This is a genomic window from Kiloniellales bacterium, from assembly GCA_030066685.1.
In the GTDB taxonomy this organism is placed as follows: domain Bacteria; phylum Pseudomonadota; class Alphaproteobacteria; order Kiloniellales; family JAKSBE01; genus JAKSBE01.
The window spans coordinates 1-56,347 of sequence record JASJBF010000022.1; the positions used below are offsets into that span (position 1 = coordinate 1).

48 protein-coding genes, 1 tRNA gene and 1 rRNA gene are annotated in these 56,347 nt (G+C 68.7%); 15 read left to right on the forward strand and 35 right to left on the reverse strand.

The annotated features are described in order from the left end of the window. Together QNJ30_13575 and QNJ30_13580 are read right to left on the reverse strand one after the other, a co-directional pair. Window positions 1–950: ribosomal RNA gene (locus QNJ30_13575) — 16S ribosomal RNA — on the reverse strand; the annotation flags it as partial. A gap of 621 nt (window positions 951–1,571) precedes the next feature. After that, the gene (locus QNJ30_13580; GenBank protein MDJ0944493.1) at window positions 1,572–1,991 is read right to left on the reverse strand and encodes a DUF1489 domain-containing protein; all 420 of its coding nucleotides are present in this window, start codon (window positions 1,989–1,991) and stop codon (window positions 1,572–1,574) included. Between the two features lie 334 nt (window positions 1,992–2,325). Between QNJ30_13580 and QNJ30_13585 the strand changes: the two genes are divergently transcribed. From QNJ30_13585 to QNJ30_13595, 3 genes are all read left to right on the forward strand, one after another. Next, the gene (locus tag QNJ30_13585) at window positions 2,326–2,679 is read left to right on the forward strand and encodes a GtrA family protein (protein ID MDJ0944494.1); all 354 of its coding nucleotides are present in this window, start codon (window positions 2,326–2,328) and stop codon (window positions 2,677–2,679) included. Window positions 2,680–2,766: 87 nt separating this feature from the next. Further along, window positions 2,767–3,423 (forward strand): bifunctional 4-hydroxy-2-oxoglutarate aldolase/2-dehydro-3-deoxy-phosphogluconate aldolase, encoded by a 657-nt coding sequence (gene eda / locus QNJ30_13590; GenBank protein MDJ0944495.1) that lies wholly within the window; start codon window positions 2,767–2,769, stop codon window positions 3,421–3,423. Beyond that, complete coding sequence (locus tag QNJ30_13595) at window positions 3,420–4,340, forward strand: sugar kinase (protein ID MDJ0944496.1); 921 nt, start codon at window positions 3,420–3,422, stop codon at window positions 4,338–4,340. Before eda ends, QNJ30_13595 begins: the two co-directional genes overlap by 4 nt. A 133-nt stretch (window positions 4,341–4,473) precedes the next feature. On the opposite strand, the gene QNJ30_13600 is transcribed toward QNJ30_13595, so the two are convergent. From QNJ30_13600 to QNJ30_13620, 5 genes are all read right to left on the reverse strand, one after another. Continuing rightward, the gene (locus QNJ30_13600) at window positions 4,474–5,379 is read right to left on the reverse strand and encodes a hydroxymethylglutaryl-CoA lyase (protein ID MDJ0944497.1); all 906 of its coding nucleotides are present in this window, start codon (window positions 5,377–5,379) and stop codon (window positions 4,474–4,476) included. A 5-nt stretch (window positions 5,380–5,384) separates the two neighbouring features. Further along, window positions 5,385–7,385, reverse strand: coding sequence for an acetyl/propionyl/methylcrotonyl-CoA carboxylase subunit alpha (locus QNJ30_13605; protein MDJ0944498.1), 2,001 nt, complete (start codon window positions 7,383–7,385; stop codon window positions 5,385–5,387). Between the two features lie 34 nt (window positions 7,386–7,419). After that, entirely contained in the window at window positions 7,420–9,375 is a 1,956-nt protein-coding gene (locus QNJ30_13610; protein ID MDJ0944499.1) for a tetratricopeptide repeat protein, read from the reverse strand. Between the two features lie 137 nt (window positions 9,376–9,512). Beyond that, entirely contained in the window at window positions 9,513–10,310 is a 798-nt protein-coding gene (locus QNJ30_13615) for an enoyl-CoA hydratase/isomerase family protein (GenBank protein ID MDJ0944500.1), read from the reverse strand. A gap of 8 nt (window positions 10,311–10,318) precedes the next feature. Next, window positions 10,319–11,926, reverse strand: a complete 1,608-nt coding sequence (locus QNJ30_13620; protein MDJ0944501.1) for a carboxyl transferase domain-containing protein — start codon at window positions 11,924–11,926, stop codon at window positions 10,319–10,321. Between the two features lie 151 nt (window positions 11,927–12,077). Here QNJ30_13620 and QNJ30_13625 point away from each other — a divergent pair, with 151 nt between their 5' ends. Further along, window positions 12,078–13,043, forward strand: a complete 966-nt coding sequence (locus QNJ30_13625) for a threonine dehydratase (protein MDJ0944502.1) — start codon at window positions 12,078–12,080, stop codon at window positions 13,041–13,043. Here QNJ30_13625 and QNJ30_13630 read toward each other — a convergent pair. Next, the gene (locus tag QNJ30_13630) at window positions 13,019–13,963 is read right to left on the reverse strand and encodes a cation diffusion facilitator family transporter (protein ID MDJ0944503.1); all 945 of its coding nucleotides are present in this window, start codon (window positions 13,961–13,963) and stop codon (window positions 13,019–13,021) included. The two genes, QNJ30_13625 and QNJ30_13630, sit on opposite strands and share 25 nt — an antisense overlap. 37 nt (window positions 13,964–14,000) lie before the next feature. Continuing rightward, window positions 14,001–14,603 (reverse strand): 2-hydroxychromene-2-carboxylate isomerase, encoded by a 603-nt coding sequence (locus QNJ30_13635; protein ID MDJ0944504.1) that lies wholly within the window; start codon window positions 14,601–14,603, stop codon window positions 14,001–14,003. Between the two features lie 397 nt (window positions 14,604–15,000). On the opposite strand from QNJ30_13635, the gene QNJ30_13640 reads away from it, so the two are divergent. Beyond that, entirely contained in the window at window positions 15,001–16,194 is a 1,194-nt protein-coding gene (locus QNJ30_13640; GenBank protein ID MDJ0944505.1) for an ATP-binding protein, read from the forward strand. A gap of 19 nt (window positions 16,195–16,213) precedes the next feature. Here the strand turns inward: QNJ30_13640 and QNJ30_13645 are convergent, their stop codons facing one another. Together QNJ30_13645 and QNJ30_13650 are read right to left on the reverse strand one after the other, a co-directional pair. After that, entirely contained in the window at window positions 16,214–17,350 is a 1,137-nt protein-coding gene (locus tag QNJ30_13645) for an acyl-CoA dehydrogenase family protein (protein ID MDJ0944506.1), read from the reverse strand. A 37-nt stretch (window positions 17,351–17,387) separates the two neighbouring features. After that, window positions 17,388–18,065 carry an SDR family oxidoreductase gene (locus QNJ30_13650; GenBank protein MDJ0944507.1) on the reverse strand — a complete coding sequence of 226 codons (678 nt, stop codon included), beginning with the start codon at window positions 18,063–18,065 and terminating at the stop codon, window positions 17,388–17,390. Between the two features lie 216 nt (window positions 18,066–18,281). Here QNJ30_13650 and QNJ30_13655 point away from each other — a divergent pair, with 216 nt between their 5' ends. Then, window positions 18,282–19,544, forward strand: coding sequence for a hypothetical protein (locus QNJ30_13655; protein ID MDJ0944508.1), 1,263 nt, complete (start codon window positions 18,282–18,284; stop codon window positions 19,542–19,544). A gap of 81 nt (window positions 19,545–19,625) precedes the next feature. Here QNJ30_13655 and QNJ30_13660 read toward each other — a convergent pair whose 3' ends face one another. After that, on the reverse strand, window positions 19,626–19,817 hold the full coding sequence (locus QNJ30_13660) for a hypothetical protein (GenBank protein MDJ0944509.1): 192 nt from the start codon (window positions 19,815–19,817) through the stop codon (window positions 19,626–19,628). Window positions 19,818–20,815: 998 nt separating this feature from the next. Between QNJ30_13660 and QNJ30_13665 the strand changes: the two genes are divergently transcribed. Then, complete coding sequence (locus QNJ30_13665) at window positions 20,816–21,610, forward strand: hypothetical protein (GenBank protein ID MDJ0944510.1); 795 nt, start codon at window positions 20,816–20,818, stop codon at window positions 21,608–21,610. Between the two features lie 417 nt (window positions 21,611–22,027). On the opposite strand, the gene QNJ30_13670 is transcribed toward QNJ30_13665, so the two are convergent. After that, the gene (locus QNJ30_13670; GenBank protein MDJ0944511.1) at window positions 22,028–22,852 is read right to left on the reverse strand and encodes an RNA polymerase factor sigma-32; all 825 of its coding nucleotides are present in this window, start codon (window positions 22,850–22,852) and stop codon (window positions 22,028–22,030) included. Between the two features lie 754 nt (window positions 22,853–23,606). Between QNJ30_13670 and QNJ30_13675 the strand changes: the two genes are divergently transcribed. Next, entirely contained in the window at window positions 23,607–23,942 is a 336-nt protein-coding gene (locus tag QNJ30_13675; protein MDJ0944512.1) for a helix-turn-helix domain-containing protein, read from the forward strand. Between the two features lie 13 nt (window positions 23,943–23,955). On the opposite strand, the gene QNJ30_13680 is transcribed toward QNJ30_13675, so the two are convergent. The 6 genes from QNJ30_13680 to QNJ30_13705 form a co-directional block, all read right to left on the reverse strand. Further along, a complete protein-coding gene (locus tag QNJ30_13680; protein ID MDJ0944513.1) occupies window positions 23,956–25,191 on the reverse strand; it encodes a CoA transferase in 1,236 nt (411 codons plus the stop codon). 1 nt (window position 25,192) lies between these two features. Then, window positions 25,193–25,972 (reverse strand): enoyl-CoA hydratase-related protein, encoded by a 780-nt coding sequence (locus tag QNJ30_13685; GenBank protein MDJ0944514.1) that lies wholly within the window; start codon window positions 25,970–25,972, stop codon window positions 25,193–25,195. 29 nt (window positions 25,973–26,001) lie between these two features. After that, window positions 26,002–27,285, reverse strand: coding sequence for a TRAP transporter large permease (locus QNJ30_13690; GenBank protein ID MDJ0944515.1), 1,284 nt, complete (start codon window positions 27,283–27,285; stop codon window positions 26,002–26,004). Beyond that, window positions 27,282–27,794: a TRAP transporter small permease subunit gene (locus QNJ30_13695; protein MDJ0944516.1), complete on the reverse strand. Its 513-nt coding sequence runs from the start codon at window positions 27,792–27,794 to the stop codon at window positions 27,282–27,284. The genes QNJ30_13690 and QNJ30_13695 overlap by 4 nt, the downstream gene beginning before the upstream one ends. Before the next feature lie 75 nt (window positions 27,795–27,869). Next, on the reverse strand, window positions 27,870–28,847 hold the full coding sequence (locus QNJ30_13700; GenBank protein ID MDJ0944517.1) for a TRAP transporter substrate-binding protein: 978 nt from the start codon (window positions 28,845–28,847) through the stop codon (window positions 27,870–27,872). Between the two features lie 101 nt (window positions 28,848–28,948). Continuing rightward, window positions 28,949–30,148, reverse strand: a complete 1,200-nt coding sequence (locus QNJ30_13705) for an aminotransferase class V-fold PLP-dependent enzyme (protein MDJ0944518.1) — start codon at window positions 30,146–30,148, stop codon at window positions 28,949–28,951. A 175-nt stretch (window positions 30,149–30,323) separates the two neighbouring features. Between QNJ30_13705 and QNJ30_13710 the strand changes: the two genes are divergently transcribed. From QNJ30_13710 to QNJ30_13720, 3 genes are all read left to right on the forward strand, one after another. After that, a complete protein-coding gene (locus tag QNJ30_13710; protein ID MDJ0944519.1) occupies window positions 30,324–33,266 on the forward strand; it encodes an FAD-linked oxidase C-terminal domain-containing protein in 2,943 nt (980 codons plus the stop codon). Then, window positions 33,253–33,978 (forward strand): GntR family transcriptional regulator, encoded by a 726-nt coding sequence (locus tag QNJ30_13715; protein MDJ0944520.1) that lies wholly within the window; start codon window positions 33,253–33,255, stop codon window positions 33,976–33,978. Before QNJ30_13710 ends, QNJ30_13715 begins: the two co-directional genes overlap by 14 nt. Before the next feature lie 124 nt (window positions 33,979–34,102). Further along, entirely contained in the window at window positions 34,103–34,327 is a 225-nt protein-coding gene (locus QNJ30_13720; protein MDJ0944521.1) for a hypothetical protein, read from the forward strand. Window positions 34,328–34,385: 58 nt separating this feature from the next. Here QNJ30_13720 and QNJ30_13725 read toward each other — a convergent pair whose 3' ends face one another. The 11 genes from QNJ30_13725 to QNJ30_13775 all read right to left on the reverse strand — a co-directional run bounded on the left by QNJ30_13725 (window position 34,386) and on the right by QNJ30_13775 (window position 46,696). Then, window positions 34,386–34,664 (reverse strand): hypothetical protein, encoded by a 279-nt coding sequence (locus tag QNJ30_13725; protein MDJ0944522.1) that lies wholly within the window; start codon window positions 34,662–34,664, stop codon window positions 34,386–34,388. A 182-nt stretch (window positions 34,665–34,846) separates the two neighbouring features. Next, entirely contained in the window at window positions 34,847–35,458 is a 612-nt protein-coding gene (locus QNJ30_13730; protein MDJ0944523.1) for a response regulator, read from the reverse strand. Continuing rightward, entirely contained in the window at window positions 35,448–38,417 is a 2,970-nt protein-coding gene (locus tag QNJ30_13735; protein MDJ0944524.1) for a PAS domain S-box protein, read from the reverse strand. Before QNJ30_13735 ends, QNJ30_13730 begins: the two co-directional genes overlap by 11 nt. A gap of 372 nt (window positions 38,418–38,789) precedes the next feature. Further along, window positions 38,790–38,865: transfer RNA gene (locus QNJ30_13740), tRNA-Glu, on the reverse strand. A 61-nt stretch (window positions 38,866–38,926) separates the two neighbouring features. Then, window positions 38,927–39,592 (reverse strand): DUF1194 domain-containing protein, encoded by a 666-nt coding sequence (locus QNJ30_13745; protein ID MDJ0944525.1) that lies wholly within the window; start codon window positions 39,590–39,592, stop codon window positions 38,927–38,929. 120 nt (window positions 39,593–39,712) lie between these two features. Further along, window positions 39,713–41,518 (reverse strand): single-stranded-DNA-specific exonuclease RecJ, encoded by a 1,806-nt coding sequence (gene recJ, locus QNJ30_13750; protein MDJ0944526.1) that lies wholly within the window; start codon window positions 41,516–41,518, stop codon window positions 39,713–39,715. Window positions 41,519–41,523: 5 nt separating this feature from the next. Next, window positions 41,524–42,492 carry a class II fructose-bisphosphatase gene (gene glpX, locus QNJ30_13755; GenBank protein MDJ0944527.1) on the reverse strand — a complete coding sequence of 323 codons (969 nt, stop codon included), beginning with the start codon at window positions 42,490–42,492 and terminating at the stop codon, window positions 41,524–41,526. A gap of 131 nt (window positions 42,493–42,623) precedes the next feature. After that, entirely contained in the window at window positions 42,624–43,916 is a 1,293-nt protein-coding gene (locus QNJ30_13760; protein MDJ0944528.1) for a homoserine dehydrogenase, read from the reverse strand. After that, window positions 43,913–45,133 (reverse strand): LL-diaminopimelate aminotransferase, encoded by a 1,221-nt coding sequence (locus QNJ30_13765; GenBank protein ID MDJ0944529.1) that lies wholly within the window; start codon window positions 45,131–45,133, stop codon window positions 43,913–43,915. Before QNJ30_13765 ends, QNJ30_13760 begins: the two co-directional genes overlap by 4 nt. Before the next feature lie 306 nt (window positions 45,134–45,439). After that, window positions 45,440–45,940: a DUF3291 domain-containing protein gene (locus QNJ30_13770; protein ID MDJ0944530.1), complete on the reverse strand. Its 501-nt coding sequence runs from the start codon at window positions 45,938–45,940 to the stop codon at window positions 45,440–45,442. Window positions 45,941–45,973: 33 nt separating this feature from the next. Further along, the gene (locus QNJ30_13775; protein ID MDJ0944531.1) at window positions 45,974–46,696 is read right to left on the reverse strand and encodes an OmpA family protein; all 723 of its coding nucleotides are present in this window, start codon (window positions 46,694–46,696) and stop codon (window positions 45,974–45,976) included. A 181-nt stretch (window positions 46,697–46,877) separates the two neighbouring features. Here QNJ30_13775 and phaC point away from each other — a divergent pair, with 181 nt between their 5' ends. Both phaC and QNJ30_13785 read left to right on the forward strand, forming a co-directional pair. Further along, the gene (gene phaC, locus QNJ30_13780; GenBank protein ID MDJ0944532.1) at window positions 46,878–48,677 is read left to right on the forward strand and encodes a class I poly(R)-hydroxyalkanoic acid synthase; all 1,800 of its coding nucleotides are present in this window, start codon (window positions 46,878–46,880) and stop codon (window positions 48,675–48,677) included. A gap of 194 nt (window positions 48,678–48,871) precedes the next feature. Then, window positions 48,872–50,161 carry a winged helix-turn-helix domain-containing protein gene (locus QNJ30_13785; GenBank protein MDJ0944533.1) on the forward strand — a complete coding sequence of 430 codons (1,290 nt, stop codon included), beginning with the start codon at window positions 48,872–48,874 and terminating at the stop codon, window positions 50,159–50,161. A 29-nt stretch (window positions 50,162–50,190) separates the two neighbouring features. Here the strand turns inward: QNJ30_13785 and QNJ30_13790 are convergent, their stop codons facing one another. Both QNJ30_13790 and argC read right to left on the reverse strand, forming a co-directional pair. Then, window positions 50,191–50,748 (reverse strand): gamma carbonic anhydrase family protein, encoded by a 558-nt coding sequence (locus tag QNJ30_13790; GenBank protein ID MDJ0944534.1) that lies wholly within the window; start codon window positions 50,746–50,748, stop codon window positions 50,191–50,193. A 194-nt stretch (window positions 50,749–50,942) separates the two neighbouring features. Beyond that, window positions 50,943–51,989 (reverse strand): N-acetyl-gamma-glutamyl-phosphate reductase, encoded by a 1,047-nt coding sequence (argC, locus tag QNJ30_13795; protein MDJ0944535.1) that lies wholly within the window; start codon window positions 51,987–51,989, stop codon window positions 50,943–50,945. A gap of 378 nt (window positions 51,990–52,367) precedes the next feature. Here argC and QNJ30_13800 point away from each other — a divergent pair, with 378 nt between their 5' ends. Next, the gene (locus tag QNJ30_13800; protein MDJ0944536.1) at window positions 52,368–53,243 is read left to right on the forward strand and encodes a DUF4846 domain-containing protein; all 876 of its coding nucleotides are present in this window, start codon (window positions 52,368–52,370) and stop codon (window positions 53,241–53,243) included. 64 nt (window positions 53,244–53,307) lie between these two features. Here QNJ30_13800 and rpsI read toward each other — a convergent pair whose 3' ends face one another. Both rpsI and rplM read right to left on the reverse strand, forming a co-directional pair. Then, window positions 53,308–53,805, reverse strand: coding sequence for a 30S ribosomal protein S9 (gene rpsI / locus QNJ30_13805; GenBank protein ID MDJ0944537.1), 498 nt, complete (start codon window positions 53,803–53,805; stop codon window positions 53,308–53,310). Window positions 53,806–53,809: 4 nt separating this feature from the next. Continuing rightward, window positions 53,810–54,274: a 50S ribosomal protein L13 gene (gene rplM, locus QNJ30_13810; protein MDJ0944538.1), complete on the reverse strand. Its 465-nt coding sequence runs from the start codon at window positions 54,272–54,274 to the stop codon at window positions 53,810–53,812. A 322-nt stretch (window positions 54,275–54,596) separates the two neighbouring features. Here rplM and QNJ30_13815 point away from each other — a divergent pair, with 322 nt between their 5' ends. Further along, a complete protein-coding gene (locus QNJ30_13815) occupies window positions 54,597–55,868 on the forward strand; it encodes a hypothetical protein (GenBank protein ID MDJ0944539.1) in 1,272 nt (423 codons plus the stop codon). 51 nt (window positions 55,869–55,919) lie between these two features. Here QNJ30_13815 and QNJ30_13820 read toward each other — a convergent pair whose 3' ends face one another. After that, complete coding sequence (locus QNJ30_13820; GenBank protein MDJ0944540.1) at window positions 55,920–56,345, reverse strand: PaaI family thioesterase; 426 nt, start codon at window positions 56,343–56,345, stop codon at window positions 55,920–55,922. Window positions 56,346–56,347 lie beyond the last annotated feature (2 nt).

A 56,347-nucleotide genomic window follows, 5' to 3' on the forward strand; every position in this document is an offset into this window, starting at 1 on the left:
ATGTCAAGGGCTGGTAAGGTTCTGCGCGTTGCTTCGAATTAAACCACATGCTCCACCGCTTGTGCGGGCCCCCGTCAATTCCTTTGAGTTTTAACCTTGCGGCCGTACTCCCCAGGCGGTGTGCTTAAAGCGTTAGCGGCGCCACCGAGGAACTAGGTCCCCCAACGGCTAGCACACATCGTTTACGGCGTGGACTACCAGGGTATCTAATCCTGTTTGCTCCCCACGCTTTCGCGCCTCAGCGTCAGTACCGGACCAGATAGCCGCCTTCGCCACTGGTGTTCTTCCCAATATCTACGAATTTCACCTCTACACTGGGAATTCCGCTATCCTCTTCCGGACTCTAGTCTATCAGTTTCAAAGGCAGTTCCCAGGTTGAGCCCGGGGCTTTCACCTCTGACTTGATAGTCCGCCTACGCGCCCTTTACGCCCAGTAATTCCGAACAACGCTTGCCCCCTCCGTATTACCGCGGCTGCTGGCACGGAGTTAGCCGGGGCTTCTTCTGCGGGTACCGTCATCATCGTCCCCGCTGAAAGCGCTTTACAACCCTAAGGCCTTCTTCACGCACGCGGCATGGCTGGATCAGGCTTGCGCCCATTGTCCAATATTCCCCACTGCTGCCTCCCGTAGGAGTCTGGGCCGTGTCTCAGTCCCAGTGTGGCTGATCATCCTCTCAGACCAGCTACGGATCGTCGGCTTGGTAGGCCGTTACCCCACCAACAACCTAATCCGACGCGGGCCCATCCCAGGGCGATAAATCTTTCCCCCATGAGGCGTATACGGTATTAGCTACAGTTTCCCGTAGTTATTCCGTACCCCAGGGCAGGTTCCCACGCGTTACTCACCCGTGCGCCACTGATGTACCCCCGAAGGGGCCTCATCGTTCGACTTGCATGTGTTAGGCCTGCCGCCAGCGTTCGTTCTGAGCCAGGATCAAACTCTCAAGTTGACCTCCCCACGACCGGCCAAAGTCGACCGCGGGACAAAGGCACCTCGTCACAAGAGCTTTTCCTTACTAAAGAATGCTTGGCTGCATTCACGGATGCATCTCAGACAGAGGTCCTGATACCGGTCTTCCCGATATCCGAGACCGCCGTCCGCGCATCCCTTCCTTCTGATCCACAATGACAAAGAGCCGGCGCGAAGCACTTCCCTGAAGCTGTCGTCCATCAGAGACGTGAGCCGCGCAGCACGGCCGGAAATCTGACCGCACAAAAGAGCCCCACCAACCGAATCGATCGGCGGCGCAGGGCCGCAGAGTATATCGAGAGACCTCTGGCCGTTCAACACTTGGTTAACAGCCCTTGGCCAATCCGCCGTTCGGCGGTCCGCGCTGGCTTCCCGGAAGGGGCGCCGTGTCGCGGCGGATGGGTATATAGGCCGATGCCGGATGCCTGTCCAGCACTTTGTCGCGACTTTTTGCAACCGAAATGAAATTTTTTCCGGCGGCTGCCGACGGCCATCCGCGTGTAATGGTACTTGGGGATTTTCCTTGAAATTTCAAGCAGATTTGAGGCGCGGCAAAAGAGCCCCCTCGACGCGGCGGCCCGGCGGCCGACCGAAACCGGGATCAGATCAGGCCCAGCGCGCGCAGTTCCGCCAGCATCTCCGGCGGCATCTCCGCCAGGTCCTCGACGCCCTTCCCGAGGTCCCGCGGCGCCTGCTCCGCGGTCAGGTAGCGCCAGCCTTGAAAGGCGCGCTGGCTGCGCGGCTCGGTGCGGACCAGCTCCGGGTCCAGGACCAGGGCGGTCATGGCCCGGCCCTCACGGTCGGTCACGGCCTCGATGTCGAGGATCCCCTGGCGCGCCCGGATCAGGCCGCGGATGACCCAGTAAATGGAGCCGCCGTCCAGCAGTTCCTCCCGGCGGCGCGGCATCATGCGGGTGAAATGCAGCAGCCGGCCTAGCTGGCGCCGGCGCTGCGCCTGCCAGCGGGCGAGCGTCTCGAGGTCCTCCGAGCCCACGGCCAGCTTGATCAAATTGAGGGCCACGGCCCCGTCCCTCCAGAGTTTGCCTCTGCAGGTGGCGCCCCGGCACCTCCCGCACAAGTCCTTCCCGCCGCCAAGGCAAGCGGCTGGCGCCCGCGAGGTCAAGGCCGCCACGGCGGGCCGAGTCGATTCGTCGCCTCGCCGTCATCTCCCGGCAAAGGAACCGTGGCAGTCCGGCGCCCTGGAGTCGGGAATCTCCCCGAAACGCGAGGCTTTGGCTTGCACCGCGGGCCTGGGCTGACATTGTTGTGCGATGACGACGCACCTGCCCCCCGGCGCCAAGCCTACCAAAGCGCCAAGTCGCCTCTTCCTCGAGATCCAGAAGGCTTCCCGCTTCGTGACCGTCGGGATCTTCAACGCGGGCGTCGACATCCTGCTCTTTGCCGTCCTTTACTACCTCGCCGGATGGCACCTGATCCTGGCCCACGTCGTCGCCTTCACCACGGCCATCACCATCGGCTTCTTCCTGAACAAGCTCTGGACCTTCAACGACCGCAGCCGGGGCGGGGAAGCGGTGCTCAAGGGCTTCGCTTTCATGGCCTCGAGTGCGATCAGCCTGGCCATCGCCACCGCCGCGATCTGGCTGGCCGCCCAGGCCATGCCGGCGATCATCGCCAAGGTCGTTTCCGACCTCTGCGCCTTCGCCTGGACCTACGCCGCCGCCCGGCTGCTGATCTTCCGCCGCAGCTGATCCCGGCCGGCGATCTTTGCCTTGAAGGCCAAGGGGCGGGTCGCGTAAGCAGCTTGATCAGCGACGAAATCCGAGGACGCCTGCCCAATGGCCGAGCCGAACCCGCGATTCCAAGCCTTCCTCCAGGCGGTCGGGCGGGCCCCGATCATCCCGGTGCTGACCATCGAGCGGCCGGCACAGGCCGCGCCGCTGGCCCGGGCCTTGGCCGCTGGCGGCGTCGCGGCGATCGAGATCACCCTGCGCCGGCCCGGCGCGCCCGAGGCTATCGCGGCCGCCGCCGAGGCCGCGCCCGAGCTGCTGGTTGGCGCCGGCACGGTGCTCGATGGGGAGCAGCTCGACTCGGCGGCGGCAGCCGGCGCCCGCTTCGCGGTCAGCCCTGGGGCGACCCCGGCGCTGCTGGAGGCCGCACGCGGCTGGGAACATCCCTTCCTGCCCGGCGTCGCCAGCGCCTCCGAGGTCATGGCCGCCCTGGCCCAGGGCTTCCGGCGCCTGAAGTTCTTTCCGGCCGCGCCGCTCGGCGGACCGGCGGCGCTCAAGGCCCTGGCCGCGCCCTTCCCGGAGGTCGGCTTCTGCCCGACCGGCGGTATCAGCCGCGACTCGGCGGCGGACTATCTTCGGCTCGACTGCGTGTTCTGCCTCGGCGGCTCCTGGATCGCCCCGGAGCCACTGATCGAGGCCGAGGCCTGGGACGAGATCGCCGGCCTGGCCCGGGAGAGCCTTCAGGCCCTGAAGGCGGCCCCATGAGGCTGGCCGCCATCGGCGAATGCATGGTCGAGGCGACCCTCGACCAGGCCGGCCCCTTCGCCGGCCCGGCGAGGCTGGGCTTCGGCGGCGACACCCTGAACACCGCGGTCTACGCCCGGCGCTGCCTGCCCGAGGCGGCCCGAGTCGCCTACGTCACCGCCCTGGGTGACGACGTCTTTTCCGACTCGATGCTGGCGGCCTGGCGGGCCGAGGGGCTGGAGACCGACCTGGTCTATCGCCTCGCCGGCCGCCGGCCGGGCTTCTACGCCATCGCCACCGACGAGTCGGGCGAGCGCCGCTTCTACTATTGGCGCCGGGAGGCAGCCGCCCGGTCCCTGCTCGAGGACGGACGTGACCGCGACCTTGCGGGCCGGCTGGAGGGCGTCGAGATGATCTATCTCTCGGGAATCACCCTGGCCATTCTCGGCGAGGAGGGGCGAGATCGCCTGCTGGCGCTGCTGCAGGACCTGCGCGGCGCCGGGGCCAAAGTGGCCTTCGACGGCAACCACCGCCCGGCCCTCTGGCCCGAGCCGGCCGCCGCGCGGGCCGCCTACGAGGCGATCGGTCGGCTGACCGACATCGCCCTGCCGACCTTCGAGGACGAGGCCGCGCTCCACGGCGACGAGACCGTCGATGCCACCGCTGCGCGCTGGCTCGACTGGGGTGCCCGGGAGGTCGTGGTCAAGCGCGGCGCCGAAGGCTGCGCCGTCGTCACGCCGGAGGGCCGGGTCGCGGTGCCCGGCCGGCGGGTGGAGCGGGTCGTCGACACCACGGCGGCCGGCGACTCCTTCAACGGCGGCTATCTCGCCGCCCGGCTCCTGGACAAGACGCCGGCCCAGGCCGCGGCCCGCGGCTGCGCCCTGGCCGCCGAGGTCATCCAGCACCAGGGCGCGATCGTGCCGCGGCAGCAGTCCTGATCTGAGATCTGCGGCCCGCCGCAGCTTTCCGCCAATCGACCACCGCTCCTCGGTGTTTGGTCTGATCGGCGCCTTGCGAACCCTCCCTCCCCTCGATCGAGGAGGAGGCCATTGCCAGGCACCGTCTCAGCGCTCAGCCCGCCTTGCCGGCCAGCGCCTGGGCGACCTTGGAAGCCGGGGGGCGGCCGAGGTGGTCGGAGATGAAGCGGCCGGCGGCGGCCAGTCGGTCGAGGTCGACGCCGGTCTCGATGCCGAGGCCGTCGAGCATGTAGAGCACGTCCTCGGTGGCGACGTTGCCGGTGGCGCCCTTGGCGTAGGGGCAGCCGCCGAGGCCGGCGACCGAGGAATCGACCACCGCGACCCCGAGCTCCAGACAGGCCAGGATGTTGGCCAGGGCCTGGCCGTAGGTGTCGTGGAAGTGCACCGCCAGCCGCTCGACCGGCAGCGCCTCGGCGGTGGCCATGAGCATCGCCTGGGCCTTGGCCGGGGTGCCGACCCCGATGGTGTCGCCGAGCGAGACCTCGTAGCAGCCGAGCCCGTCCAGCTTGGCCGCAACCTCGACCACCCTTTCGGGGGCGATAGCGCCCTCGTAGGGGCAGCCGAGGACGCAGGAAACGTAGCCGCGCACCTTCATGCCGGCGGCCTTGGCCGCCTCGCAGACCGGGGCGAAGCGCGCCAGGCTCTCGGCGATCGAACAGTTGATGTTCTTCTGCGTGAAGCTCTCGGAGGCGGCGCCGAAGATCGCGATCTCCTCGACCCCGGCGGCTGCGGCGGCCTCGAAGCCCTTCATGTTGGGCACCAGGACCGGATAGCTCACCCCTGCCCGCCTGTCGATGCCGGCCAGGACCTCGGCCGAATCGGCCATCTGCGGCACCCACTTGGGCGAGACGAAGGCGCCGGCCTCGATCGCCCTCAAGCCGGTCCCGGCCAGGCGGTCGATCAACTCGATCTTGACCGCGGCCGGGATGGTCGCCGCCTCGTTCTGCAGGCCGTCGCGCGCGCCCACCTCGACGATCTTGACCTTGTCAGGCAGGCGCATCGGCATCAGCCCTCCGTCGCTTCGAAGGCGAGCAGCTCGGCGCCCTCCTCCACGAGGTCGCCGACGGCGTAGTGCAGCGCCTCGATCCGGCCGTCGGCCGGCGCGGCGATGGTGTGCTCCATCTTCATCGCCTCGAGAATCAGGATCGGCGCGCCGCGCTTCACCTCCGCGCCCGAGGCGACCAGGAGCTGGGTGATCTTGCCCGGCATGGGCGCGGTCAGGCGGCCGCCCAGGCTCTCCTCCTCGGCACCCGGGGCCCAGGGATCGTCCAAGGCCAGGGCGTAGGCCCGGCCGTCGAGGAAGACGGTGAAGGCGCTGGCCCGGCGCACCACGGTCGCGGTGACCTGGCGGTCACCGAGATCCGCGCGCAGCCGGCCCTCGGAGTCGAGGTTGGCGCGCGCGGCCATCGATCCGCCGGGCAGGTCCAGGACGAAGCCGCCGGCGCGGTAGTGCACCGTCACCGGGATGCGGACGTCGCCGTCGAGGAAGGTGACCTCGTTGTGGGTCTCGACGTTGAGCCGCCAGCCATCGCTGCGGAACCAGGGCGAATGGGGATCGGCGGAACGCCGCGCCGCCGTTTCCGCCGCGCTCCGCCGCCGCTCGAGCTCGGCCAGGCAGGCCAGGGCGACCACGGCGTCGGGCAGCGGCCCGGCCTCGGGCAGCAAGGAGTCGCGGTGGCGCGGGATGAAGCCGGTATCGAGCTCCTCGGCGGCGAAGGCCGGATGGCCCGCGAGGGCGGCGAGGAAGGCCAGGTTGGTGGTCAGCCCGACGACCTGGGTCCGGGCCAGGGCACCCCGGAGACGGCGCAGCGCGGCGGCGCGGTCCTCGTCCCAGGCGATGACCTTGGCGATCATGGGGTCGTAGTGGACCGAGACCTCGTCGCCCTCGGCGACCCCGGTGTCGACCCGGAGGTGCCCGTCGTCCGCCGGCAGGCGCAGATGGCTCAGGCGGCCGGTCGCCGGCAGGAAGTCGCGCTGCGGATCCTCGGCGTAGAGTCGGGCCTCAAAGGCGTGGCCCTTGCAGGAGATTTCGTCCTGGGCCAGTGGCAAGGGCTCGCCGGCGGCGACCCGGAGCTGCCATTCGACTAGGTCCTGGCCGGTGATGCATTCGGTCACCGGATGCTCGACCTGCAGGCGGGTGTTCATCTCCATGAAGTAGAAGGCCTCGCCCTCGACGATGAACTCCACCGTGCCGGCGCCGCGGTAGCCGATGGCCTGGGCGGCGGTGACCGCGGCCCCGGTCAGGGCCTCGCGAAAGGCCTCCGAGATCCCCGGTGCCGGCGCCTCCTCGATGACCTTCTGGTGGCGGCGCTGCAGGGAGCAGTCACGCTCGAAGAGGTGCACGCCCTCGCCCCGGGAGTCGGCGAAGACCTGGACCTCGATGTGCCGGGGCCTGGTCAGGTACTTCTCGATCAGCACCCGGTCGTCCCCGAAGGCGGCCGCGGCTTCGCGCTGGGCCGCCGCCAGGGCCGCCTCGAAGTCGTCGGCTTTCTCGACCACGCGCATGCCCTTGCCGCCACCGCCGGCGGAGGCCTTGATCAGGACTGGGAAGCCGATCTCCGCGGCCGCCTTCGCCAGGACCTGGGGATCCTGGTCGGCGCCATGATAGCCGGGCACCAACGGCACCCCGGCCTTTTCCATGATCGTCTTGGCCTCGCTCTTGGAGCCCATGGCCCGGATCGCCGACGCCGGCGGGCCGACGAAGGCCAGCCCCGCCGCCTCACAGGCCTCGGCGAAATCGGCGTTCTCGGAGAGGAAGCCGTAGCCCGGATGGATCGCCTCGGCGCCGCTCGCCACGGCCGCCTCGATGATCGCCTCGGCCCGGAGGTAGCTCTCGGCCGCCGGGGCCGGGCCGAGCCGCCGGCCCTCGTCGGCCAGGGCGACGTGCTGCGCGCCGCGGTCGGCCTCGGAATAGACCGCGACCGTACGCAGGCCCATCCGCCGCGCCGTCCGGATGATCCGGCAGGCGATCTCGCCCCGGTTGGCGATCAGCAGGCTCGCGAACATCACCGGGCCTCGCCGGAGGAACCGTCAGGGATCGTCATTGCGCGTGCTTCGAGGCCTTTATCCTGTTCAACAGGAGTCGGTTCAGCGCCTGGGTCACGGCGTCCAAGTAGGCCTTCTGAAAGGGGAAGTCGTCAATGAAGTGATAATGGTGGTTCATCAAGGCGTTGGCCTCGAAGACGAGGATCCGGCCGTCGCCGAGCTTGGCGAAGTCGACGCCGAAGTAGTCCAGCGGGATCGCCTCCGTCATCGACAGCAGGGCCCGGTGTGCGGCGTCGCCGAGGTAGGCCCGGGGATCGGCCAGGAAGGCCTGCTTCTCTTCGACCATCCAGCTGTTCTCGAGCATCAGGCGCCGGACCTCCTCGTGGCCCCGAACGTACCAGTCGTCGGAAATGAAGAGGTGCACAGGATAGAGTTCGCCATCGACAAAGAAAGCCCGCAGTTTCGTGAAGTCGCCCCGGGGGCTGGAGAAGTCGATGAATTCGCTGACATAGAGCGCGCCGCTCTCGTGCTTTGCGAGGTAGGCCGCGAGGGCGGCCTCGTCGGCGATGTGCTCGGGGCTCTCTCCGGCGTGAGGGCCCGCGCAGCGCAGCAGCACCGGAAAGCGGATGTCGCGGGCCGCCATCAGCGACGGCAGCGCCGCGGTCTTCCGCTCCTCTTCGCCGACCCGCAAGGTCCTGGGAGAGGCGATGCCGTCCCGGCCTCGAAGCAGCTGGTGGTTCCGGTCCCGCTGGGTCTCCGCGATCGCGGCCGGCGGGTTGAGGACCGGCACGCCGGCACGCGCCGCTATGGCCTGGGCGATCGCGAGGCAGTTCGGCATAGCGTCGGGGTCGGAGATGGCGTTGAAGACCACGTCGCAGTCCGGCAGCGCCTCCACCGCCCGTGCCGGGTCCAGGCCGTCGACGAAGACATCGCACTGCCAGAACCTGTCGACATCGAAGTGGCTGTCGGCGTTGTTCATGCCGATGAAGACATGGAAGGTGTCGCTGGGCGCGATCTGGAAGCTGCTGTCCTCGAGGCCCTTGAGCACGACCACGCGCCCGGCCTCCTGACCCCGCGCCGCACGCACGGCCGTTCGCTTGAGCTCGAGGCCGCGCTTGGAGTGCGCCCGGGCCTCGTCGATTCGGCCCAGCTTGCCCAAGGCGGCGGCCAAGCCCATGTGCCCGGCGGCAAAATCCGGATTCAGATCGACCGCGCGGCGATAGGCGGCGACCGCGGGCTCGCGGAAGTCCGCGAGGAGATTGACGTGGCCAAGGTTCGCATAGGCCTCCGCGAGGTCCGGCTGAAGCTGGAGCGCCCGCCGGAAACGGGCCATGGCGCCGTCGAACTCGCGCTGGCGCTTCAGGACGCCGCCCAGATTGACCTCCGCCTCGGCCAGCTTGGGATCGAGCTGCAGCGCCCGCTCGTACGACCTCCGCGCGGCTTCGAGCTCCCCCAGGTCGCGCAGCGCGTTGCCCAGGTTGAAGTGCGCCGGCGCAAAGCCGGGTCTCAGCTCGAGACAGCGGCGGTAGGCGGCGACGGCAGCCTGAAGGTCGTCGAGCCGGTGCAGGGTGTTCGCGAGGTTGAAATGGACATCGGCGAAGCCGGGGCTCAGCTCGGCGGCACGCCGATAGGCCGACAAGGCCCGCGTCAGTTCTCCCCGCTCGGACAGGAGGTTGCCGAGGTTGAAGTGGGCCTGCATGTGATCCGGGTCCGCAGAAAGCGCCTTTTGCAGGCTTTCCAGGGCGGCCTGGCCGCGGCCCTGGGCCTGCAAGGCGCTGCCCAGGTTGGTGTGGAAGCTGGGGTTCGCCGGGCTGCGGCGGAGGGCCTTCTTGATCAGCTTGACCGCTTTCTGTGGGTCGCCGCGCTGATGAGCCAGGACGCCCAGCATGTGCAGGGCATCGGCCTGGCCGGCCTCAATCTTGAGCACGCGGCGAAAGGTCGATTCGGCGGCCGCCAGCCGGCCGGCGCGAAACTCTCGAATGCCCTGCTGAAAAAGGCCGGGCAGGTCCATGGCCCCCTCCATCCGCCTGCGGCTGCGGCCGCCGGGTCGCACCCGAAGGGCCAAGCCGCAAGCGAGACTAGCAGCCTCGGCCAGCGGGTGAATCCCTCAGAAACGGTAGGTCTGGCTCGTACCGGGCTGGCAGGCACTCAGTCTTTGTCACGGACGAAGCTCGGGCGGCGCTTTTCCAGGAAGGCCGAGACCCCTTCCTTGGCTTCCGCCCCGGCGCGGATCTCGGCGATCCGCTTGGCAGTTTCCTCGACCAGGGCATCGTCGATCTGCCGCCCGGCCAGGTCGCGGACCAGGCGCTTGGCCGCGGCCTGGGCCTCCGGGCCGCCGGCCAGCAGCGCCTCGAGCACGCGGCGCCCGGCCGCCTCGAGATCCTCGGGCGCCACGACCTCCTGGACCAGGCCGAGGCGCAGCGCCGCCTCGGCGTCGAAGCGCTCGGCCGTGACGAAGTAGCGCCGCGCCGCCTGCGCGCCGATGGCCGCGATGACGTAGGGGCTGATCACCGCCGGGATCAGGCCGAGCTTGACCTCGGAGAGGCAGAAGCTGGACCGGGTCGCGGCGATAGCGATGTCGCAGCAGGCGACCAGGCCGACCCCGCCGCCGTAGGCCGCGCCCTGGACCAAGGCGATGCTCGGCTTGGCGAGATCGTTGAGAGTGCGCATCAGCCCGGCCAGGCCGCGCGCGTCGGCCCGATTCTCCTCTTCCGAGTAGCCGGCCATGCGCTTCATCCAGGTGAGGTCGGCGCCGGCCGAGAAGCTCTTGCCTTGGGCGCTCAGCAAGACGGCACGGACCTCGGGGGCCTGCTCCAGGCGCTTCAGGGCCGCGGTCAGTTCGGCGATGAGCTCGTCGTTGAAGGCGTTGTGGACTTCCGGCCTATTCAGAACCAACCGGGCGATGCCGGCTTCGTCGATTTCCTCAAGGAACATCGGCGCGGCCATTCCGCCCCTCACATCCGGAAGACGCCGAAGCGGGTCGGCTCGGCCGGCGCGTTGAGCGCCGCCGAGATGCCCAGGGCCAGGGTCATGCGGGTGTCCAGCGGGTCGATCAGGCCGTCGTCCCAGAGCCGAGCCGAGGCGTAGGTCGGGTGGCCCTGGTGCTCGTACTGCTCCAGGATCGGCGCCCGGAAGGCGGCCTCGTCGTCCTCCGGCCAGGTATCGCCGCGGGCCTCGATGGCGTCGCGGCGGATGGTCGCCAGCACGGTCGCCGCCTGCTCGCCGCCCATGACCGAGATCCGGCCGTTGGGCCACATCCAGAGGAAGCGCGGCGAATAGGCACGGCCGCACATGCCGTAGTTGCCGGCGCCGAAGCTGCCGCCCAGGATGACCGTGAACTTGGGCACTTTGGCGGTGGCGACCGCGGTCACCATCTTCGCGCCGTCCTTCGCGATGCCGCCGGCCTCGTACTTGCGGCCGACCATGAAGCCGGAAATATTCTGCAGGAATATCAGTGGAATGCCGCGCTGTGCGCAGAGCTCAATAAAATGCGCGCCCTTAAGCGCCGATTCGGAAAAGAGAATACCGTTGTTGGCAACAATTCCGACCGGGTAGCCCCAGATCCGGGCGAAGCCGCAGACCAGGGTCGTGCCGTAAAGCATCTTGAACTCGTCGAACTCGGAGCCGTCGACCAGACGGGCGACGACCTCGCGCACGTCGTAGGGCTTCCTGAGGTCGGCGGGCACGATGCCCAGAATCTCCTCGGGGTCGTAAGCGGGTTCGCGCGGCTCGGAAAGATCCAGCGCCATACCCTTGGATCGGTTGAGATTTCCGATGATGCGCCGGGCGATTGCCAGGGCGTGATGATCGTCGCTGGCCATGTGGTCGGTGACCCCCGAGGTGCGGGAATGCACCTCGGCGCCGCCCAGGTCCTCGGCCGAGACCGCCTCCCCCGTCGCCGCCTTGACCAGCGGCGGCCCGCCGAGGAAGACCGTGCCCTGGTTGCGCACGATGATCGACTCGTCCGACATCGCCGGCACGTAGGCGCCGCCGGCGGTGCAGGAGCCCATGACCACGGCGACCTGCGGGATGCCTTTGGCCGACATGTTGGCCTGGTTGAAGAAGATCCGCCCGAAGTGCTCGCGGTCGGGAAAGACCTCGTCCTGGTTGGGCAGGTTGGCGCCGCCGGAGTCGACTAGGTAGATGCAGGGCAGATGGTTCTGCTCGGCGACCTCCTGGGCGCGCAGGTGCTTCTTGACGGTGATCGGGTAGTAGGTGCCGCCCTTCACGGTGGCGTCGTTGGCGACGATCATGCACTCGCGGCCGCTGACCCGGCCGATGCCGGTGATGATGCCGGCCGCCGGCACCTCGCCCTTGTAGAGGCCGTAGGCGGCGAGCTGCGACAGCTCGAGGAAGGGCGCGCCGGGATCCAGCAGATTGCGGACTCGGTCCCGGGGCAACAGCTTGCCGCGCGACAGGTGGCGCGCCCGGGCCTTCTCGCCGCCGCCCTGCTTGACGCTCTCGACCTTGTCCCGCAGGTCCCGGACCAGCGCCAGCATGGCTTCCCGGTTTTGCTTGAAAGCGTCCGAGCGGGGGCTGATCGAGCTCTTGAGGACCGTCATATCGGGACTATCTGCGAAGCTTGGTGCAATTTTCCGGCGCACAGCTTTGGCCAGGCCGCCGCGGAGAGCAAGGGGAATTGGCGCGGCCCGGTACTTGCCGGCCCCGGCGCGCTCCTTCTAACCTGGACCGGATCCAAGGGGAAAGCCCGCGATGACCGCCTCACCCAGCCTCGACCGGTTGCGCGCCGCCGCCGAGCGCGTGCATGCGGTCATGCCGCCGACGCCGCAATATTGCTGGCCGCTGCTGTCCCAACGCGCCGGCTGCGAGGTCTGGGTCAAGCACGAGAACCACACACCGATCGGCGCCTTCAAGCTGCGCGGCGGGATCGTCTACATGGAAGCCTTGCGCCGCCGCGATCCGGACACCACCGGCGTCATCGCGGCGACCCGCGGCAACCACGGCCAGAGCGTCGCCTGCGCCGCCAGCCGAGCCGGCCTGACCAGCACCCTGGTCGTGCCGTTGGGCAACAGCGTCGAGAAGAACGCCGCAATGCAAGCCTTCGGCGCGGAGCTTGTCGAGCACGGCCACGACTTCCAGGCGGCGCTAGAGCACGCCCGCGACCTGGCCGCGGCGCGGGGCCTGCACTTCGTCGAGTCCTTCCACGACGACCTTGTGCTGGGAGTCGCCAGCTACAGCCTGGAGTTCCTCTCCGCCTGCCCCGACCTGGAGACGGTCTACGTGCCGATCGGCCTGGGCTCCGGCATCTGCGGCATGATCGCGGCACGCGATGCCCTGGGCCTGACGACCGAGGTGGTCGGGGTCTGCGCCGAGGGCGCGCCGGCCTACGCTCTTTCCTTCTCCGGCGGCGCGCCGGTCTCGACCAACGCCGCCGAAACCCTGGCCGACGGCATGGCCTGCCGGGTGCCGGAGCCGGCCGCGGTCCGGGCGATCAACCGGGGCGCCGCACGGGTCGTGACCGTGAGCGAGGATGAGATCAAGGCGGCCATGCGGGCCTACTACAGCGACACCCACAACCTGGCCGAGGGTGCCGGCGCCGCGGCCTTTGCCGCCGTGATGCAGGAGCGCGAAGCCCTGGCCGGCCGCAAGGTCGGTGTCGTGCTCACCGGCGGCAACATCGACCGCCCGCTCTATCAGGCCGTCCTGGCCGAGCGTTGATCCGCGGCGGGTGAGGGTGAGTCGCCGCAGGCGCCGCGCTCGATCTGGATCGTCGAATGATCGAGGCCGTACTCGGCCTTCAGGAAGGCCTGGATCGCCGACAGCGCCTGCTGGTCGTCGCAGCCTGCGGCGAGGCGTGCGTGCAGGGTGATCAGCGGCCGCTCCTGGGTCAGGCACCAGACGTGGACGTGGTGCACGTCCGCGACCCCCGGCACGGCGGCGGCGACCGCGCGCTGGAGCTCGGCGATGTCCAGCCAGTCCGGCGTGCCCTCCAGCAGGATGTGCGCCGACCTGCGGATCACGAACCAGGCGCTGCGCACGATCAGCAGCGCCACGGCGAGGGACAGGATCGGGTCGATCGGCATCCAGCCGGTCAAGAGGATGACCAGCGCCGCCGAGATCGCCGCCGCCGAGCCGAGCAGGTCGGAGAGCACGTGGAGCGCGGCGCCGCGCAGATTGAGGTTGTCCCGGTCGCCGCCGTGCAGGATCGCGAAGGCGAGGAGGTTGACCAGGAGGCCGGCGACCGCGACCGCCATCATGGTGCCGCCGGCGACCTGGACCGGCACCTTCAGGCGCTGGACCGCCTCGACCAGGATCCAGCCGACCACGACGATCAGCGCCAGCCCGTTGACGAAGGCGGCCAGCACCTGGAAGCGCGAGTAGCCGAAGGTGCGGCGCGGATCGCCCGGCCTGCGGCCGAGGCGGAAGGCCAGCCAGGCCAGCAGCAGGGCGACGAAGTCGGTGACCATGTGGCCGGCGTCGGCCAGCAAGGCCAGGGAGCCGGAGACAAGGCCGCCGATCACCTCGACCACCGCGAAGCCGCCGGTTAGGACCATGGCCCAGAAGACCCGGCGCTCGTTGCCCGCGTTCGCCGCCGGGGCGTGATCATGATGGTGGTGGTCGTGGTGCGCGCGGGTCACGCCGAGGCCCTCGTGCCGCTGCGCGGCTGCACGGGATCTACCAACCGCCGCTGTCCAGCCAGCGCTCGACGTCCGGCAGGTGATCGTGGCCCCAGAAGGGCTCGCCGTCGACGATCAGGATCGGCGAGCCGAAGACGCCCGCCTCGACCGCCCGGTCGACCTCGCGGCGCAGGCGGTCCTTGACCGCCTGGTCCTGAAGGGCGGCCGCGATCGCCGCGCGCTCGACGCCCCGCTCGGCGGCGATCTCGATAACCGTTTCGGCGCGGGAGATGTCTCGACCCTGGCCGAAAGCGGCATCGAAGAGCGCCTTGCCGAGGCTCCTGGCCGCCGCGGCGTCGCGGTCCTCGAGCCAGTAGAAGGCGCGGGCCGCGGCCACCGAATGAAAGGGAAAGGACTCCGGCACCACGAAGGGCACGCCGAGTGCGCGGGCGCTGCGCGCCAGATCCAGACGCGCGTAGTCGCCCTTGACCGGCATGTTCAGCAGCGGCTGCTGTCCGGTGACCTTGAAGAGCACGCCCAGGAGAAAGGGCTTCCAGGCCACCTCGCGACCGTGTCGGGCGCCGAGCTCGTCGACGACCTGGGCGGTCAGGTAGGCGTAGGGGCTGGAGAAGTCGAAATAGAACGCGATCGGCTGGACCATGCTCGGCAGGCGCCCTTTTTTGGGAGATTTCCGGTCCATATACCAAATCTCGATGATATCCGCCCAGCGCCAATTGCTGCAAAATCCTTCTGGGACTGCTGCCGCGATCCAACGCGGGCAGTCGCCCAAGTAAAGGCGGAACAGCGCAGCTTGGCGGCGCGTAGCTGTTCGAAGAAGTCGGGGGGTTAATTGGAATATATGGTGTTTTCTTCACCTGTTTTCCACGATATGTTGTGCGGTGTGAGGCTAGTGGGGCAGCGTTCCCACAAACCTGGCGGCGTTGACAGGGACGCTATCGCAGATGGCCAATACCTCGGCACGAGCCGGTGCGGTTGAACGGCGCAAGCCGTTGCCTGAAATGGCGGAGCGTGGGAGCACATCGCAGGGCGATCGCGATTTGTGGCGTCTGCAAGAACGCTACGAAGACTATCTTCGATCGACCGTTGACTGGGTCTGGGAGTGCAATGCCGACCTAGTGCTGACCTACGCCTCGCCGCCGGTCGCATTAACCCTGGGCATACCGGCGCAATTGCTGCGCGGTCGCGCGCTCCTCGACCTCGGCCGCTTCGAGGACGGGCAGACCGGCGTCGACGCGGCGGAGACCGCGATCGCCAACCGCCGTCCCTTCCGCAACGCCCGCTTCGTGATCGTCAGCGGCGACGCCGAGGTCGCCTACCGGCTGTCCGGCGTGCCCAGCTTCGACGAGGCCTCCGGACACTTCACCGGCTACCGGGGTACCGCGATCCTGGACAAGAGCCCCGGCCCGGACGTCGACTCCCCCGAGGTCGAGCGCAAGCTGGTCGAGACCCTGGAGACCGTGCTGGCCCGCAACATCGAACTGGAGACCGAACTCGCCGCGGCCCAAGGCTCGGAGAACTTCGGCGACGGCTACTTGGCGCGCCTGGCGCACGAACTGCGCACGCCGCTGAACGCGATCGTCGGCTACGCCCAGCTTGCGACCCGCCAGGCGGCCGAGACGCTGCCAAAGCAGATCGTCGGCTATCTGGAGAACATCGTCACCGCCTCCCGCCACCTGGAGACCCTCCTGGCCGACCTGGACCGCTCGAACCGCCAGGACCCAACCGAGCGCCTGCGCAACGAGGTGGTCGACATCTCGGAGGCCTTGCAGGAGGCCAAGCGGATCGTGGTCCTCAAGGCCGGCGAGGCAGGCGTCGACCTGTCGCGGGTCGGCCCGGTTCCGCCCTGGCGGGTCCGCGGCGACCGGCGGGCCTGCATCCAGATCCTGGTGAACCTGCTGGGCAACGCGGTGAAGTACACGCCCGAGGGCGGCGCGGTCGGCGCCGAAGCGGTGCCGGTCGACGAAGGTACGCTGGAGATCAAGGTCTGGGACACCGGGATCGGGATCCCGGAGAGCGAGCAGGAGCGGATCTTCCAGAGCCACTACCGCGCCGACCACGGAAAGATCCAGCACCCCTCCTCAGGCCGAGGCCTTGGGCTGGCCATCGTCCGCGATCTCGCCCGGGCAATGAAGGGCGACATCCGCCTGGAGAGCATGGCCGGCACCGGCTCCTGCTTCATCCTGCGCCTGCCCCTGGACCGCAACGGCGGCCCTGTCGGCGTCACCGATTGATTCGGAGCAGCCCCGGGCCTTACCCCGCCAGGATCTGCCGGCCGATGACAAGGCGCTGGATGTCCGAGGTTCCCTCGTAGATCTGGCAGACCCGGACGTCACGATAGATCCGTTCCACCGGGAAATCGGCGAGGTACCCGTAGCCGCCGTGGATCTGGATGGCGTCGGAGCAGATCCGTTCCGCCGCCTCCGAGGCCAGCAGCTTGGCCATGCAGGCCTCCTTGAGGCAGGGCTGGCCGGCGTCGCGCAGGGCCGCGGCGTCGAGCACCATCAGCTCGGCGGCGCGCAGCTGGGTCGCCATGTCGGCCAGGCGGAAGGCCACGGCCTGCTGCTGGGCGATCGGCTTGCCGAAAGCCTCCCGTTCCTTGGCGTAGGCCAGGGCGGCCTCGTAGGCGGCGCGGGCCATGCCGAGGGACTGGGCGGCGATGCCGATGCGCCCGCCCTCGAGATTGGCCAGGGCGATCTTGTAGCCCTCGCCTTCCTCGCCCAGCATCAGATCCGGGGTCAGCTCCAGATCCTCGAGAACGATCTGGCAGGTGTCCGAGGCCCGCTGGCCGAGCTTCTTCTCGACGCTGGCGACGCGGTAGCCCGCTGTCTCGGTCGGCACGACGAAGGCCGAGATCCCCTTGCTGCCCTTTTCGGGATCTGTCACCGCGAAGACGATCGCCAAGTCGGCGTTCTGACCCGAGGTGATGAACTGCTTCACGCCCGAGAGGATCCAGCGGTTGCCGTCACGCCGGGCCCGTGTCTTGATCGCGCTGGCGTCGGAGCCGGCCTGGGGCTCGGTCAGGCAGAAGGCGCCGAGCATCTCGCCGCGCGCCAGGGGCCGCAGGAAGCGCTCCTTCTGCTCCTGGCTGCCGTAGCCGAGGATCGGCATGCAGGCGACCGAGTTGTGCACGCTCATGATGGTCGAGCAGGAGCCGTCGCCGGCGGCGATCTCGATCAGCGCCAGGGCGTAAGAGACGCTGTCGGCCCCGGCGCCGTCCCATTCCTCCGGCACCAGCATTCCGAGGAAGCCGAGCCGGCCCATCTCGGTGATGGCCTCCGCGGGGAAGCGGGAGTCGCGGTCCCATTCCGCCGCCTTGGGAAGCAGCTCGCTCTGGGCGAAACTGCGCGCGGTGTCCCGGATCAGCTGCTGCTCTTCGCTCAGGATCACGCCGTCCTCCCTTCGATCGGCGGCGCTTCGGTCAAGCTCACCATGGGATCTCCTCGCCGTCGTGGTTGAAGAAGCGCCCGCTGTCCTCGGCGCTCAGCCCCTCGATGACCCGACGCAGGCCGGCGGCGCTGGTATCCGCGGAGATGTCGGCACCCGCCCCGCCCATGTCGGTCTGGACCCAGCCCGGGTGCACCGCCACCACGGTAATGCCGCGCGCCGCCAGGTCCGCCGAGAGCCCCTTGGTAACGGCGTTGAGCGCCGCCTTGGACGAGCGATAGATATAGGCGCCGCCCGCGTTCTGCGAGATCGAGCCCATGCGGCTGGAGACGTTGACCACCAGCTTGCGGTCGCTGCGGCCGACGTGCTCGACGAAGCGCTCGACCAGGCGCAAGGGGGCCAGGGTGTTGACCGCCAGCACCTTCAGCCAGTCGTCGTAGTCGGTCTCTCCGAATCCCGTGCGCGGGCCATAGATGCCGGCATTGTTGATCAGCAGGTCGATCGCTTCGTCGGCCAGTTCGCGCGCCAGGCTGGCGACCCGCAGGCCGTCCGTCACGTCGACCCGGTGCAGGCGGATCTCGCCCGCCACCGCTTTCAGGTCTCCGGCCTTGTCGGGCTGTCGGCAGCAGGCGTGGATTCGCCAACCGTCGGCGGCGAAGCCGCGAAGCAGTGCGAGCCCGATGCCCCGATTGGCGCCGGTGATGAGCAGGGTCGGCAAGGTCAAACCTCTCGGCAGGACAGGACTTCGCTGCGCCGCAGCCCAGCCCTGCAAATAAAGGGCGATCCCCGGCCGCTGGCAAGCCGCGATCAACGGCACCGGCCGGCCGGCGCCGAGACCTGCGCCGGCTCTGGCACCCGATACGCCGGAGATTCTCCTGGCGTCGTCCGGATTTCTGGATACAAAGCCAGCAGCAGAGCGAAAGGGGAAGCGGGCATGCTGGCGGCTTGGGGCATCATGGCAGGGCTGACACTGCTGGCGCTGTCCCTGGGCCTCCAAGCTAGCCTTCTGGGGGTGCGGGCCGGGATCGAGGGCTTCTCGACCGAGGTGACCGGGCTGATCATGTCCGGCTATCCGGTCGGCTTGATCGCCGGGATCGCAATCGTGCCCAAGCTGCTGCCGCGCATGGGCCATGGCCCGCTCTTCGCGGTCCTGACCTCGCTGGCGACCTGCGCCCTGCTCGCCCAGGCGAGCTTCGCGCACCCGGCAATCTGGGGCGCGATGCGGGTGGTCGTCGGCTTCGGCTACGGCGGCCTATTGATGATCGCCGAGCACTGGCTCAGCGACCACGCGCCGGGTGCCGCCCGGGCGCGCCTGCTACCGGTCTATCTGACCGCCGGACACAGCGCGCTCCTGCTCGGCCAGGCCTTGATTCTGCTCGGGGACCCGGCCGGCTTCCAGCTCTTCAGCCTGGCGGCGGTGATCACCTCGCTGGCCCTGGTGCCGATCCTTGCCAGCGCGCGCCGGACTCCCAAGGACACGCCGCTGATCCACATCGGCCTTTGGCACCTCTTCCGCGGCTCGCCGCTGGCCGCCGTGGTCGCCCTGGGCAGCGGCTGTGCCTTCGGCGCCGTGTTCTGGATGGGCGGGCTCTACGGCCGCGTGGTGCAGATCTCGGACCTGGACGTCAGCCTGCTTCTCGGCAGCTTTCTGGGCGGCGGGGTCCTGCTGCAATGGCCGATCCTGCGCCTGTCGCGGCGCCTGGACCGGCGGGGGGTGATGGTGTCGCTCAGCTTTGCCGCGGCGGTCGCCAGCTTCGGCGCGGTCTTCGTCGCCCTCCTGCTGGAGGACATCCCGGGCGGCGCCGCCTTCTCCAAGCCCAGCTTCTTCGTCGCCATCGGGCTGATCGGGGGCCTGTCGCAATCCCTGGCCGCCCTGGCGATCGGACACGCCATCGACCGCTTCGGCAGCGCCGAGACCGGCGCCGTCGGCGGCAGCCTGACCTTGCTGTTTCTGATCGGAAGCGGGCTCGGGCCCTTCGCCGCCGGCTTCATGATGTCGCCGCGGCTGATCGGCCACAACGGGCTGTTCCTGTTCTTGACGCTGGTCCACCTGGCGATGGGGACCTACGCGCTCTATCGCATGGCGCGCCGCGAAGGCCTCCCGGCAGGCGACCAGGGCCCAGCCCCGCCGACCGGCCCCAGCGCCTCGCCCATGGCTTTGGGCATGGCGATCAAGGCCCTGCGGACCAGCCGCTGAGGACGAGGCGCCGGCCGGACCCGCTCGCGGGTCCGAAGGCTCGGCTCAGCCCCCCTGCCTATGCAGCGTGGGTCTTCGGCGTCAGTTGCGCACCGCCGCACTGCGCCGCAACTCCCGGATCGTCTCTCGGACCAGTTCCCAGGACGTTGCGGCCTCGTGGTCGCCCAGCGCGGTGAGCTCGCGCACCCGCTCCCTCACCTTGCGCTCGGCGGCCCCGCCGTGCTCGGCGATCAGGCGCTCCGCGGCCACCCAAGTATCAAGCTCGCTATTCATAGATCCCGATTACCGGAGCTCTCCTTCCAAACCGTTAAAAGCAGTTTTGGCGGAAGGGGATAAGGGGTTTTCCCTGAGGGAGGTTCGAGCTTCCGTTTCGCGCGGGGAAGCGCGGGATCCGGGCCTCTCCGACGCCCGGCCGTGGGGGCGTCCCCCCGCGGAGCCACCGGTTCCGCCGGCGCGAAGGCCTGGTCAGGCCGACGGGTCGCCCCCCAGGAAATCCTGGCCGGCGACCCGTCGCTGGAACGCTTCAGAGTCCATCGGAAACGTGGCTCGATCATCGGGCCTTTCGGCGACGGTGACCACGAACAAGCCGCTTTCGCCATACCTGGCGGCGTCCAAGCCCACACCCCTGCCTTTTCGGGCCGGAGGCGCAGCGGCCTGAGACGGTCTGCCCGGGACGCGCCCCGGCAGATCGCCGAGGAGCTTAGGCCCGGCCTTGTAAAACAAGTATAAAATACTGATTTTTAAACAAATCTCATCGACTATCCCAGTCTATCGAAAGGAGATGCCAGGGGCCTCGTTCGCGGTGGGCTGGGCACCCCTTGCCGGGCCTTGGCGCCCCGAGCCTCTGGAGTCGAACCTGCCGGCCGTCCGCGTCGGGGGCGACCTTGCGGCCTCCGGCAGGACCGGCGGGCACAGGCGTTTACCCGATCATAACCGGGGACGGTGTCTCATAGGGGCCGGATCGCGGGGCTTTCCCGGTCAGAAGAAAAACTGGAAAAATCGATCCGGAATGATTATATTTCAGAGTATTGAGAGGAAATTTTATAAAGTAAGGTTAACATATGCAGTCCGACCGACGAAAAGCCTGGTACGGACTCCTGAGCGCCACGCCAGCCAGGGACGCTAGGCTGCGTCCTGCCTCCGGCCCGGCCCGGCCGAAAGCGACACGCCTCGATCCGAACCTTTGCCGGCCAGCCTGGGCGCTGGTCCTGCCCGTGCTGCTAATCGGATCGGGCGCCGGGCCGTCCGAGGCAAGCGAAATCGAGTCTCTGATGCCTCCCGGCTACGGCGAGCCGGCCTCCACCGGTCAGCCCGGCGCGCGCCTCGGGGCGGCCGACGGGCAAACCGTCCCCGAGCCGCTGGGCGGTCATAGCCTGCAGCTCGGGCCCGGCGCCGCTCTGTCGTGGAACGGTGTGACGCTCTACCACCATAACGCCTACCCCGAGGATCCGACCGACGGCCGTCCGGATATCGTCCTGGCACCCGGGTTCACGCCCTTGATCCTAAGTCCCGGACCACAGTCCGGCGGGGTCCCCCGCGCCGGGGAGGGGCTGCAGAGGCGAAGCTTCAGCAGCAAGTCGTCCTCCTCGAGGCGGCGCAGCCGGGTGGCGGCCGGCCTCTCGCAGAACTTGGGCCCGATCGACCTCGCGGTCACCGGCGACTATGGCCGTTACAAGCTCCCGGTCCGGTCGGACGTCAATCTCTCCAATGAAGAAAAGCTGCTAAGGCTCGGCGCCAATCTCGGAATCGGCGGGTTCGAGGTCCGCGGCTCGATGGGCGCCGAGATCAAGCCCTTCGAGATCGGCAATACTCTGGCCTGGGACCTCGCGGCAACCTTCAACGAGGGCCCCTGGGCCTTCGGACTGGCCTATACCTATTCCTTACTGGCCGATGCGCCCAATCAAGAGGAGGTCGACACCCTGGGAACGCTGCAGAGCGGGCTGCGCTACGCGATTACACCGGATATGTCGGCCGGCGCCCACGCGATGTTCTTCACCTTCACCGACGAGGACGATCAGGACGTCACCGACATGGCCGGCGTTCTCAGCTTCTCCATGCGCTTCTGAAGCTTGGCGCCTAGAGCGGGATGATTTGAAGTCGAATCGACTTCAAATCTGAATCCCGCTCTACTTCAACAGATCAGAGCACGATTCAGATATGAGGTTGCTTCAACCTCATATCATCGTGCTCTAGGGCGCCTTATCTGCAGGAACCGGAAAGCCTTTCACCTCTGTCAAGGTCGGCGGAGGCATGCGTGCCGATCGATAGTCCGTCGTGCGGCAAGGCGAGCGGAAAATGGCCCGCGCTGAGGCGCTCTCTATGCCGGGGACCCGGTGACGGCAAAAGATCCAGCGCAGCGATGCACCGCACAACGGGGCCCGTGATCAGATTGCCACAGCGAGCGAGGGTAGAACTTCAAGAAGTGGAAGAGCGACTCCCTGCAAGCCTCTTCTTCCGCTATAGGTCGTGACCGCCTTCCGCGCTCAGGCCAAAACCTTCTCGCGCTCCGCCGTGGTCATGGCGCTGCGAACCTTCTCGAAGGCGCGGACCTCGATCTGCCGGATCCGCTCGCGCGAGACGCCGAACTTTTGGGCCAGGCTCTCCAGCGTCGGCGGCTCCTCGGCCAAGCGCCGCTCCCGGAAGATCACCCGCTCGCGCTCACTGAGATCGCCCATAGCCTGCTCCATCAACGCCCGACGCTTGACCAGTTGGTCGGCCTCGACCACCAGGTCTTCCTGGTCGGGGGACTCGTCGGTCAGGAATTCCTGCCATTCCTCGCCGGATTCGGCGTTGAGCTTGGCGTTGAGCGAGTGCTCGCCAGCCTCGAGGTATTGGTCCATGTCGACGACGTCGTCCCGGGAGACGCCCAATTCCTCGGCGATGGCCTGGGCCTGCTCGGGCGACATCCGGTTGCCGTAGGTTTCGACGTCACGGGCCTTGAGGCGGCGAAGGTTGAAGAAGAGCTTCTTACGGTCCGCCGTGGTGACCGCGCGAACCGGCATGTAGCTGCGCAGCACGTAGTCCTGGATCGCCGCCCGTATCCACCAGGTGGCATAGGTCACGAAGCGGTTGCCGCGATCCGGATCGAAGCGGTCCATGGCCTGCATCAGACCCAGGTTACCTTCGGCGATGAGATCGCCGAGCGGCAAACCATAGCCGGTGAACCCGCGGGCAACCTTAACAACGTAGCGCAGGTGGGCGCCGGCCAGGAGGCGGGCGGCCGCCGGGTCGCGCTCGTCGCGCCAGCGCCGCGCCAGGTCCCGCTCCTCTTCCACGCTGAGGATCGGAAACCTGCGGATCTCGTGCATGTAACTGGTCGGAATGCTCGCCTGTCTCAAGTTCATCTCCTTCCCCGCACTATACGCGGGGCTCCTCGCCGTTACCCCGTCCGGACACACCTCTTACTTGCCGAGGGGTCCCCAGAGGCACTTCAACGCCGTCGCTCCTTTTTCGGAAGTGACCTACATATGGGAACATATCCGGAACTTTTCAACTGGCTTTGCTGTCCTGCACGTCCTCTCGCGATCGGATATAACGTCTCTTGCTTGTTATACGCGGCGACCGGCCGTTTTGTTCCAACTTGCGTGTGTCTATCACCGGTCAAAGCTTCGTGACCGGCCCAGAAAAGCCACAAGGCGGTCGCTGCAGCGGCTCGGGCATTTCTCTGCAGGTCTTGTTTATCCACAAACTTATACGCGGAATCGCTGGGCTTGGTTTGGTTGCTATGACCCCGATCGGAGAGAACCCGGGGATGCCGAGGCTGGGAATCCGCCCGACCGGGTCCGTTCTGCCGTCGGGCCCTTGACCTGGGTCATGGCCGAGGCCTGCCGACTCCCGAATTCTGCTCTTCTCGCAACGTCAGGACAGCGTGATCTGGGCCCGGATCCGGGAGCCCGGCCGCAGGACGCGAGTGGATGATGAAGGAATCACAAATCTCCGGGAAGCAAGTCGACGGGCCGGTGTTAAGAAGACGATCCGTGATATGCTCGTGACGGCAGTCGCGTGGTGCAGCGGTCGCGGCAGGCGCAGGCGGCCGTGAGGAGAGACAAGGGGGATGACGACATGACGGCGCGTTCGAGCATCTCTGGCTTCAAGCCGCGGCCGCGGCCGGCGCGGATGCCCCAGCGACCCAAGGACGAGTCGCTGCGCTATCGGGCGGACAAGATACCGATCACCCCCGAGCAATGCCGCATGGCCCGGGCCGCGCTGCAGATGACCGTGCGTCAGCTCGCCGACCGGACCGGGGTCTCGCCCTCCTTGATCACCCGCTTCGAGAACGACCGCCTACCTCACGAAACCGATACCCTGAGCCGGCTGAGAACCGCCTTCGAGGCGCGAGGCATCGAGTTCATCCTCGACGACGTCCTCGGCGTGCAGCTGCGCAATCCGGCGGGCTGAGCCCGCCGGCCCTTCAGTGGAGCTCCGCCGCCGCGACCACCACGCCGGCGACGATCAGGCCCTCGATCTCCGACTCCGACCAGCCGTGCTCGGCCAGTACCGCGCGGCTGTGCTCGCCGTAGAGCGGCGCGCCGCGGCGCAGGCCGCCCGGGGTGCCGGAGAACTTGACCGGCGTGCCGAGAGTCCGCACCGGCCCCAGGCGGCTGTGCTCGGCCTCGGTCACCATGCCCCGGGCGAGGGCTTGAGGATCGGCCTGCATCTCGGCGATCGACTGCACCGGCCCGGCCGGGACGCCGGCGGCGTCCAGGGCCGCCAGCCAGTCCGCCGAGGCCCGGGTCCGGAAATGCCCGGCCAGGCGCGCCGCAAGCTCTTGCCGATGGGCCATGCGCGCGCGGTTGTCCGCGAAGCGCGGATCGGCGGCCAGCGCCGGCTCACCCAGGACCTCCGTCAGCCGCTCCCAGTTGGCCTGGTTGGCGGCCCCGACCGTGATCCAGCCGTCGGCGGTCTCGAAGGCCTCGTAGGGCGCGTTCAGCGGATGTGCCGAACCCATCGGGCCGGGCGGCTCGCCGGTGGCGAAGCACATCGCCGACTGCCAGTAGGTCTGCACGATCCCGGCCTCGAAGAGCGAGGTGTCGACCTGCTGCCCCCGCCCCGTCTGCAGCCGCCGGGCATAGGCGGCGGCGACGCCCAGAGCGCCCAGGATCCCGGCCGTGATGTCGGTGACCGGCGCGCCGACCTTGACCGGCGGCCGCCCGGGGCCCTCGCCGGTGATGCTCATCAGGCCGCTCATCCCCTGGGCGATGAGGTCGAAGCCGGCCCGCTCGACGTAAGGGCCGCTGCGCCCGAAGCCGGAGAGCGAACAGTAGATCAGGCCCGGGTTCTCGAGGCTCAGCGCCTCGTAGCCGAGGCCGAAGCGCTCCATGGTGCCGCTTCGGTAGTTCTCGACCACCACGTCGGACTGGAGGATCAGGCGGCGGACCACGGCCTGCCCGGCCGCGGTCTTGAGGTCGACGGCGATGCCCCGCTTGTTGCGGTTCATCATCATGAAGGCCGCAGATTCCCCGCCGATGTCGGGCGGCAGGGTGCGCCGGGTGTCGTCGCCGCCCGGCACCTTCTCGACCTTGATCACCTCGGCGCCGAGGTCGGCGAGCATCAGGCCGCAAACCGGGCCGGCCATGATGTGGGCCAGCTCGATCACCTTGATCCCGGCCAGGGGACCGGTCGGCTCCCCACCGCTCTCGTTGGCCATCTCAGCGCCCCTTGAAGTCGGGCTTGGCCTTGGCGAGGAAGGCCTTGTAGCCGGTCCGGAAGTCCTCGGTGCCGAAGCAGGCGAAGCCCTCGTCGAGCTCGGCCTCGGTCAGGGGCGCCCCGCGCGCCAGGCGCCGGATGAAGGCCTTGTGCCAGCGGTTGACCAGGGGCGCCCCGGCGGCGATGCGCGCGGCCGTCGCCTCGGCCTCGGCTTCGACCGCATCGTCCGCGACCACCCGGTTGACCAGGCCCTTGGCCAGGGCCTCCTCGGCGCCGAGGATCCGGGCCTCGAAGAGTAGCTCCTTGGCGACCGCCGGGCCGACCAGGGCCAACAGGCCCTCGATCTCGGGATAGGCCATGACCAGGCCCAGGCGGTTGATCGGCACGCCGAAGCGGCTGGAGCGGCCGCAGATCCGCAGATCCGCGAGCGCCGCGATCTCCAGGCCGCCGCCGACGCAGATGCCCTGGATCATGGCGACCACTGGCACCGGGCAGTCGCGGATCGCGCCCAGGGTCGCATGCATGATCGCGCCGTAGGCCCGGGCCTGCGCGACGTCGGAGCGCTCGGTCTCGAACTCACCGATGTCGTTGCCGGGGCTGAAGGCGCGCCCGCCGGCGCCGCGCAGCACCACGCAGCGCAGGCTCCCGTCTCCAGCCAGCTCGCGGAAGACCTCGCCCAGCCGCTGCCACATCGGCTTGGTCATGGCGTTGAGCTTCTCCGGCCGGTCGAGCACCACGGTCGCGACGGCGTCGCGCCGCTGCAAGGTTATCTGTTCATGCATCATCTCAAGACCCTCCGGCCAAAGGCTCTTCAGCGATAGAAATACTCGACCAGGCTCATGGGGATGGCCGGGACATAGGTCACGATCATCAGGACCAGGAACAGCACCGTGATGAACTGGACGTTGACCTTCGAGACCTCCCAGACGTCGGCCTTGGCGATCGAGCAGGCGGTGATCAGGACGCTGGCTACGGGCGGAGTCTGCTGGCCGATGCCCAGGTTCAGGGTGACGATCAGGCCGAAGTGGATCGGGTCGATCCCGACCGCCGTGATCAGCGGGATGACCACCGGCACGACCAGGATGATCGCCGCCGCGGAATGCAGAAACAAGCCGATCACCAGGAAGAAGACGTTCAGCAGGGCCAGGACCACGTAGCGGTTGTCGGTCAGCTCCAGGATCGCAGCGGCCAGCTTCTGCGGCATCTGCAGCTCGGTCAGGTAGACCCCGACCAGGGCCGAGGCGGCGACCAGCAGCATGACCACCGCGGTCTGCAGGCCGCCGTCGATGATCGCGCTGCGCAGAAAGGGCCAGTCGAGGTCGCGGTAGATCACCGCGCCGATGAAGAGCGCGGCGACCACGGCGATGCCGCCGCCCTCGGTCGCGGTGACGAAACCGCCGAAGATGCCGCCCAGGATGATCACCGGCAGCAGCAGCGCCCAGGCGGCCTCCTTGAAGGTCAGCCAGAGCCGGGAGACCTGGAAGACCTCCTCGACCGGCCAGCCCAGGCGCCGGGCCATGAGGTAGGACACGATCATCATGCCCAGGCCGCCCAGGACGCCCGGGATGATCCCGGCGACGAAGAGCTGCACGATCGAGCTGTCGGACATCACGCCGTAGAGGATCATCGGGATCGAGGGCGGGATGATCACCGCCAGGGTCGCCGAGGAGGAGGTCACCGCGGCGGCAAAGGCGCGCGGATAGCCGCGCCGCTTCATCGCCGGGATCAGGACCGAGCCGGTCGCCGCCACGTCCGCCACGGCAGAGCCCGAGATCTCGGCGAAAAACATCGAGACCGCGATGTTGACCATGGCCAGGCCGCCCCGCACGAAGCCGACCAGGGCCGAGGCGAAGGCGATCAGCCGCTGCGAGATCCCGGAGGCGTTCATGATCGCGCCGGCCAGGACGAACATCGGGATCGCCAGCAGTGGAAACTTGGTCGCCCCGTCATACATGACCAGGGCGACGTTGGGCAGGATGTCGAGGCCCTGGGTCGCGACCATGGCGCCGACGGCGACGATCGCCAGGGCGACCGCGATCGGCACGTTGATCAGGATCAGCGTCATCAAGGCGAGCAGCATCAGGAGCAGGATCACGACCCCTCCTCCGCCGCTTCGCCCTCGTGCAGCAGGCGGCCGGCGCGGACCCGGCGCAGCTGCTCCGGCAGGCTGATCAACTGGCCGAGGAGGAAGAGGGCAGCGCCGATCGGGATCACCGACTGGGTGAACTGGACGGGCACCCAGGGCAGGCTGACCAGGGTGTCGCCCTCGAGCGCCTCAAGCACCGTCATACCGACCCAGGCCAGCAGGACGAAGAAGGCGGCGACCGCCAGCTCGCCGAACCAGAAGAGCGCCAGGCGCGGCCCGATGGGCAGTGCCTCCAGCAGGCCGGGAAAGCCGATGTGGGCGCGCTTGTATGCCGCCAGGGCGGCGCCGTAGTAGGTCAGCCAGGCGAGCTGGATCGAGGCGACTTCATCGTACCAGGACAGCGAGGCCCCGGCCTTGCGGCTGATCACGGCGAAGACGACGACCGCGGTCAGCGCCACCATGAGGAAGATGACGACGGCTTCGAGCAGCCGCCCATAGGCTCGGCCGAACCCTGCCATGGCAACCTCGCCCTGCCTCCCCTGGCGCAAGGAAAGCCCCCCGCAGACCGGCTGCGGGGGGCTTCGCGAAAGGGCCTACTTGCCCAGGCCGATGGCCGTGTCGACCAGTTGCTGGCCGCCCGGCACCGACTCGGCGTACTCCGCGTAGATGTCCTGGCTGGCGGCGATAAAGGCGGCCTTGTCCGCCTCGTTGACCTTGATGCCGCCGCCGCGCAGCTTCTCCAGCAAGTCCTTCTCCAGGCGCGCCGCGGTGTCGTAGACGAAGGCCTGGGTCTCCTTAGCGGTCTCCTCCAGGGTCTTGCGCACGTCCTCCGGCAGCTTGTCCCAGGCCTTGGACCCGACGGTCACATAGGCCGGCGTGTAGACGTGGCCGGTCAGCGAGAGGTACTTCTGCACTTCCTGGAACTTGGCGCTGTAGATCTGCGCGAAGGGGTTCTCCTGGCCGTCGATCACCCCGGTCTGCAACGCGGTGAAGACCTCCGAGAAGGACATCGGCGTCGGGTTGGCGCCGTAGGCCTGGAACATTTTGACCCGCCAGGTGCCCTTCGGCGTGCGCAGCTTGATGCCCTTCAGATCCTCGGGCTTGGCGATCGGCCGCAGGTTGTTGGTAACGTGGCGGAAGCCGTTCTCCCAGACCGCGATGATCTTGTAGCCCCGGGCCTCGGCGGCCGGCGCCAGACGCTTCCAGAAGATCTCCTTCTCGATCTTCGCCATGTGCGCCCGGTCCTTGACCAGGTAGGGCATCTCGAAGAGGCCGAACTCGTCGGCCACGGTCGACATCACGGTCGACGGCAGGGCGAAGTTGACCGTACCGAGCTTGAGCTTCTGCAGCAGCTCCTTGTCCTTGCCGAGCTGGCTGGAGCCGAAGACGGTGACCTTGGCCTTGTCGCCGAGCTTGGCGTTGGCCTGCTTGGCGAACTCCTCGGCCGAGATGGCGAAGAGCGAACCCGGCGCGCCGACGTGGCCGAACTTGAGCTCGAGCTCCTGGGCCGAAGCCCCGGTGACGGCGAGCCCCCAGGCCGCCAGCAGCAGTGACAGTGCGATCCTTTTCATTTTTTGCCTCCCTAGGCGGATTTGCTTTTCTTGTTCTTGCTTGTCGAGAAAACGGTGAATGGGTCCAGGGTCCCGAGGTTTGAGACCCTGCGTCCCGGGTCCTAACCCGTCTTGGCGAAGGATACGTCGGAACGCTGGGCTTCACTCAGGAAATCGAGCGCCGCCTGCACGCCGCCCTTCTGGAAGGGGATTCCGGAGAGCGCCAGCGCCATTTCGACACCGGCCAGGGTCCCGGCCAGCATCAGGTCGTTGAAGTCGCCCAGATGCCCGATCCTGAAGACCCGGCCGGCGAGCTTGCCCAGCCCGGTGCCGAGCGACATGTCGAAGCGGTCAAGGGCGATCTTGCGGAGCCGGTCGGCGTCCTCGCCCTTCGGCACCAGGACCGCGGTCAGGCTGTCGCTGTACTCCCGCGGCTCCGCGCAGAGCAATTCCAGCTCCCAGGCGCGGACCGCGGCGCGGGTCGCCTGGGCATGGCGGCGGTGCCGGGCGAAGACCTTGTCCAGGCCCTCCTCTTGCAGCATGGCCAGAGCCTCACGCAGGCCGTAGAGCAGATTGGTGGCCGGGGTGTAGGGAAAAAAGCCCTTCTCGTTGGGGCCGAGCATCGCCGCCCAGCTCCAATAGGACCGGGGCAGGCCGGCGGTCTCGGAGGCGTTGAGGGCCTTGGCGCCGATCGCGTTGAAGCCCAGGCCCGGCGGCAGCATCAAGCCCTTCTGCGAGCAGCCCACCGTGACATCGACCCCCCAGTCGTCGTGGCGGTACTCGATCGAGCCGAGCGAGGAGATCGTGTCGACCATCAGCAGAGCCGGATGGCCGCTGCGGTTCATGGCCTCGCGGACCGCGTCGACCCGGGTGGCCACCCCGGTCGAGGTCTCGTTGTGGACGATGCAGACCGCCTTGATCCCGCCGTCCGGATCGGCCTTGAGCCGCGCCTCGACCTCCTCCGGGTCGACGCCGCGGCGCCAATCGCCGGGTACGAAGTCGACCTTGAGGCCCAGGCGGCCGGCCATCTCGCGCCACAGCGAGGCGAAATGCCCGGTCTCGAACATCAGCACCCGGTCGCCGGCGGAGAGCGTATTGACCAGCGCGGCCTCCCAGGCGCCCGTCCCCGACGAGGGGAAGACGACGGCGGCACCGGTCGTGCCGAAGACGGTGCGCAGGCCGGCGAGCACCTCGACGGCCAGATCGGCGAACTCCGCCCCGCGGTGGTCGATGGTCGGCAGGTCCATGGCCCGCAGGACGCGGTCGGGCACGTTGGTCGGGCCCGGTATCTGGAGAAAGTGTCGTCCGGCTCGGTAGCTCATGGCGCCTCGATCTGCCTCCGCTTCTAGGGTCCCCTTGGGGAAGCGAGCTGTCGAATAAATTGCATATTGCATTCAAAATGCAGATGTGTCAAAGCACCGGTATGCTCGATCGAAGCGATCGCACCTGCGGGCAGCCCCGGCCGAGCGGCGCGCCCGGTCGCGCGGGTCCGCGGCGATGACCGCCGCGCTCGGCAGCGCGCCGCGCAAGCCGAACCGGAACCGGATCGGCGATCCGGGACTGGCGGCGCGGCTGCGCGCTGCGCTGGAGGGCGAGGTGCTCTTCGACGCCTTCAGCCGCGGCCGCTACGCCACCGACGCCTCGCACTACCAGATCGAGCCGATCGGCGTGGTGGTCCCCAAGACCGAGGCCGACGTCCTGGCGGCGATCGAGATCGCCCGGGAGGAAGGCCTTCCGCTGCTGCCGCGCGGCGGCGGCACCTCGCAGTGCGGCCAGACCGTCGGCCGCTGCCTGGTGCTGGACACCTCCAAGCACCTGAACCGGATCCTGGACTTCGACCCGGAAAAGCGGGAGGTCACGGTCGAGCCGGGCCTGGTGCTGGACCGCCTGAACGCGAGTCTGCGGCCCGAGGGCCTGCACTTCGCGGTCGACATCTCGACCGGCAGCCGGGCCACCCTGGGCGGCATGGCCGGCAACAACAGCTGCGGCGCGCGCTCGATCCGCTACGGCAAGATGGTCGACAACGTGAGGGCGATCTCGGCCGTGCTTTCCGACGGCACGCAGCACGACTTCGGCACCCTCGCCGGGGTGCCGTCCGGCGATCCCCTCGCGGTGCGCGCGCGCAGCATTGCCGAGGGCGCCGCGGCGGCCATGGAGGCGCGCTTTCCCAAGCTGCAGCGCCGGGTCGGCGGCTACAACCTGGACCGCCTGCTGGACGGACCCGGCAACATGGCCCAGCTCCTCGTCGGCTCCGAAGGGACCCTCGCCTTTTTCACCAAGCTGACCCTGGGGCTGCACGAGATCCCGCGGAACCGAGTCCTGGGCGTCTGCCACTTTCCGCGCTTCTACGACGCTATGGCCGCGACCCGGCACATCGTCGAGCTGGAGCCAAGCGCGGTCGAGCTGGTCGACCGCAAGATGATCGAGCTGTCCCGCGACATCCCGCTGTTCCGCGAGGTGATCGCGCGCACGGTCAAGGGCGAGCCCGACAGCCTGCTGCTGGTCGAGTTCGCCGGCGACGACCGCGCCCGGCAGCTTGCCCGGCTCGGGGAGCTGGAGGCCCTGCTCGGCGAACTGGGATTCCCCGGGGCCGTGGTGCCGGTAACCGAGGCCGAGGCGCAGCGCGAGATCTGGGAAGTGCGCAAGGCCGGGCTCAACATCATGATGTCGATGAAGGGCGACGGGAAGCCGATCTCCTTCATCGAGGACTGCGCGGTTCCGCTGGATGAACTGGCCGAGTACACCGACCGCCTGAACGGTGTCTTCGCCCGCCACGGCACCAGCGGCACCTGGTACGCCCACGCCTCGGTCGGCTGCCTGCACGTGCGGCCGATCCTCAACCTCAAGCAGGAGATCGAGGTCCGCAAGCTGCGCGCCATCGCCGAGGAAGCCTTCGAGATGGTGCGGGCCTACAAGGGCTCGCACTCCGGCGAGCACGGCGACGGCCTGGTCCGCTCGGAGTTCCACGAGGCCATGTTCGGGCGCGAGATCGTGACCGCCTTCGAGGACCTGAAGGACAGCTTCGACCCCCAAGGCCTCTTTAACCCGGGCAAGATCGTCCGCCCGCCGAAGATGGACGACCGCAGCCTGTTCCGCTTCGGCCCCGACTACGAGGGTCAGCCCTTCGAGGCAGTGCTGGACTGGTCGGACTGGGGCGGCTTCCTCGGTGCGGTCGAGATGTGCAACAACAACGGTGCCTGCCGGAAGGCCGATCCGGGGGTCATGTGCCCGTCCTACCGGGTCACCCGCGACGAGCAGCACGTGACCCGCGGCCGAGCCAACTCCCTGCGCCTTGCGCTCACCGGCCAGCTCGGCCCAGAGGCGCTATCCAGCCCCGAGATGAAGGAGACCCTGGCGCTCTGCGTCTCCTGCAAGGCCTGCAAGCGGGAGTGCCCGACCGGCGTCGACATGGCCCGGATGAAGCTCGAGGTCCTGGCGCAGCAACGCCGGAGCGAGGCGCCGAGCCCGCGCGAACGGCTGATCGCCTACCTGCCCCGCTATGCCCCCTGGGCCGCCCGCCTGTCGCCGCTCATGAACCTGCGCGACCGGCTGCCGGGTGCCGCCGCCTTGAGCGAGCGGCTGCTCGGGCTCTCCGCCCGGCGGCCCCTGCCCCGCTGGCGGCGCGACGCCTTCCGCGCCTCCGAGGCCGAAGCGGGAGCGCCGAAGGAGGGCAGAGAGGTCCTGCTTTTCGCCGACACCTTCAACACCTACTTCGAGCCCGAGAACGCCCGGGCCGCCCTCAGGCTCCTTCAGGCCGGCGGCTATCGGGTCGAGGTCCCCCGCCCCGCGGCCGGCGGTCGGCCGCTGTGCTGCGGGCGGACCTTCCTCGCCGCCGGCCTGGTCGAAGAGGCCAAGGCCGAGGCCCGTCGTCTGATCAAAGCGATGCTGCCCGACGCCCTGGCCGGCAAGCCGATCCTCGGGCTGGAGCCGTCCTGCCTCTTCACTCTGAAGGACGAGATCCCGGCGCTGCTGCCGGGGGACGAGGCCGCGGCGGTGGCCGCCGCGGCAAGCCTCCTGGAGACCTTTCTGGTCAAGGAGCAGGACGCCGGACGCCTGCGTCTGCCGCTGCGCGATCAGGGTCGGAAACAGGCCCTGCTCCACGGCCACTGTCACCAGAAGGCCTTCGCCGTGATGACCGACGTGGAACGCTGCCTGAAGCTGGTGCCCGGGCTGGAGGTAACGCCCATAGCCTCGAGTTGCTGCGGCATGGCCGGGTCCTTCGGCTACGAGGCCGAGCACTTCGAGGCCTCCCGGCGAATGGCCGAGCTGAGCCTGCTGCCGGCCGTGCGCCGCGCCGGCCCGGGGGAGATCGTCGTCGCCGACGGCACCAGCTGCCGGCAGCAGATCCGCGACGGCAGCGGCCGCGGCGCGCTGCACGCGGCGCAAGTCCTGGCGGCGGCCCTGGAGACCGAGCAGGAGCGCGATCATGGCACGCGGTAGCGGCTCGCCACGGCAAGGCACGACCACGACGCCCGGGCACGCCGAGCGGATCGAGCGCCGCAGCCTGCACGACGAGGTCGTCGGCCGGCTGCGCGACATGATCCTGAAGGGAGAGCTGCGGCCCGGAGAGCGGATCCCGGAGCGCGTGCTCTGCGAGCGCTTCGGGATCTCGCGGACGCCGCTGCGCGAGGCGCTCAAGGTCCTGGCCACGGAAGGGCTCATCGACCTGCTGCCGAACCGCGGCGCCGCCGTCTCGCGGATCAGCGCGGCGGGCCTGCGCGAGGCCTTCCAGGTGATGGGCGCCCTGGAAGCGCTGGGCGGTGAGCTGGCCTGCGCCCGCATCACCGATGCCGAGGTCGCAGCGATCCGACGACTGCACGAGCGCATGGTCGGGCATCACCGGGCCGGGCGGCTCAACGACTACTTCGCCCTGAACCAGGCGATCCACGAGGCGATCCTGGCGGCGGCGGACAACCAGATGCTGGCCGAGCTCTATGGTCGCCTGCGCGGCCAGGTCCAACGCGCCCGCTTCGCGGCCAATCTCTCCGAGAGCCGCTGGCGTCAGGCCGTGGCCGAGCACGAGGAGATGATGGCCGCCCTGGATGCCCGAGACGCCGAAAAGCTCGGCCGGATCTTGAAACGTCACCTGAGAAACAAGTTCGAAACCTTGCTCGACGTGGTCGCCGAGGATCGGGATCAAGCGGCCGAATAGCCGAGCCCATCCTGATTCAAAACCGCAATGTTCTTGTCACGCTAACGTTGCTTGATGCTGCGGCCAAAACGCATAGCTTAGCCGGCACGCCAAATGTTCAAACGAGGGAGGACTAGGTTACGCCATGCCTAGCCAACACAGGTCTGTACGTTTTGTCGTCGAAATCGAAGGCCGGGGCGTCGGAGTGCTTGTCGCGCAGAGAACGGGCTACAAGTACTTCGCCGCCGACCACAGTACGGCGCGGCTCGACGGCCGAAGCTTCGCCACGCCCTCGCAGGCCCAGAACGCGGTTTCGGCGCTCTGCCGGCCGCAGGATCCCGACCAGAGGCAACGCACCCGCCACGGCTGAAACAGCCGTGACTTGCGGCGGAGAACGAGGCGGAAGATCCGGGCAGAGACCGTCGGAATCAGGCCTCTCGCGCTTCGCCGGTCAAGTCGATGCCCGGCTCGAGGCTTTCGAGAGACTCAAGTAGCGTTCGGTAGTTGTTGAGATCCCACTCTTCCCGTTCCGCGTCGAGGTTTTCCCAGAGCCGCCGGACCTTCACGGCAAGTCCGGCCGGTGTCCTCGCGTTAGTTTGACTAATTTCCAACTCAAGAGCGTCGAGCCGGCGGCCAAGTTCTTCGATATCGCGGTCGTCGCGGCTAGAAGAAACGGCCTTCTGCAAGGCCTTGAGTTCAACTTCCATCTCCAACAATGGCTCGGCGTTAGTACAGCGGCGTGCCATTTTGCCCCCTGGTCAGCCCTGACCTCTAAAAAAAGGAAATAATTCTTTGCGGTCCTTACTACAAAGCTATAAGTTGCAGTTCTGAACGAAAATCAGGTCCAATCCGTTCAGCACTGCGGGAAAACCCTAACTCGACTCAAGGACTAATTAGACTCGAGATAGGTCGAAAGCTGCACCAGTTCGGCCAAGGAGCCGACGGCCATCTTGTCCATGACCTTGGCCCGATGGGCCTCGACCGTCTTGGGGCTAATGTCGAGGGCGCGGGCGACCTCTTTATTGGAACGGCCGGCGACGATCAACTCGAAGACCTCGCGCTCCCGCGGCGTGAGCCGCTCGACCCGCCAGGTGACCTCACGGCGGATCTCCTTCTCGCGGCGCATCTTGGCATCGCGTTCGATGCAGAGCTGGATCCGATCAAGCATCGCCTGGTCGTTGTAGGGCTTCTCGATGAAATCGACCGCGCCCCGCTTCATCGCCCGCACCGCCGTGGGGACGTCGCCGTAAGCGGTCACCACGATGATCGGGATCGAGATGCCGTCGTTGGCCAGCTTCTCCTGGAGTTCGATCCCGCTCATGCCGGGCATCCGCACGTCGACGACCAGACAGCCTGCATCGGCCGGATCGTAGTCGCGGATGAAGTCTTGCGCGCAGGAGAAGGTCTGCACCTTGAGGCCGATGGAGCCGACCAACCACTTGAAGGACTGGCGGACCGCGGGGTCGTCGTCGACGACGAAGACTGTCGGCTCAGGCAGCATCTTGCATGGCCTCGTCGGCGCTTGGCAGCAGGAAGGAGACTTTGGTTCCGGCCCTGCGGCCCTTTTTCATGCTGATGCGCCCGCCGAGGGCCGAAATGATCGAGCGACAGATCGCCAGTCCCATGCCCATGCCGTCCTTCTTTGTGGATACGAAAGGTTCGAAGTAGGTCTCGCCGTTGGTCGCGGTGAAGCCGCGCCCGCTGTCGCTGACCGAGACCATGACCCGGCCGCCGGCCCGCCTCGAGGTCGCGATCCGCAGACGGCGCTCCGGAGCGGGTACGTCCTGCATCGCCTCGATGGCGTTCTTGACGACATTCAGGACGACCTGCTCGATCCCGATCTCGGCGGCGTGAACCTGTGGCAGATCGGCTGAGAGCTGCAGCTTGAAGTCGATGCGGTTGCGCCGAAGCTCCTCCTTCAGAAGGGCCATGACGCTGCGGATCGCGGCGTTGATGTCGACCATGCCCTTGGAGACCTCGCCTTCCGCGACGAAGCTGCCGATGTGGCGCAGGACGTCCCCGGCGCGCTGGGCCTGATCGCGGATCGTCGCCAGGATCTCGACCAGCTCGGCCTGGCTCATGCGGTCGGCCTCCAGCCGGCGCAGTGAGCCGGCACAATAGTTCACCACCGCGGTCAGCGGCTGGTTGAGCTCGTGGGCCAGGGCCGCCGCCATCTCGCCCATGGTGCTGCGCCGCTGGACCATGGCCAGATCGGCCTCGTGCTGGCGAATCGATTCCTCCGCCCGCTTCAGGCGGGAGATGTCGGTCCGGATGCTGACGATGCCGCCCTCCTTGGTCCGGATCTCGTTGACCTGAAGCCAGCGGCCGTCACTCAGCCTCTGCTCGAAGGGGCCCTGCGGATCGCGGTGCTGGCTGATGCGCTCCTGCAGCCAGTCCTCCTCGCGGCCGCGGGCATCGCCGATCTTGCCGGTCGACAGAGCCCAGCGGAGCTGGTCGCTGAAATGGGTCTTCGGCTTCAGCAGCTCCGGGGTCAAATCATAGAACTCGTTGAACTTGCTGTTGCACAGCACCAGCTGGTCGTCGGCGTCGTAGAGCACGAAGCCATCGTTCAGCGACTCGATCGCGTCCAGAAGGCGCTGCTGGGACTTGGCGAGCTTGGCCCGGCTCTCCCGCAGCTCCTCCTCGGTCCGCTTGCGGTCGGTGATGTCGACCACGGCGACCTGGGACACCGGCTCGCCGTACCACTCGGCGCGCTTGGCAAAATGGTGCAGGGTGATGATGCTGCCGTCCTTGCGCAGTGCGTCGACCTCGTAGGAAGTCGGCGCCGCATCGCCGCGGATCCGCGCCTCGGAATACTGCCGGATCCGCTCCCGCTCGTAGGGCGCGTAGGCCAGCTGCGGCGGGTCCAGGGCGTAGATCTCCTCCGGGGAATAGCCCAGCATGTCGGCATAAGCCTGATTGGCGAAGATGAACTCCTCGCCCTTGAAGATGAACATGCCCTGCTCGGAGCCCTCGACCACGTTGCGGAAGTGCTGCTCGCTGATCCGCAGGGCCTCTTCGGTCAGCTTGCGGTCGGTGATGTCGTGGGCCAGCGTGATCATGCCGCCGTCCGGCAGCAGATAGTCGCTGACCTCCGACCAGCGCGAGCCAGTGTGCCGGAACTCGAAGCCTTCTGCCGGACAGGTCCGGCGGATCAGGCGTTGCCGGGCCCAGAGCTCGGCATCCTCCTGCGAGGCGCCTATGCTCCGATTGTCCACGGCCGCCCAGACCAGTTGATCGAACCGGATCCCCGGGCGCACGTCGACGCCCAGCGCCTCGTAGCACTCCCGGTATTCCTTGTTGCAAATGACCAGGCGATCGGACTCGTCGAAGAGAGCGAAGCCGGCAGGAATCGCCTCGATCGACTTGGCCAGGCGGACCTCGGCCTGCTGGCGCTGCCGCTCGGCCACCACCTCCGCCGTGATGTCGGTGCCGACACCGCGGTAGCCGAGGAACTGCCCGGCGTCGCCGAAGAGGGGCCGGCCCGAGACCCTGAAGTGGCGCAGCGAACCGTTCCGCTGCCGGATGCTGTAGACGAAGTTCCGGATCTCCTTGTGCTTGTCCAGGTGCTCAAGGTGACGCTTCAGGACGCCGGCGTCGGTCTCGGTCAAGTCCAGGTCGCGATGGTCCTTGCCGATCAGGTCCTTGGCCTGGAGTTTGGCTGCCGTCTCGGTCCGCTGCGATACGAAGGTAAAACGCAGATCGGCGTCGGTCTCCCAGAACCAGTCGGAGGCGGCGTAGGCGAAGTCTCGCAGCCTCTGCTCCGAGCGGCGCACCGCCTGCTCTGCCTCTTCCTGCTGCTCGACCTGCAGGGTGATGTCGGTGGCCGTGCCGCGGTAGCCGGCGAAGCTGCCGTCGGCGGCGTAGACCGGCTTGCCGCTGACGCTCCAGTGCCGGGTCACGCCGTCGCGGCCGGTCAGGGGGTGTCGGAAGTCGCGAAAGGGCCGCCGGTTGACGAGATCGTCGCGGTGCTGGCGCCAGCTCTCGTCACCTTCCGGGTCGCCGTTGTAGACCTCCCAGCGGGTCTTGCCGATCAGCTCCTGGACGAAGGGCGCGCGCTGCTTCTCGGTCGATTCCCGGGCCCAGACATAACGAAGGTCCTGGTCCATTTCCCAGTAGCGGTCGGAGGAGGCCTCCACGAGGTCGCGGAAACGCGCCTCGTTCTGTGCGGCCAGATCGAAACGGGCGCGCATTTCCTGGAGGATCCGCCCGAGGCAGAACACGCTGCCCAGGAGGATCAGGCTGATCGCGAGGCAGAGGACGTCGGCCCGAATCCCCATCTCGCCCAGAAACGCGACCGGCCGCCCCCCCAGGCCGACAAAGACCTGCTCGAGCGCCAGGCCGGCCATGGCCAGGACGAAGAGCCACAGCCGCGGGTCTTTGAAGCGCCGGGCCAGATGTATTGCCCAGACCAGGGCCAGCGCCCGAACAGCAATGGAAATCAGTATGATACCACTCATCTTCGACCTCTCGACCTGCCCTGCGCGTGGCCGCGGTGGTATCGGCCTGCGCCGGGCTCCTGCAGCCCCTGGCGCATTATGGCATAACCCAAGCGCCCTTCGGAATGCGGAGTCTCAGGGATATACACCGAACAAGGGCTGGATCTACGGAGGACCCGAGACCGCCGGAAGCCGCCGCCTTGGCAGACCTCGAGCGGTGGCCGGAGCGGCCAGGAAAGGAGCCGGCGTCTCCGGCCAGGCTCTTGCGGATTGGTCTGGCGGGCCGTGGCCCCCGGCGGCGGCCGGGCCAGCGTCCAGAGCGAGGCGGAACAAGCCTCTGCGAGAGGCCCGCCAAGCCCACAGGCCAGGTCCTTGAAGGAGGAAGCACAGGCTTGGCGTCCCCAACGGGAATCGAACCCGTGTCTCCACCTTGAAAGGGTGGTGTCCTGGACCTCTAGACGATGGGGACGTCGGGGAGGCAGATAGCCGATGGCCCTCGGCAAATCAAGCCCGTTGCGGCGATTCTTCGCCTAGCGGCCGCCCAGCGGCGCCGGCCTTTCGGCCTGGACCAGCCGTTCCTCCAGGGCCGGGTCCAGGGCGGCCAACGGGACCCCGGAGATCTCCTGGATCAGCTTGCGCAGGATCGCCTCCTGGAAGTCCTGGAAGTCCTCGGCGGTGACCAGGAAGGCCCCGGTTCCGCCGATCACGTTGTAGAGGTAGTAGCGGTCGACCAGAAAGTCCTCGTTGAGGATGGCGAGGCCGTTGATCGTGAAGCCCGCCGCCACCGCCTTGTCCCGCTCGTCCTCAGGCTGGTTGCCCTGGTTGGCCCGACCGTCGCCGGAGATGTCCACGACCCTGCGCCGGCCGGCATAGTCGTTGCGGTCGATCAGTCGGGTCGCGAACGACATGGCGCCGCCGATCGCGGTGCCGCCGCCGATCACGAAGCGCGGCGTCGCGTCGATCTCCTCGGCGAAGGCCTCGGCGCTTTCCGCGTCCGTCAAGTGCATCCAGTCGATGGCCAGGAACTGGCGCCGGTTGTCGGACCACTGGACCAGCGAGACCGCGATCCCAAGATCGCCGGCCGCCTCGATCGCGGCGACCACCGCCGAGTGCCGGAAGGCGTTGGCGATGCCCTGCATCTGCAGATCGAACTCTTCCGCGGTCACGCTGGAGGAGGAATCGACGGCGAGAACCAACTCAAGATCGACCGATGTGCCCTGCCCGCGCGCCGGAACCGAAAGGACCAGAACCAGAGAGAAAACCAGGAGACAAAGCTTGCGCAAAGCTTGGCTGGGCTCTCGGATCATTGGCCAAGTCTAGCCGGAAGCCTCTGCCGCGTCCTCAACAATCAACTGCACGGCGTCGTTGCCGCGCCAGCGGTCGCGGCGCAGCTTGCCGGCAACGTGCAGCGGCATGCCGCGGGCGTTGAGCAGCGCGACGCCGAGGGGACGATCGAGCGCGCGGAAGGCGATGGCCTTGAGCCGCCCGCCCTCCGCCGCCGACAGCTCGAAGCGGACGTGGTCCTCGCCGACCACGCGGGCATGATGGACCCGGGCATCGGCCAGGGCGAAGCGCGGCTCCTCGTTGCCGGGGCCGAAGGGCGCCACCTGCTCGAGCTGCCCGAGCAGCGCCGTGGTCGCCGCTGCCGGCCGCAGGCTGCCATCGATGCCCAGGCTGGGCCGATAGCCGATCGCCTGAAGGCGCGTCCGGACGCGGGCCTCCAGGAAGCCGCGCAGCGCCTCCAGCTCGCCCTCGGCGACCGTCAGCCCGGCCGCCTGGGGATGGCCGCCGCCGTCGATCAGGTGGCCGGCCTGCCGCGCCGCCAGCACCATGGCGCCGAGGTCGAGGCCGGGCACCGAGCGGCCCGAGCCCTTGCCCCGCCCCGCCTCTAGGGCGACGACCACGGACGGCAGATTGTAGCGCTCGCGCAGGCGGCTGGCGACGATGCCGATCACCCCGGGATGCCAGCCCTCGGCGGCGACGAAGACCAGGGCGTCGGGCGCCGGGGTCTGGGCTTCGACCTGGGCGATGGCCTGCTCCAGGATGGCCTGCTCGATCTCCCGCCGCTCGCTGTTGTAGCCGTCGAGCTCCCGCGCCAGGGTCAGGGCCTCCTCCCGGTCGCGGCACGCCATGAGCCGGGCGCCCAGCCCGGCCCGGCCGACCCGGCCGCCGGCGTTGATCCGCGGCCCTAGCAGGAAGCCGGCGTGGTAGACGCCCGGCGCCTCGTCGACCCCGGCGACATCGCAGAGCGCGGTCAGGCCCGGGTTGCCGCGGCGGCCAAGCACCTTCAGGCCCTGGGCCACCAGGGCCCGGTTCAGCCCGGCCAGGGGCATGACGTCGCAGACCGTGCCCAGGGCGACTAGGTCGAGCCAGTCCATCAGGTTGGGCGCGGTCAGGCCCTGGCGGGCGTACCAGCCGCCGTCGCGCAGGGCTCGGTTGAGCCCGACCAGAAGCAGGAAGGTCACCCCGACCGCGGCCAGCGGGCCGCAGTCCGTGGTCTGGTCCAGGCGCTGCGGATTGACCACCGCGACTGCCGGCGGCAGGCGCGCCTCGGCGGCGTGATGGTCGACGACGATCACCTCCAGGCCCTCCGCGGCCGCCGCCTCGAGGGCCGCGTAGGCCGTGGTGCCGCAGTCCAGGGTCAGGACCAGGGAGGCGCCCTGCGCCTTCAGCCGGCGCAGCGCCGGGGCATTGGGGCCGTAGCCCTCGGCGAGGCGGTCGGGCACGTAGACTTGCAGTTCGCGGCCGATGGCCCGGAAGAAGAGCTGCAGCAGGGCGGCCGCACTGCCGCCGTCGACGTCGTAGTCGGCAAAGGCGGCGACGGTCTCGCCCGCTTCGAGCGCCGCGACCAGGCGGGCCACTGCCCGGTCCAGGTCCAGGAAGCTGGAGGGGTCCGGCAGGTGGTCGCGCAGCCGCGGCTCCAGGAAGCGTCCGGCCTCCTCTGGCCCGACGCCGCGGGCGGCCAGGATGCGGCCGACGATCTCCGGCAGGCCCAGGCGCTGGGACAGGGTCAGGGCGCGGCGGTCGTCGTCGAGCCGGGCCCGCCAGCGCTTGCCGCAGACCGAGTCCTCGACGCCGAGGAAGGCGCGCGGCGGCGGGTCTTCGCGCTTGGGCTCGGCCACCGGAGTCAGACTCCCAGGGAGTCGTACCAGGTCTTGCGCTCGAAGTTGTGCACCGCCTCGACGGTCCGCACGGTGCCCGACTTGGAGCGCATGACGATGGAATGGGTCGAGGCACCGCCGTGGAAGCGCCGGACGCCCTTCAGCATGGTGCCGTCGGTCACCCCGGTCGCGGCGAACATGACGTTGCCGCTCGCCAGCTCGAGCAGGCCGTACTTGCGCTCGTAGTCGGTGATGCCCCAGCGCTGCGCCCGGCCGCGCTCGTCCTCGTTGCGGAACACCAGGCGGCCTTGCATCTGCCCGCCGATGCAGCGCAGCGCCGCGGCCGCCAGCACACCTTCCGGCGCGCCGCCGACGCCCAGGTACATGTCGACGCCGCTGTCCCGGACGCTGGTCGCAATCACGCCCGAGACGTCGCCGTCGGAGATCAGCATGATCCGGGCCCCGGCCTCGCGGATCCTGGCGATGGCCTCGTTGTGGCGCGGCCGGTCGAGGACGCAGACCACCAGGTCCGAGAGGTCGACCCGCTTCGCCTTGGCGAGCTCGGCCAGGTTCCTGCCGGGATCCTCGTCGAGGTCGACCACGTCGTCCGGCAGGCCGCCGCCGACGGCGATCTTGCTCATGTAGACGTCGGGGGCGTTGAGGAAGCCGCCGGCCTCGGCCATGGCGATCACCGCCAGGGCGTTCTGGCCGCCCTTTGCGGTTATGGTGGTGCCCTCGAGCGGATCCAGCGCGATGTCGATCGGCGGGCCGCCGGCGCCGACCTTCTCGCCGATGTAGAGCATCGGTGCCTCGTCGCGCTCGCCCTCGCCGATCACCACCGTGCCGTCGATCTGCATGGTGCTGAGGGCCTGGCGCATGGCATTGACCGCGGCCTGGTCGGCCGCCTTCTCGTCGCCCCGCCCCATCAGGCGCGAGGCGGCCAGGGCCGCGGCCTCGGTGACCCGAACCACCTCCAGCGCCAGATTGCGTTCCATGATCGCGTCGTCGGGGACTGCTTCTTCTGGCATCCTCGGCTCTCCCTTGCGCGCCCTTCGCTGCGGCGCTTGCCTCCGTGACTCCTGCCGGATTCCCCCTCCGCTCACAAGCCTCGATCAGGGGACTCCGGTCACAAGGCCTCGATCCGGATCAGGCGCGGCGCCTCGACCACCGTCTCGAGCTGGCCGATGCGGGCCAGGGCGCGGCGCAGGCCCGCCTCCTGGGTCTCGTGCGTGGTCAGGACCACCGGCACCGCCTCGTGCGGGTCCCGGCCCCGCTGCACCAGGGATTCGACGGAGATCGCCTCGTCGCGCAGGGCCGCCGAGACGTCGGCGATGACTCCGGGCCGGTCGACGCACATCAGGCGGATGTAGTAGCAACCGACGTGCTGCACCATCGGCTGGGCCGGCAGGGCGGCGAGCCGGTCCGCCGGGATCCCGAAGGCCGGCAAACGCAGGCCGCGGGCCAGGTCGGCCAGGTCCCCGACCACCGCCGAGGCGGTCGGCCCGGCGCCGGCGCCGCGACCCTCGGCGACGATGCTGTCGACGAAGTCGCCCTCGGCGACGACGGCGTTGAAGACGCCCTCGACGCTGGCGATCGGCGTCTCCTTGGCGACCATGCAGGGGTGGACCCGCTGCTCGACCTTGCCGTCGATGCAGCGCGCCAGGCCGAGCAGCTTGATCCGGTAGCCGAGCTGCTCTGCGAAGTCGATGTCGGTGCTGGTGACGTTGCGGATGCCCTCGACGTAGACGCCGTTCAGATCGACCTCGCAGCCGTAGGCCAAGGCAGTCAGGATCGCCAGCTTGTGCGCGGCGTCGACGCCGTCGATGTCGAAGCCGGGGTCCGCTTCGGCGTAGCCGAGCTCCTGCGCCTCCTTGAGCACGCCGTCGAAGTCGCGGCCGGTCTCGCGCATGGTGGTCAGGATGTAGTTGCAGGTCCCGTTCAGGATGCCGTAGATGCGATCGATCCGATTGGCCGCCAGGCCTTCGCGCAGGGTCTTGATGATAGGTATGCCGCCGGCGACCGCCGCCTCGTAGGCCAGCCCGGCCGAAGCGGCCTCGGCCCTGGCGGCCAGCGCGCTGCCGTGATGCGCCAGCAGGGCTTTGTTGGCGGTCACGACGTCGCGGCCCCGGTCAAGCGCCGCCTCGACCACCGCCTTGGCCGAGCCGTCGGCGCCGCCGATCAGCTCGACGACCACGTCGACCTCCGGGGCCGCCGCCATGGCGACCGGATCGTCGAACCAGGTGATCTCTGAGATGTCGACGCCACGGTCCTTGCCCCGGTCCCGCGCCGAGACCGCGACGACCTCGAGGGCGCGGCCGCAGCGCGCGGCGATCGGCTCGGCGTTGGCCTTCAGCAAGGACAGGACGCCGGCACCGACGGTCCCGAGACCGGCGACCGCGATTCTGAGCGGCTCGCTCACGAGGCCAGCTTCCGGGGGTCTCCCGCTTCGGAAGCCGACCCGGCCGCCTTCAGGAAGGCCTTGATGTTGCGCAGCGCCTGCCGGGTGCGCTGCTCGTTCTCGACCAGCGCCAGGCGGACGTAGCCCTCGCCGTGCTCGCCGAAGCCGACGCCGGGCGAGACTGCGACCTTTGCCTCCTTGAGAAGGAGCTTGGAAAAGACCAGCGAACCGGCCTCCTCAAAGGCCGCGGGCAGGGGCGCCCAGGCAAACATGGTCGCCGGCGGGCAGGGCACCTGCCAGCCGGCAGCGGCCAGCCCGGCGATCAAGACGTCGCGCCGCGACTTGTAGCGCCGGCGCATCTCCTCGACGCAGTCCTGCGGCCCGTTGAGCGCGGCCGTCGCCGCCACCTGGACCGGGGTGAAGGCACCGTAGTCGACATAGGACTTCACCCGCGCCAGGGCGGCGATCAGCTTGGAGTTGCCGCTGCAGAAGCCGACCCGCCAGCCGGGCATGGAATAGGTCTTGCTGAGCGAGGTGAACTCGACCGCGATTTCGCGCGCGCCGGGCACCTGCAGGATCGAAGGCGGCGGCGTCCCGTCGAAGTAGACCTCGGCATAGGCCAGGTCCGAGATGATGTAGATGCCGTGATGGCGGCAGAAGTCGACGACCGCCTCATAGAAGTCGAGCCCGACCACCTCGGCGGTGGGATTGGCCGGGTAGTTGAGGACCACGGCCAGCGGCTTGGGGATCGAGTGCCGGACCGCCCGCTCCAGTTGCGCCATCACGTCGAAGTCCGGGCCGACCGGCAGATGGCGGATCGCGCCGCCGGCGATGATGAAGCCGAAGGCATGGATCGGATAGCTAGGATTGGGCACCAGGACGATGTCGCCCGGGCTGGTGATCGCCTGCGCCAGGTTGGCCAGGCCCTCCTTGGAGCCGAGGGTGACGATGGTCTCGCGCTCGGGATCCAGCTCGACTCCGAAGCGGCGGCCGTAGTAGGCGGCCACCGCCTTGCGCAGGCCCGGGATGCCGCGCGAGGTGGAATAGCGGTGCGCCCGCGGGTCGTTGATGGTCTCGACCAGCTTGGCGATCACGTGGGGCGGCGGCGGCTGGTCCGGGTTGCCCATGCCGAAGTCGATGATGTCCTCGCCCCGCGCCCGGGCCTCGGCCTTGAGGGCGTTGACCTCGGCGAAGACGTAGGGCGGCAGGCGCTTGATCCGGTGAAATTCCTGTTCCATCTCGGACGAGGTCTGTTTCCTGCGGCGCGGGCCGCCGGCGGCGGCGCGGTGATACTAGGGCATTATCCGCTCAGATGGAATCGCTTCGCGATCCATCTGGCCGGATGAAATGCCCTATCTTCAGAGTGATAGCGCAGGTCCCGATCAGACGCCTTCGCGTCTGGCCGGGAAGTGCGCCAGCACCGCCGAAGCCGGGATGCAGCAGCCGACTTGCGCCCCGAGCACGGCCCTCTCTCAAGACGACAAATCAAAGGCTTATCATCGCCGCTTCACCGCCTGCCGGAAGCCCGGCAAGGCCCGGCGGTCTCAGCTCCAGCCGACGCAGTACGGCTCGGGACGCAGGTCGTCGCCGCTATCCTCCGCACCGGGCGCCGGGAAACGCTGCTTGAAGGTGAAGGCCTCGGGCGTCGGCCCCTGTGCGCGCAGACGCTCCAGCCGCTCCAGCGCCGCCTCGACGGTCGGGATCTCGCCCGCCGGCAGCCACCACAGCACCTGGTAGGCCTCGGCCGGCCGCGCAAACCACTGGCGCCGCTGCGCCATGATCCCCGTGTGCGCGGAGCGGTAGACGAAGTCGAACAGGGCCTCCGGGCTTTCCCAGACCGACAGGTTGACGATAAAGCGCGGATCCTCGGTGGCCTGGATTCCGGTCGCGTCGCCGGCCTCGTCCTTGAGCCGCCAGAGGAAGCCGGGGCTGGCCTCGGCCAGTGCGTTGATGCGCTCGAGGTTGTCGACGAAACCCTTCATTCGGGGATCCTCGAGATCATGGAGGATGGTTCCGACGTTCAGCTGGGCAAGATGGTGGCTCATCGCGTCTCCTCTTTCGCGGGCTTGGACAGGCGTCTAGCCGCCGTTGTTGTTGCCGAGTTCCTGGAAGATCTCGACCCGCCGGTTCCCGGCCGCGCCTTCGGGCGTGCTCTGACCGTAGACCGGATCCCGGTCGGTGAGCGCTTCGACAAGCAGGCGATCCGCCGCGACGCCGAGACGCTCCAGCGCCTCGGCGACCCCGCGGGCGCGTTCCAGGGAAATCTGGAAGTTCGTCAGGCGCCGCTCCAGGTCCGGGACGCCGGCCACCTCCTCGCTGGAGTGCCCGACGACGTGCAGCCGCCCGCCGCGGGTTCGGAACAACTCGGCCACCGCGCGCAGTACCTCCTGGTCCTGGGTGTCGAGGAGGGCCGAGGCTTGGGCGAAGTAGATGTCGGCGATATGCTCTCGCGCCGCGCCTCCTGGCGCGCCCGCGGAGCGGGGCCCGGCGGAGCGACCTGCAGCGCTGCGATCGGCCTCGAGAGCGGCCATGGCCGCCGATCTCTCCGCGCGCGAGGTGACCGGCGGCGGCGCGTTGGGGACCGTGGCAAGGTTCGGGAACGCCGCCTCGCCGAGCTCGGCCCGGGCGTCGGTGACCTTCTGCGGCCTGGGGATCGTGCCGCTCAAGCGGTCCGAGGCGCTGACCCCCTCGCTCGCCTCGCAGGCGGCGAGCGCCACCCCGAGGCCGCTCACCAGGAGAAGCCCTAACCATCGCCCTGCCGTCAGACCCGCCGGCGTCGCCCGCAGCTTGTTCTGCCGCATCCTGCGTATGTCTCCTCTTTACCTGCGCGCTCGGTTACAATAGGCAACGGGTTGGACGGCGCTGGCCGCTCCATTTATGTTGCAGTGCAACATGGACAAGGCTATACAGCGCGAGGCAGAATCGCGGTCGGCCAAACGAAAAACGCACAACGGCGACTGGCAAAACCATAAGGAAAGCGACATGGGCGAGCAACGGGGTCCGGAGTTCAACATGCCCGATCCGGTCGAACTCTCCAAGGCCTTGGGGAGCATCGCGGATCGGAGCCAGAAGATCGTCACAGAGTTCCTGGAGCGGCAGGGAACCAACGGCGCGATCGGGCCGATGGATCCGCTCAACATCGGCAACGCCTTCCTCGAGATGACGGCGAAGATGATGACCGATCCGGCCAAGCTGGTGCAGGCGCAGATGAACCTTTGGCAGGACTACCTGCGGCTCTGGCAGACCACGACCCAGCGCATCATGGGCGCCGCCGCCGAGCCCATCGCCGAGCCCGAGCACGCCGACCGGCGCTTCAAGGACCCGGCCTGGGAGGACAACCAGCTCTTCGACTTCATTAAGCAGTCCTACCTGCTGAGCGCGCGCTGGATGCAGTCGACCGTGCGCGACGTCGACGGCCTCGACGAGAAGACCGCGCAGAAGGTCGACTTCTACACCCGGCAGTTCGTCGACGCCATGGCGCCCTCGAACTTCATCATGACCAACCCGGAGGTCCTGCGCGAGACCCTGGAGTCCGGCGGCGAGAACCTGGTCAAGGGCCTGGAGAACCTGCTCGAGGACCTGGAGCGCGGCAAGGGCCGGCTGCACATCAAGATGACCGACTACGACGCCTTCAAGATGGGCGAGAACATCGCCATCACGCCGGGCAAGGTGGTCTACCAGAACGACCTGATGCAGCTGATCCAGTACACGCCGACCACCGAGACGGTGCACAAGCGGCCGTTGCTGATCATCCCGCCCTGGATCAACAAGTTCTACATCCTGGATCTGCGCGAAAAGAACTCCTTCGTGAAGTGGGCGGTCGACCAGGGCCTGACGGTCTTCGTGATCTCCTGGGTCAACCCGGACGAGGAACTGGCCGCGAAGACCTTCGAGGACTACATGCACGAGGGCCCGCTGGCGGCGCTCGACGCGGTTGCGCAGGCGACCGGGGAGAAGGACGCCAACGTCATCGGCTATTGCCTGGGCGGCACCCTGCTGGCCGCGACCCTGGCCTACATGGCGGTCAAGGCCGACAAGCGGGTCAAGAGCGCGACCTTCTTCACCACCATGACCGACTTCACCGAGGCGGGCGAGCTAGGGGTCTTCATCGACGAAGAGCAGCTCGCCTCGCTCGAGGAGCGGATGAGCGAGCGCGGCTACCTGGAAGGCGCCGAGATGGCGACGACCTTCAACATGCTGCGCGCCAACGACCTGATCTGGTCCTTCGTGGTCAACAACTACCTGCTGGGCAAGGACCCCTTCCCCTTCGATCTGCTCTACTGGAACTCCGATTCGACGCGCATGCCCGCGGCCATGCACAGCTTCTACCTGCGCAAGATGTACCAGGAGAACCTGCTGGTCGAGCCGGGCGGCATCGAGCTGGACGGTGTGCCGATCGACTTGCGCAAGGTCGCGACGCCGGCCTTCATGCTCTCGACCAAGGAGGACCACATCGCGCCCTGGACCTCGACCTACGCCGCGACCCAGCTGTTCTCCGGCCCGGTGCGCTTCGTGCTCGCCGCCTCGGGGCACATCGCCGGGGTGGTCAACCCGCCGGCCTCCGAGAAGTACTCGCATTGGACCAAGGCTCAGAACCCCAAGGACCCGATGAAGTGGCTGGCCGGGGCCAAGGAGCATCCGGGCTCCTGGTGGCCCGAATGGTACAAGTGGCTGCAGAAGTACGCGGACAAGCAGGTCCCGGCCCGCACGCCCGGCGACGGCAAGCTGAAGGTCCTCGAGGACGCCCCCGGCTCCTTCGTCGCGGTCAAGGCCCAGGACTGAGCGGCCGGCCGCCCTGCGGCAAGGGGGGAAGAGCGCGGATTCCGCCTTCGCGGCGGTAGGCGATCATCTCTTCGTGAAACGTCACTAAATGCAGGTGGAAATCTCCTCTGATTCGGGCTTTATCCATTGAGGAAGCATCTGTCGGGGGGCGCCGGGCCTAGCCTGCCCTCCCAACCGCGCGCAGCAGGTACGGCATGTTCGGCGAAGGCCCTTTCTTCATCGGGAACGCCCTGATCGATCCCGCGACCCGGCGGGTCAGCAGAGGAGACCGTAGGCATCGGCTGTCGCCGAAGGCCATGCAAGTGCTGCTGGCCTTGGCTGCGGTGCCGGGCCGGGTGCTGAGCCGGGCGGAGCTGCTCGACGCGGCCTGGCCTGGGGTCACCGTCGGCGAAGAGGTTCTGACCCACGCGATCGCGGAGATCCGCAAGCACCTCGGCGACGACTCCCGCGCGCCCCGGTATGTCGAGACCGTCCACAAATCCGGCTACCGGCTCATGTCGCCTCCGCGCGGCGCCGATCGGCTGCGCGCGGCCATGGAGGACGTCTCCGCCCGGGCCGGGACGGAGGGTTGGCTGCCGCCCGGCAGTGGCCAAACGGGGCCTGCCGTCTGGGATGACGGGGACGTCGATCTGGAGGGCTATGCGCTCTACCTGACGGCCAGCAGTCGCCTCGACCGGGGCGGCAAGGCGAACCTCCAGGCCGCCGCGGCGCTGTTTTCCGACCTCGTCGAGACCCGGCCGAACTACGCGCCTGGGCACGCCGGTCTGGCCCGCAGCCTGACCTTCATCGACCTCTACTTCGAGCCGGCCGGCGACGGCCTGGGCAAGGCTCTGAAGCACGGAGAGACGGCGCTGCGGATCGATCCCGGCTCGGCGGAGGCCCACGCCGCCCAGGGCCTGGCGCTCGCCAGGTTCGGCGACCTGCGGCGTGCGCGCCGGCACTTCGGCACGGCGATCCGGCTCCGCCCCCACGCGGCCGATACCCACCTCCTCCTCGGGCACGCCGGCTTCGCCTGGGGCGACCACGCGCTCTCCGCGGCGATGCTGGAGCAGGCCGCCCGCCTCCAACCCGACGATTTCCACTCCCTGGCCCTGGCCGCAAAGGCCAGATACGGCCTGGGCGACCGGGCCGGCGCGCGGGCCAACGCGGCCCGGGCCAAGGCCCGCATCGACGCCCACCTCCTCGCCGATCCAGACGACTTCCGGGCGCTGTGCGGGCGGGCGCGGGTGTCCCTCGAGCTGGGCGCGCAGCGCGAGGCCCTGAGCCTGGTCGAGCCGCTGCTCAGGCACGAAGACCCGATGCACTACTACCTGGCGTCCTTCCTGGCCCGGGTGGACGAAGTGCCTGCGGCCCTGGAGCGGCTGGAAATGATCGCCGAGGCCGGCTGGCGCAACGCCACGCTCCTGCGAAGCGATCCCGAGCTCGCGGCGCTGCGGCGCGAGCCGCGCTACCGCCGTCTCGAGCGGGCTCTGGGCGCCGATTAGAGCAGGGTTCGTGGGGAGCCGGCGCGCCGTCAGACCCGGCGCTCGTCGAGGTAGCCGAGGGTCAGCTCGGCGTAGTGCTCGGCGATGTAGGGCAGGTTGGCCTGCTCCTCCGACGAGAGGTCGCGCAGGTGCTTGGCCGGGCTGCCGGCCCAGAGCTGGCCCTTGCCGACCCGCTTGTCCGGGGTCACCAGGGCGCCGGCCGCGACCATGGCGCCGCTCTCGACCACGGCCCGGTCCATGACCACCGAGCGCATCCCGATGAAGGCGTGGCTCTCGATGGTGCAGGCGTGGATCAGCGCCATGTGGCCAGCGGTGACGCCGTCGCCGATGTGGGTCGGCTCGCCACCGCCGGTCTCGCGGTAGTCGCCGCTGGGATCGTGGTTGCAGTGGACGATGGTGCCGTCCTGCAGGTTGGTGCCGCGTCCGACCCGGATCCTGTTGACGTCGCCGCGCAGCACGCAGCCGTACCAGATCGAGCTGCCCGAGCCGATCTCGACGTCGCCGATGATGACCGCGGTCTCGGCGACGAAGGCGTCGGAGGCGATCTTGGGTCTGATGCCCCGATAGGGCAGGATCACGCCAGGCATGGTCGCACTCGCTTCACGTTGACGGGGAGATCACCGGACGGCGCAGAACGACGGCCCGGCGTTGAGACCCTCAATTGCCATATTTGGTGGCAGAGCCCGCCAAGGCAAGCTGGCAACCACGGACAGCGGGACTACAACTCGACATCGCGCTCCAGTGAGTCGTCCGAGAGCGCGTGATTTCCTCGCCGTCGATCCTAAGGAAACAGCGCGAGCTGGTCGAGGCCGGCGGTCTCGGGTTGGCCGGTCATGAGGTTCATGTTCTGAACCGCCTGGCCCGAGGCGCCCTTGACCAGGTTGTCCTCGACCGCGACCAGGACCGCGTGGCCGGGCCGGCGGTCAGGGAAGACGCCGAGCTGGCAGAGATTGGTGCCGCGCACGTGGCGGGTCGCCGGGGCGACGCCCTCGGGCAGGACGGTGACGAAGGGCTCCTCGGCGTAGCGCTCGGAGAGGATCTTACGCAGGCCGTCGGCGTCGCCGCTGTTCGCTAGCCTGACGTAGATGGTCTCCAGGATGCCCCGGTTCATGGGCATGAGGTGTGGGGTGAAGTTGACCGTCACAGGCCGGCCGGCGGCGGCGGTCAGGCCCTGCTCGATCTCCGGCGCGTGGCGGTGGCCGGCCAGGGCGTAGGCATGGATGCCCTCGCCGACCTCGGCGTAGAGGCTGGCTTCCTTGGGGGCCCGGCCGGCGCCGGTGACACCGGACTTGGCGTCGATGATGATCTGGCCGGTCTCGATGGCGCCGGCCTCGATCAGCGGCACTAGGGCGAGCTGGCAGGGCGTCGGGTAGCAGCCCGGGTTGGCGACCAGCCGGGCCTTCGCCACCGCCTCACGGGCCAGCTCGGTCAGGCCGTAGACCGCCTCCAGCTGCAGCTCCGGCGCCTGGTGCGCGCGGCCGTACCACTGGGCGTAGGTCGCGGGGTCGGCGAGGCGGAAGTCGGCCGAGAGGTCGACCACCTTGAGGTCGGACGGCAGGGCGGCGATGACCTCCTGAGTGGTGCCGTGCGGCAGGGCGCAGAAAACCATGTCGAGGGCCGAGAAGTCGGCCGCCTCGATCTTGACCAGGCGCGGCAGGCCCTGCCCGGCGAGCTGCGGGAAGACTTCGGCGATGTCCTTGCCGGCCTGGCGCTCGGCGGTCAGCAGGCGGATTTCCGCCGCCGGGTGGCGCAGCAGCAGGCGCAGCAGCTCCGCCCCCGTGTAGCCCGACGCCCCGAGAATGCCGATCCGTATCGCGTTGCCTGTCATCTTGGTCTGCCTTTCAGCGGCCGTGACCTGGGTCTTCCGCCCCCGCCCGGCCATTTTGATCCTGGGATCCGAAAACACCAAGGGCGCCGCAAAGGGCGCCCGGTCGTCCGTCGATCCGTCCTCCCCTCTTGGCCCCGGCGCTCTGCCGGCCCGAGGGAAAACGACGGCATGGAGTGTCGTCTACCGCCTCAGGCTGAGCGCTCCTGTATGGGTCTCTCTCGTCGTCGCATGGCCGGCGGCCTCCAATCTGTATCCGGCCTAGGAATAGCGGCTTCCCGATTGCGGGGCAACCGTCCCCGCCGCCCCGGGACGTCCCTCGGCCTACAAACCGCCACGATCCTCTGCGACGAAAATGCCCTGGCGGCACAAGGGGGCAGCATGCGGCGGATCCTGACAGTTTCGATCCTGATCCTGGCGGCCTCTTGGCTTGCGGGTGCGGCAGGCTGGGCTGCGCCGCCGGACTCCGCCTATGGCTGGCTCGAGCAGGTGCCGGCGCGGCGCATCGCGGATGCCTTTGCGCCGCCGGCAGGCTTCGACCGCAGCGCCGCGCCAGCCGGCAGCTACGGCGACTGGCTGCGCCACCTTCCGCTGGCGCCGCCGGGCACGCCGGTGCGCAACCACGACGGCCGCGAGAAGGGCAACCAAGCCTCGGCCGCTGCGGTGATCGAGATCGACGTCGGCCGGCGGGATCTGCAGCAATGCGCCGACGCCGTCATGCGGTTGCGCGCCGAATACCTGCGTGCGGCCGGACGGGCGGCGGACCTGAGCTTCAAGTTCACCAGCGGTCATGCTTTCCCCTATAGCCGCTGGCTCGCCGGCAAGCGGCCGCGGGTCCGGGGCAACGATGTCGGCTGGACCCAGGGCGCCGCCCGCGCCGACGGCCGAGGTCAGTTCCGCGCCTGGCTCGACGTGATCTTCACCTACGCCGGCACCTGGTCGATGGTCCGGGACTCCGCGCCCGTCGCCTCGGTATCGGGGCTGCGGATCGGTGACGTGTTGATCCAGGGCGCCTTTCCAGGCCACGCGCTCTTGGTCGTCGACCTGGCCCGCAACCCGGCGGGCGAGACCGCAGTCCTGCTGGCCCAGAGCTACATGCCGGCCCAGAGTATCCACGTCGTGGTCAATCCGGCAGACCCGACCGGCGGCGCCTGGTACCGCCTCGACGACCGCCGCCCGATTCCCACCCCGGACTGGCCCCGCCCCTTCTCGCCCAAGGACTTCCGGCGCCTGCCCGACACGGCTCCGGCCAGCTGACCCGCAAGGCAAAAGGGCCCGCCGCTCGGCGGGCCCTGGCGGATAACCCGTTTGCCTGCTGCGCCTAGCGCTTGGAGAACTGGAAGCTGCGGCGGGCCTTGGCCTTGCCGTACTTCTTGCGCTCCACCACGCGGGAGTCGCGGGTCAGGAAGCCGCCCTTCTTGAGCAGGGGCCGCAGGGCCGGCTCGAAATTGACCAGGGCGCGCGAGATGCCGTGGCGCACCGCGCCGGCCTGGCCCGAGAGCCCACCACCGGAGACCGTGCACAGGACGTCGTACTGGCCGGTCCGTTCGGCGACCAGGAAGGGCTGGTTGAGGATCATGCGCAGCACCGGGCGGGCGAAGTAGGTCTCGACGTCGCGGCCGTTGACCGTGACCTTGCCGGCGCCGGGCTTGATCCAGACCCGAGCGACCGCGTCCTTACGCTTGCCGGTGGCGTAGGCGCGGCCCTGGGCGTCCAGCTTGGGCTCGGCCGTGGCGGCGGCCTCCTCGGGGGTCGGGACCACACCGGTCGCCGCGCCCAGGTCCTTGAGGTCCGTGACCGTCTGGGTTTCTTCGGCCATGGCCTTACGCGCTCCTCTTGTTCTTCGGGTTGCGCGCCGCGAGGTCCAGGGCCTCGGGCTGCTGCGCCTGGTGGGAATGCTCGGGTCCGGCATAGACCTTGAGGTTCTTGAGCTGCCGGCGGCCCAGGGGCCCGCGCGGGATCATGCGCTCGACCGCCTTCTCGATCACCCGCTCGGCGTGGGGGCCGTCCAGGATCTGGCGCATCGAGCGGTGCTTGATGCCGCCGGGATAGCCGGTGTGCCAGTAGAAGAGCTTGTCATCCAGCTTGCGGCCGGTGAGCTTGACCTTCTTGGCGTTGATGACGATCACGTGGTCGCCGCAGTCGACGTGGGGCGTATAGCTCGTCTTGTGCTTGCCGCGCAGGATGTTGGCGACCTGCGTGGCGAGACGGCCGAGCACGACGCCCTCGGCGTCGATCAGGACCCACTTCTTGTCGACCTCGGCCGGCTTGGCTGAATAGGTCTTCATGGAGGTCATCCGCTTGAAATACAATATTATTTTCTGAAAGGCCCGGCCGGCATGGCAGCCGTCATCTGGGCCAAGCCGCGCGTTTTTACGCCGCGGGCACAGTCCCGTCAACCGCCAAAACTCGCCTTTGTCCAAATGCTTGTATTCGCGGTATAATGATACCGTCGCACAAGCGCTCTTCAGGACGCCGAATTCAGCGAAGGGCCGCCGATCGGGCGCTCCGCCGCGCTGCCCGGGTGTTATCGATCGGTTAAGGCTCTGGGGCTATCGCTATCTGAGGAGCAATCCCGGCACGTCTCGATGCCGCGCAGGGAGACTCAAGATGAGACGCCCGACCGCTCTTCGCCGCTGCTGGCCGGCCGCCGTGCTGGCCGGCTGCCTCGCGGCGGGACTCCCGGCCAGGGGCCTGGCCCAGGCTTGTCCCGAGAGACCGCAGCCGCCGGCCAGCCTTGCTGCGCATATGAACATGGCCGAGACCATCGTCCTGGCGCGCACGCTTTCAGCCCAGAGGCTCGCCAGCTACACCGCCGAACGGCTCGACGCCGCCGCCGTGGTCCAGTTCGAGACCCTCGAGGTGCTCTTCGGAACCGCCGAGCCCTATTTCCATCTGCTCACCGCGAGCCCGTCCCTGGTCGACCCGAAGACCGCTCAAGCCGCCTCGCTCGGCGACGGTCCGGGCGGCCTGCCGCCGGACACCGACTTCGACGGCCACCGCGACCCGGCCTTCTGGGACCTCGGCCTGTCTCGGCCCGAGATCAGCGGCAGCGACACCTCGACCCCCTGTAGGCGCAGCAGCACCCCGCGGTACTTCCAGGGACACGCCTATCTCCTGTTCATCACCGAGCGGGGCGAGGTCTCCGAGGTGCTGCGCGACGACCCCTTGTCGGAGAGCATCAACACCGGGATCTACAGCGCCCCGCTCGATACCGCCGCCGGCTACCACCTCTTCGCCGAGCGGGTCGAGGCGCCCGGCGACCTATGGCTGGCCGCCGTGAAGGCGATGCTGTCCAAGGCGCCCGTCTTCACTGCGGCGCGCGACCTCCTGGGCAATCCGCGCTGGCTGAAGAGGCTCGGAGAGTTGAGCGAAACGGACCGTGAGGCGCGGCCCATCGCCCTGGCGCCGATCGACTATCTCAAAGGCATGCGCGCCGTCGCCATCGTCGAGGCCGTGGCCTGCGCCGCGCAGCCCGGCTCGGACCCGGTCTATGCCCGCGGCGGCAGCCGGGTGTGCCTGCGCAAGCTTCGGCAGCTCATGGGCGAGGATCGCGGCCTGCCGGCCAAGCTCGACTGGGCCCGGCAGAGTGACATCTCCCGGAGCGGGATCGACGTCCCGTCTCGGCTGCTGGTCTACGAATACAGCGATCTCGTCGGGCAAAGCCACCGCGCCGAGGCCCTGGCCCAGGCCGGGATCGGCTGGACCCGCCTCGGGCCGGCCGCCGGCGGCCCCAGCCTGGGCCGCATGCTGCCGATCGAGGACGGCGAGCTCGACTTCACGGACCTCCTCTCCCGCCTCGACTTTTCGGCCAACCCCAGGATACGGCTGAGCGACTTGGTCGCCCGCCTGGCCCCCTATACCAAGGGAAGGGAATATTGACCTGTTTCATGGGCCTCATCGAAGGCGGCGCTGTCGTGCCTTCCCTTGGTATTAGCCCTGTGGCGGGATCGAGTAGGTCGCGGTGACGTGGGCCACGGGGCCCTCGCCCGCGTCCGCCTCGCTGAAGATCTCGACGTCACCGTAGGCCAGGCGCTTGCCGAGCTTGAGGATTCGGGCGTAGGCCAGCAGGTCGGCCGGGCCCGGACGGCGCAGGAAGTTGCAGGTCAGGCTGGTGGTGACCGCCATCTCGACCGGGCCGATCAGGCTGAGGACCGCGACGAAGGCGGCGAAGTCGGCCAGGCCCATGGTCGCCGGGCCCGAGATCGTGCCGCCCGGGCGCAGCAGGTCGCTCTTGTAGGGCAGGCGCACGACCGCCGTGCCGCGGCCGATGTCGTCGACCGTGATGCCCAAGGTCTTGGCGAAAGGCAGCTCCCGCTCGCAGAGCGCCTCGATCTCGTCCTTGGTGATCCTGGGCATGC

Excerpts from the sequence above, each read along its gene's own strand:
- eda (MDJ0944495.1), top strand. The coding sequence starts at position 2,767 with ATGGCCGAGCCGAACCCGCGATTCCAAGCCTTCCTCCAGGCGGTCGGG.
- QNJ30_13595 (MDJ0944496.1), top strand. The coding sequence starts at position 3,420 with ATGAGGCTGGCCGCCATCGGCGAATGCATGGTCGAGGCGACCCTCGAC.
- QNJ30_13600 (MDJ0944497.1), bottom strand. The coding sequence starts at position 5,379 with ATGCGCCTGCCTGACAAGGTCAAGATCGTCGAGGTGGGCGCGCGCGAC.
- QNJ30_13605 (MDJ0944498.1), bottom strand. The coding sequence starts at position 7,385 with ATGTTCGCGAGCCTGCTGATCGCCAACCGGGGCGAGATCGCCTGCCGG.
- QNJ30_13610 (MDJ0944499.1), bottom strand. The coding sequence starts at position 9,375 with ATGGACCTGCCCGGCCTTTTTCAGCAGGGCATTCGAGAGTTTCGCGCC.
- QNJ30_13615 (MDJ0944500.1), bottom strand. The coding sequence starts at position 10,310 with ATGGCCGCGCCGATGTTCCTTGAGGAAATCGACGAAGCCGGCATCGCC.
- QNJ30_13620 (MDJ0944501.1), bottom strand. The coding sequence starts at position 11,926 with ATGACGGTCCTCAAGAGCTCGATCAGCCCCCGCTCGGACGCTTTCAAG.
- QNJ30_13625 (MDJ0944502.1), top strand. The coding sequence starts at position 12,078 with ATGACCGCCTCACCCAGCCTCGACCGGTTGCGCGCCGCCGCCGAGCGC.
- QNJ30_13635 (MDJ0944504.1), bottom strand. The coding sequence starts at position 14,603 with ATGGTCCAGCCGATCGCGTTCTATTTCGACTTCTCCAGCCCCTACGCC.
- QNJ30_13655 (MDJ0944508.1), top strand. The coding sequence starts at position 18,282 with ATGCTGGCGGCTTGGGGCATCATGGCAGGGCTGACACTGCTGGCGCTG.
- QNJ30_13660 (MDJ0944509.1), bottom strand. The coding sequence starts at position 19,817 with ATGAATAGCGAGCTTGATACTTGGGTGGCCGCGGAGCGCCTGATCGCC.
- QNJ30_13665 (MDJ0944510.1), top strand. The coding sequence starts at position 20,816 with ATGCCTCCCGGCTACGGCGAGCCGGCCTCCACCGGTCAGCCCGGCGCG.
- QNJ30_13670 (MDJ0944511.1), bottom strand. The coding sequence starts at position 22,852 with ATGCACGAGATCCGCAGGTTTCCGATCCTCAGCGTGGAAGAGGAGCGG.
- QNJ30_13675 (MDJ0944512.1), top strand. The coding sequence starts at position 23,607 with ATGACGGCGCGTTCGAGCATCTCTGGCTTCAAGCCGCGGCCGCGGCCG.
- QNJ30_13680 (MDJ0944513.1), bottom strand. The coding sequence starts at position 25,191 with ATGGCCAACGAGAGCGGTGGGGAGCCGACCGGTCCCCTGGCCGGGATC.
- QNJ30_13685 (MDJ0944514.1), bottom strand. The coding sequence starts at position 25,972 with ATGCATGAACAGATAACCTTGCAGCGGCGCGACGCCGTCGCGACCGTG.
- QNJ30_13695 (MDJ0944516.1), bottom strand. The coding sequence starts at position 27,794 with ATGGCAGGGTTCGGCCGAGCCTATGGGCGGCTGCTCGAAGCCGTCGTC.
- QNJ30_13700 (MDJ0944517.1), bottom strand. The coding sequence starts at position 28,847 with ATGAAAAGGATCGCACTGTCACTGCTGCTGGCGGCCTGGGGGCTCGCC.
- QNJ30_13705 (MDJ0944518.1), bottom strand. The coding sequence starts at position 30,148 with ATGAGCTACCGAGCCGGACGACACTTTCTCCAGATACCGGGCCCGACC.
- QNJ30_13710 (MDJ0944519.1), top strand. The coding sequence starts at position 30,324 with ATGACCGCCGCGCTCGGCAGCGCGCCGCGCAAGCCGAACCGGAACCGG.
- QNJ30_13715 (MDJ0944520.1), top strand. The coding sequence starts at position 33,253 with ATGGCACGCGGTAGCGGCTCGCCACGGCAAGGCACGACCACGACGCCC.
- QNJ30_13720 (MDJ0944521.1), top strand. The coding sequence starts at position 34,103 with ATGCCTAGCCAACACAGGTCTGTACGTTTTGTCGTCGAAATCGAAGGC.
- QNJ30_13725 (MDJ0944522.1), bottom strand. The coding sequence starts at position 34,664 with ATGGAAGTTGAACTCAAGGCCTTGCAGAAGGCCGTTTCTTCTAGCCGC.
- QNJ30_13730 (MDJ0944523.1), bottom strand. The coding sequence starts at position 35,458 with ATGCTGCCTGAGCCGACAGTCTTCGTCGTCGACGACGACCCCGCGGTC.
- QNJ30_13735 (MDJ0944524.1), bottom strand. The coding sequence starts at position 38,417 with ATGAGTGGTATCATACTGATTTCCATTGCTGTTCGGGCGCTGGCCCTG.
- glpX (MDJ0944527.1), bottom strand. The coding sequence starts at position 42,492 with ATGGAACGCAATCTGGCGCTGGAGGTGGTTCGGGTCACCGAGGCCGCG.
- QNJ30_13765 (MDJ0944529.1), bottom strand. The coding sequence starts at position 45,133 with ATGGAACAGGAATTTCACCGGATCAAGCGCCTGCCGCCCTACGTCTTC.
- QNJ30_13770 (MDJ0944530.1), bottom strand. The coding sequence starts at position 45,940 with ATGAGCCACCATCTTGCCCAGCTGAACGTCGGAACCATCCTCCATGAT.
- QNJ30_13775 (MDJ0944531.1), bottom strand. The coding sequence starts at position 46,696 with ATGCGGCAGAACAAGCTGCGGGCGACGCCGGCGGGTCTGACGGCAGGG.
- phaC (MDJ0944532.1), top strand. The coding sequence starts at position 46,878 with ATGGGCGAGCAACGGGGTCCGGAGTTCAACATGCCCGATCCGGTCGAA.
- QNJ30_13785 (MDJ0944533.1), top strand. The coding sequence starts at position 48,872 with ATGTTCGGCGAAGGCCCTTTCTTCATCGGGAACGCCCTGATCGATCCC.
- QNJ30_13790 (MDJ0944534.1), bottom strand. The coding sequence starts at position 50,748 with ATGCCTGGCGTGATCCTGCCCTATCGGGGCATCAGACCCAAGATCGCC.
- argC (MDJ0944535.1), bottom strand. The coding sequence starts at position 51,989 with ATGACAGGCAACGCGATACGGATCGGCATTCTCGGGGCGTCGGGCTAC.
- QNJ30_13800 (MDJ0944536.1), top strand. The coding sequence starts at position 52,368 with ATGCGGCGGATCCTGACAGTTTCGATCCTGATCCTGGCGGCCTCTTGG.
- rpsI (MDJ0944537.1), bottom strand. The coding sequence starts at position 53,805 with ATGGCCGAAGAAACCCAGACGGTCACGGACCTCAAGGACCTGGGCGCG.
- rplM (MDJ0944538.1), bottom strand. The coding sequence starts at position 54,274 with ATGAAGACCTATTCAGCCAAGCCGGCCGAGGTCGACAAGAAGTGGGTC.
- QNJ30_13815 (MDJ0944539.1), top strand. The coding sequence starts at position 54,597 with ATGAGACGCCCGACCGCTCTTCGCCGCTGCTGGCCGGCCGCCGTGCTG.
- QNJ30_13820 (MDJ0944540.1), bottom strand. The coding sequence starts at position 56,345 with ATGCCCAGGATCACCAAGGACGAGATCGAGGCGCTCTGCGAGCGGGAG.